Source organism: Ruegeria sp. BHSB064 (assembly GCF_059613205.1).
This window is the reverse complement of record NZ_JBXWSB010000006.1, coordinates 1-54531: the sequence shown is the minus strand read 5'-3', so window position 1 is coordinate 54531 and position 54531 is coordinate 1. Positions and strand designations below refer to the sequence as shown.

Below are 54531 nucleotides of genomic sequence, written 5' to 3'. Positions count from 1 at the left end.
ACTACCCGCACCTTCGATCAGAACCAGATCCGCATCCGCACAAAGCCGGTCAAAGCTTTCCAGAGCGGCCCCCAGCAGCTTGGACTTGTCCTTCCTGTAATCCCCGGCCTTCATCGTACCCGCGCGCTGCCCTTGAACGATGATCTGAGCACCCGTATCCGTCTCGGGCTTCAGCAGGATGGGGTTCATATCTGTATGGGTCGCCCGCTTGGCTGCGCGGGCCTGAAGCGCCTGCGCGCGGCCGATCTCTCCTCCGTTTTCGGTGACGGCTGCATTGTTCGACATGTTCTGCGGTTTGAACGGAGCAACGCGCATACCCCGCCGCGTAAAGGCGCGCGCAAGCCCAGCCACAAGAACCGATTTTCCGACGTTGCTGCCGGTGCCTTGAATCATGATGGCGCGAACCATGGGTTGTCTCCTATAAGTCAGGGCGCAGATGACTCGATTTGAGCGGGAAGGGAAAGCCTCCGATGAACACGCCAGCGCATCTTTTGATCGGGGCTGCCGCTTTTGCCCGACCGCCGCAGGGCCGCATCCTGTTGGCTGCAATGTTGGGGGCAGTGCTGCCGGATTTGTCCCTGTATCTCATGGTGGGAGTGTCTTTGTTTGTATTGGGCATTCCGGAACAGGTGGTCTTTGGGCAACTGTACTATTCGCAGGCCTGGCAAACCGTCTTTGCGATCGACAACTCCTTTATCCTCTGGGGGATTGCACTTTTGCTGGCAGTTTGGCGTGGCTGGCACGCCGTGGCTGTCGGAGCAGCGGCAGGTTTGTTGCACCTAGCGACAGATTTTGTGCTGCATGCGGGGGACGGGCGACCTCAATTCTGGCCCTTGAGCGATTGGGTGTTTCACAGCCCGGTCAACTATTGGGACAGCAGCCATCACGCTTTGTGGGTCGCTCCGGTCTCTGCCGGAGTTTGTCTGGCTGCTTACGTCGCGCTGTGGCAGCGCGGTCTGTCTATATGGGGCAAGTCGATGTTCGGTGTCATGCTGTTAGCCGAAGTTTGGGTGGCACGACAGTGGCTGTTGTTTTTCTAGCCATTTGAACGTCGTAGCACAGCAAAGAAAAACGCGCTCTGACGGACAGAGCGCGTTTTTTCTGTGCGAACTTGCTTAAGTTCAGGCGGCTTCAGCCTGCTGAGCTGCGTTACGACGCTCGCTTTCTTCACGGGACAGTGCGACCGAAGTCCGCACACCACGACCCACGAACTCCATCAGTCCGCTGACAACCCGTTCGTTCGGGTCGATACCCGCGCAGGACAGCACTTCGCGCCCATCGCGCGAACGGGCCCAGCGGGCGATTTGTTCGGGGCCATTGCCGTATTTCTTGTCATCGGCGATAGCGTCATCAAGTGCAGCCAACACAACGGCCGCGAAAAGTTTGCGCGCACGATTGCCTTGCTCGTTGTTAAAGGCAGTGCCGTCAACGAAATCTCTCATCTCGTCTTCCTTGTTGTTCTTGCTCTTGCATTTTCGGCGTGAGGGTCCTTATGACCTATTAGGTGCGATTCGGATACAGCTAAAATGCATAGTTGCGTTGCGTCACTTGCATGGCTTGCTGCAAGTGCAGCACTAGGTGTCGTTGTCTTGTCAGGTGTGATCCCGCCAGATATAGGGACCGCAACTGATGCATCAACCGTTTGTGAAGGATTTATGTAATGCCCAAGATAAATGGGAACGAAATTCGCCCCGGCAATGTGCTTGAGCATAACGACGGCCTGTGGGCGGCGGTCAAGGTTGACCATGTGAAGCCTGGCAAAGGCGGGGCGTTTGCCCAGGTCGAGCTGCGCAATCTGCGCAACGGGTCGAAACTGAACGAACGTTTCCGGTCTGCGGACAAGGTTGAGCGCGTCCGCCTTGAACAGAAAGATCAGCAGTTCCTGTACGAATCCGACGGGATGCTGGTGTTCATGGATGCCGAGACCTACGAACAGATTGAATTGCCAGCAGATTTGCTGGGTGAACGTCGCCCGTTCCTTCAGGATGGCATGACCATTGTCGTTGAATTCTACGAAAGCGAGGCGCTGAACGCGACGCTGCCGCAGAAAGTGACCTGCCAGATTGTCGAGACCGAGCCGGTCGTCAAAGGCCAGACCGCCGCGAACTCATTCAAGCCTGCGGTGCTGGACAACGGCGTGAAAGTCATGGTGCCACCTTTTATCGGTCAGGACGAAATGATCGTCGTGAATACCGAAACCATGGAATATTCCGAACGCGCGTGACGTTTCGTCACTTCGTGAAAGAGACCGCGCAGGCACCCGCCGCGTGGTCTTTTTTTATGCGTCGGGGCGGTAACGATACCGTGTTGGGTCGGGGCCAAACAGCTCCAGCATTAGTTCGTATTTGATGCGATTGGCGCTGACCTGCCGGTAGAAAGCGATCAGAAAAGCAGTGGGCCCTTGTATGCGGCTAAGGCCACTGGTGGCGGCGACAACGGTGCCCACATCCGTTTTGCCCTGTAGCACCAGATAGCCGCCCAACATCAGAATACCGACGGTTCCGGCCCCGTTGATCACGCTTAGCAGAAACTTGGCCGACAGTTTCCACAGGAACATGCGTCTCCGTGTGTCGTAAATGTCGTCAAACATGGCGTTGATGTCCCGCTCGACGGCCTCGATGTCCTCGGTCGTCAGCCGGTCTGTGGCGCCGCGCAGGATACGGACGCGCTCTGCCACGAAAGTGTTCACTCTCCGTTGCGATACCAGAACAATGATGATCTGCGGCACGATCATCGAGAAGGCGATCAGCCCGAGCCCGGGTTGCGTGGATGAAATATAGCCGATCACGCTGATCAGCGTTCCGATCTGAACCACCGGATCCGAGAATGCGCCACCCGCGAACTTTCCTAACTCTTCGGCTTCGGCGGAAATGGCCGTGGTCATTGTGCCCTTGCGCAGGTCTTCACCAGTGCCCTTTACGTCGCTCGAACGCCAAAGCAGACGTTGCCGGATCAGCCGAATGATGTCTTCGCCCAAGGTGCCAGAGCGGTATCCCAGGATCCATTTCAACCCAAGGCTCAGCAGAATGACGGCCATCATGCCGCTACCCAATTGGATCAACTTTTCAGTGCTGATATCGTCAGCGGTCAGGTGGTTGACGATATCGCGCTGAAACTCGAGCGGAACGGCGGCAAGGGCGGCAATGGCGATAGACAGCACGATTAGAACGATCTGCCGCCCGGAACTGGCGCGCCAGATCGCGGAATATAGTCGTAACATGGGTTTATCCGGTTTGACCTGTTTCCAACACTTTGGCAGGGCCGGGGAACAGGTTCAAACTTGGTGATGTGTGCCGACGCAGGCTTCGTGCTGATTAGGCAACAAGATGCTCTTAGTCCGTCAAGCGTACCGTGGCGTCGCCTGCCTGCATTTCACCTTTGGCGCGATCAATGCGTAGATAGGCAATCGCCTGACTTCCAGATTGAGTGAACAGAGTGCCCACGGATTTGCCATTGGCTGTGATCTCGGTTCCAACCGGCGCGATGCCATCGACCAAGACCCGGCGCAGACCCTTGCGCAGCTCGGTCTTGTGTTTCATGCGCGCGGTCACTTCCTGACCTACATAGCAGCCCTTTTTGAAATCCACACCGTTCAGCGCTTCGAAGCCGGATTCTAGGATATAGCTGTCCTGTGTCAGTTCAGTGCCCGATTCGGGTATGCAATGCTGAACACGCACTGCATCGAAGTCGGTGCCGTCATCTTGTTCGGGTGCCGCAGAATACATGCGCCAGCCCATGTTAGGGTGTCGCGGGTCGGGCAGGGCGCTTTCTGGTGCGGCACCGGTTCCGCGTTGCAGGTTCAGATCTGTGCTTTCGATCGCCACATCTGCACGCAGCTTGTACATGCTCAGACGTTTGACCAGATCATCAGCGAGGTGCTCGGCAACATCCAGCAGAATGCCATCGCCATCGCGCTTGAGGAAAAAGTCTGCCAGATACTTGCCTTGTGGTGTCAGCAACGCGGCATAAACCAGCCCGTCATTTAACCCCTGAATGTCATTGGTGATCAGGTCCTGCAAAAAGTTTTCGGTGTCCGAGCCGGTCAGGCGCAGGATGCGGCGGGTGGGCATGGCTTGGTCCTCGTCATTTCCCTTGGCCTCGTGATATAGGAAGATCCGCCGCCAAGACCAGAGGGTATCAGACGTGCCAGCCCCGATCTCTGTTGTTATTCCGACCCTGAACGCTGCCGATGCCTTGCCCGAATGCCTTGGGGCATTGATGGAAGGGCTGCACGCCGGGCTGATCCGGGACTTGATCATCAGCGATGGCGGTTCAACCGACCAAACACTGGAGATCGCGGAAGAGGCCGGAGCAAGGGTTGTGACAGGAGCAGCCTCGCGTGGGGGGCAGTTGCGTCGGGGCTGCGCCGAGGCTGGCGGGGATTGGATTCTGATCCTGCACGCAGACACCGTGCTGCAAACGGGTTGGGCTGAGGCAGTCAGTGCCCATCTGATCAATGGTGCCCCTGCGGCCTTTCGGCTGGCATTTCGGGCGCGTGGGGTCGCGCCGGGATGGGTCTCGGGCTGGGCCAATCTGCGCAGCCGGGTTTTCGGGCTGCCCTACGGGGATCAGGGACTTTTGGTGCCGCGTGATGTCTACCATGCCGCAGGCGGCTATCCGGACCAACCCTTGATGGAAGACGTCGCCCTGGCGCGTCGTTTGCCGCGGATTACACTTCTGGATGCGCGGGCCTTCACGAGCGCGGAGAGGTATGAGCAGGCGGGCTGGCTTCGGCGGGGGGCTCGGAATCTGTGGACGTTGCTGCGTTATTTTCTGGGGGCGGATCCGCAGGTGTTGGCACAGGCGTATCGGCGATAAGTGTTGTCCGCAATTCCACCACCGATTTTCCCAAACGGAACGGGGCCGCAAAGCTGACAAGGCACAAAGCAACGATCTGCAGAACCAGAATATGGGCGTTGGCCTGCAAATATTCCCATTCATCTTTCAATTTACCGACCTGTTCGATCAGATCATCATAGCTTTGGGCCAGGATCAGATAGTCCCCGGCAATGGCGGGTACTTTCCGGCGCATGTTGTCGATAGCGGTCTGCGTTTCGTCGTCCAGCGAAGTGAAGACCAGGAACTGGCCAATATCGAAGGCGTTGGCCGTGGCTGCGGCGCTGCGCATTTCATCCATGTCATCCTTGGCCTGACGTCCGAACAGGAAATGCAGGCCCTGCAATGGAGCGACCTCATTGGTTACGGCAATGAACAGCGGCAGTTCTGAATTGCTGGCAGTTGAAGCCGACAGGAACTCGACCTTATCACATAAAACAGCCGTATCCGGGTCAAATGCAGGATCGCAAAAGCGTAGGCGAAACCGTGCAGCGTCGCGATCAAATGCCAGAGTGGCCGCATAAGCCACATCGATCTGACGATCCAGCCGAGAGCTGTCGGAGGTGTAAAGCCCGGCCAGAACGGCAACCAACGCCCCGATACCGCCCAGCACCACCCAAACCAGATCGGCTAGTTTCCACGCCCGATGCCCGGCCGGTTTGCGGAACAGAAACGCCGTGCCGATCGATCCGATCACAAAAAACAGGATCAGCAGGGGCAATTGGTTGTCGGTCACAAAACTCATAGTCCCGATCTTAGGACCTGACCTGCGTCCTGCAACAGGGATCACGGGCAGTTGTAACATCTTACCGGATGCTCATACTGATCGCAGAACCACAGGAGATTTCGATGACAAAAGAAATTGTTCTGATTCATGGGGCATTTGCCGGACCCTGGTGTATGCAGGATTACGCGACCTTCTTTCGGGATCGGGGCTGGATCGTACACACCCCTGCCTTGCGTCACCATGGCGGTGATCCGAAAGCCGACCCTGACCCCGGGCTGACCGATACCAGCGTTTTGGATTACACCAATGACATAGCGGACTTTGTGCAGGGTCTGGACAGCAAACCGGTTCTGCTGGGTCACGCCATCGCGGGTGTTGTTGCACAGCAGGTGGCCGCACGCGGTCTGGCCAGTGCTATTGTGTTGATTAACCCCAATGCGCCCTGGGGCACTTTGCCTGAAACCGACGACGAACGCGCCGTGCCGCGCGCGTTGATGGAAGGTGGAGCGTTCTGGAAACAGCCCATGCGGGTTGAGTTCGACCTGATGGCGCCTTTTGCACTCAATAAAATGGACGAGGCACAGCAACACATCGTGTTCGATCAACTGGGTGCCGAAAGCGGGCGCGTGATGTTCGAGATGTTTTTCTGGATGTTCGATGATCATCAGGCGATCAAAGTCGATTTCGACAGGGTCGATTGCCCGGTTCTGGTCGTTTCAGGTGCGGAAGACAGGGCGGTAAACCCGGACACCTGCCGCGCCCTGGCAGAGCGTTACGGGGAACGCGGGACCTTTTTGCAGGTTCAGGATCACGCGCATTTTCTGTTCATGGAACCCGGCTGGCAAGGGCCGGCGGATCAAATCGAAAGCTGGCTTGGTCAGCAGCCTGTGTGAAACCGGGTTGACAAAAATCAGCCTTTTGGCCGAGATCGCGCCAAGTGAATAGGGCCACTGACCCTTTTTGCGCATAATATCTGCGGGAAAGGTCCGGGCATGACCCTGTTTGTCATCCTTATCATTCTGTCTGCGGCATTGCTGCATGCGGTCTGGAACGCCATCGTCAAGACAGCGGCGGATCGCACGACGATGTTGGGCCTTGTTGCTTTGGGCCACGTGTTGCCCGCGGCCGTGATGGTGATGGCCCTGCCATTGCCCAGTGCCGAGAGCTTTATTTACATCATTCTCTCGACGGTCGTGCATTTCGGGTATTACTTCATGCTGGGCAAAGCCTATCAGCATGGCGATCTGAGTGTGGTCTACCCCATTGCGCGGGGCATCGTTCCGGCGCTGGTTTCGCTTTGGGCGATGGTTCTGGTGGGCGAGGTGCTGCCATTGCAGGCTTGGGGTGGCATTGCCCTGATCGCATTTGGCATTCAGCTGAGCAGCTGGAAAGCGCTGCGCTCGGGCGTGGGGCGCAGTGCGCTGGGTTTCGCGCTGGGCACCGGGTTCTGCATTTCGATCTACTCGGTTGTGGATGGGATCGGCGTCCGGCTATCGGGCAATACGCTCAGCTATTGGGCCTGGGGCGCGTTCCTGCACTTGTTTATTGCGGGTTTTGTCGGGGTCAGAAAACGCGAGACTCTCAAAGACCTGCCGATCAGAGTTTGGATGACGGGTATTCTGGGCGGGCTGGTTTCGATGACAGCCTATGGTTTGGTGCTGTATGCCAAGAACTTTGCACCACTGGGCGCGGTTTCGGCGCTACGGGAAACCTCGGTCATCTTTGCTGCGCTGATCGGGTTCATCTTCCTCAAGGAAGGCAATTGGATACGACGGCTGGGTGCCGCCGTACTTATGGCCCTAGGCGTTGCCTTGATCGGGCTCGCCGTCTGATCGCGTTGGCGGGCCTTAGTTGTTGGTCGAGAACGTGCTCTGCGGTCTCCATTTCAGGGTCCCGTCATTGTCGCGGTGGCAGCGCAGCAAGCGCTCCTGCACCGTACTGATCGTCGAAGTCACAGTATTATCGCCGACCATCAGGACAAACGCGTCCTCGGAATAAGCCATGCCATCGTAATAGCAAAACCGGGTCTCGGCGCCGTCTGGAATGGGGGATGCGGTACTCAGCATCTGCTGCGCAGCGGCTTGTGAGGCCAGCAGGGTCAGAGCCAGTCCGAAGGTTAGTGCTTTCATGTCGTCCTCCCGTCTTAAAATCGTAGTTGGTAAAAAGAAATTGGACGCCCGGACCTCAAGCCATTGTTGTTATGTTGCGGTAAGTGTGAACGGGATCAAAGGTTTAGGCAACGAGAAATTGCCATCGCCCCTGCGTGCCAGCCTGTTGATGCCTAGGCGCAGACCTGAGCAATCCTGGCCAATTGGGGGAAAGCAGCCCTTTGTTCAGTGGTACACGGCTTCTGACTATAGCTCTCTGAAATAGCTGATTGTGGACGCCAACCCTTCTTTCAACTGCACCTTGGGTTCCCAGTTCAGCACGCTCCGGGCCAGAGTGATGTCGGGCTGGCGTTGCTTGGGGTCATCCTGCGGCAGGTCCTTGAAACTGATCGGTGTGTCGGTGCCCACAAGCGCCTGCACTTCACTGGCCAGTTCGTTCATCGAGAATTCGTTGGGATTGCCCAGATTGACGGGGCCGGTGACGTCCTTGTCGGTGTCCATCAGGCGGATGAAGCCTTCGATCAGATCATCCACATAACAGAATGACCGGGTTTGTGTGCCGTCGCCAAAGATCGTGATCGGCTCACCGGTTAGGGCCTGCATGATGAAGTTCGACACGACGCGCCCATCGGCAGGGTGCATTCGGGGGCCGTAGGTGTTGAAGATGCGGGCCACCTTGATCTCTAACCCCATCTGCCGGTGATAGTCGAAGAACAACGTCTCGGCGCAGCGCTTGCCCTCATCATAGCACGAGCGCGGACCAACCGGGTTGACGTTGCCCCAATAGTCCTCGGTTTGCGGATGGATGGTCGGATCGCCATAGACTTCGGAGGTCGAGGCCTGAAAGATTTTGCATTTCAGCCGCTTCGCCAGCCCCAGCATGTTGATCGCGCCATGCACGCTGGTCTTGGTCGTCTGCACCGGATCGTGCTGGTAATGAACGGGCGAGGCCGGGCAGGCGAGGTTATAGATCTCGTCCACTTCCACAAACAGCGGGAAGGTCACATCGTGGCGCATGAACTCGAACCGCGGGTTGTTGTGCAGATGGTCAATATTGCGCTTGGTGCCGGTGAACAGGTTGTCGACGCACAAAACCTCGTGCCCCTGATCCAGAAGCCTGTCGCACAGATGCGAGCCTAAAAACCCGGCCCCACCGGTTACGAGAACACGTTTTCGACTGTCATAAAGGCGGGCCATTGCAAATCCTTAATCGTTAAATCCAAGCCAGCTTGTCACAGGGAAGCCGGGTCTAGGTTTGATTAGTAAACCGAAGATGTTTGAATTGCAGTAGATTTTGGTTTTTTGAGGGCGCGTGTGGTGTTGGAGCGTCTTCCTATCCATCCAATGCTTGATGCAGGGTATCAAACACGCGCCAGACCCGCCCCACAGGGCGCGAGGGTAATTGGGGCCGCTCGGAATGTAAGTTTGCCAGGCATGCTGTTTCAGTTTAATTAGCGCGTTGGCAGCTGCTCGTTTCTAGTGCTCTATAAGCGTTGCCAGAATTGAATAGCTTGATCGATAATCCGTGGATTTAGCAGAGCAAACGTTGTTGCGACGAGTACTAGAAAATACTCAATTACAAAGCTTCTTAATCGAGATAAAGATTTGACTATGAATTCGGCGATACTTTCTTGGCGTTGTCGTTTGAAATCCTCTTTATGGTGTTCGTACTCCCAAGACTCCAAACCGCCAAGGGGGTCTTCGTGTTCATAATTCGGATCTAAGTCCTTGTGATCATTCATTCTTTGTATGCTTGTCAGTGAGCGTTGCTTCCAGCGCACATTCATCTCCGTAAGTGTGTTGGAGATTGCCTGTGAAGCAGCTACTGAGCAGTGAAGAATAAAGATGAAAAAAAGAAGTAGAGTAACAAGCTGCCCAAAGGCTGCCAAGTCTGCCTGTACCACGGCTATGCGAAGCCCGAAGATGGACATTTCGCTACTCAAAAGTTCCGCATTTGCTACCGCGAAGGTAAAAAAAGCGCTAAAGTAAAGAGCCTTTCGAGTTTTGGTCAGGTTTTCGTGTTCAATAGCGGAAGTTAAGGGCACGTTGCTAAATTCTTTCCAAAATAGCTTCTTAAATAGAAAATTATACGTCCAACTCCTCCACAAACCGCGCGTTCTCCTGAATGTACTGGAACCGCAGTTCGGGTTTTTTGCCCATCAGACGCTCAACCAGATCGCCGGTCTCTCCGGGTTCGTCCTCGTCGATGGTGACCCGGATCAATTTCCGGGATTTGGGGTCCATCGTGGTCTCTTTCAGGTCCTTGGCGTCCATTTCACCCAGACCCTTAAAGCGCGAGACGTCGATCTTGCCCTTGCCGCCCAGACCTTTCTCAAGCCACTCATCCCGCTCGGCCTCATCCAGGCAGTAGACGCGCTTAGCGCCTTGGGTCAGGCGGTAGAGGGGCGGGCAGGCGAGGTACAGGTGGCCCGCGTCGATCATCGGGCGCATCTGGGTGAAGAAGAACGTCATCAGCAGCGCGGCGATATGCGCCCCGTCCACATCCGCGTCAGTCATGATGATGACCTTGTCATAGCGCAGGTCGTCGACGTTAAACTTGGTGCCAAGGCCCACACCCAGCGCTTGGGTCAGATCGTTGATCTCGGCATTGGTACCCAGTTTCGAACTGGCCGCGCCCAGCACGTTAAGGATCTTGCCGCGCAGGGGCAGCAGGGCCTGCGTTTTGCGGTCCCGGCCCATTTTTGCAGATCCGCCCGCAGAATCGCCTTCGACGATGAATAACTCCGTGCCATCGCGTGTTGAACTGGAACAGTCCACCAGCTTGCCGGGAAGACGAAGTTTCTTAGTGGCGGACTTGCGTTGTGTTTCCTTCTCGGCCCGTCGGCGCAGGCGTTCCTCAGCCCGCAGGATGAGGAAATCCAGGATCGCGCCGGCGGATTTCGTGTCGGCGGCCAACCAGTTGTCGAAATGGTCACGGACCGAGTTTTCGACCAGCCGCTGCGCCTCGACCGTGGCAAGGCGGTCTTTGGTTTGGCCCACGAATTCCGGTTCGCGGATGAAACAGCTGACCAGCGCGCAGCCGCCAGTGATCAGGTCATCACGGGTGATCTGCGCGGCCTTCTTGTTGTTGATCAGCTCGCCATACGCCTTGATCCCCTTGAGAATCGCGGCCCAGAACCCTGCCACATGGGTGCCGCCTTCGGGGGTGGGGACGGTGTTACAGTAGGACTGGATGAACCCATCGCGCGAGGGCGTCCAGTTGATCGCCCACTCGACCTTGCCGGGGGTTCCGAATTTTTCGTTGAAATCCACGGTGCCTGCAAAAGGTTGCTCGGCATAGGTGGACGAGCCGTTCATCGTCTCTTTCAGGTAGTCTGACAGACCGCCGGGGAAGTGGAAGGTGGCCTCGGTCGGTGTTTCCCCGTCGTCGATGGCGGATTTCCAGCGGATTTCAACGCCCGAGAACAGGTAAGCCTTGGAGCGGATGGATTTGAACAGCCGTGCGGGTTTGAACCGGTGATGGCCGAAGATGTCCGCATCCGCATGGAAAGTCACGGTGGTACCGCGCCGGTTGGGGGCCGCGCCGATCTTTTCAACCGGTCCCAGCGGAACACCCCGCGAGAACCGTTGTTCGAACAGCGTCTTGTCGCGCGCCACCTGTACGACCATTGAATCCGACAGCGCGTTCACCACGGATGCACCCACACCATGCAAACCGCCCGAGGTCTGATACGCCTTGCCCGAGAACTTACCGCCCGCGTGCAGGGTACACAGGATGACCTCAAGCGCGGATTTGTCGGGGAACTTGGGGTGCGGATCGATCGGAATGCCGCGCCCGTTGTCGCGGACCGTCAGGGCGTAGTCCTCATGCAGTTCAACCTCGATCCGGTTGGCGTGGCCTGCGACGGCCTCGTCCATCGAGTTGTCGAGGATTTCAGCCACCATATGGTGCAAGGCACGCTCATCGGTGCCGCCGATATACATGCCGGGGCGTTTGCGGACCGGTTCCAGCCCTTCAAGCACCTCGATCGAGGAGGCGTCATAGGTATTGGTCGCTTCGGGCGTCAACAGATCGTCGGGCATATGGGCTGCTCTTGTTTTTGAGTTTCCCCCATTATGGCAGGTGATGTGGTCCGGGGGAAGAGGGGCGCGAGGTGTTGTATAGGGTTTGGGTGGGCGTGCACCCAAACGAAATCTTCGCTGTACTGGTTACGTTGAGGATTTCGTTCGCCGGTTTGGCGGACGACGAAGCTGTCATCATCGGTCCGAGCTTAAAGCTTGGCACGCAGAATGGGTCACGCCCGGTTCTTCGCGGGCGCAAACCGGCTCAGCCCGCAAGATACGTTCTAAACCAAGCCACCATGCGTTCTTCGGCCAGCTTTGCCGCAGTCTCGTCGTAGCGCGGTGTTGTATCGTTGTGGAAGCCGTGGTTCACTCCCGGATAGATGTAGGCCTCGTAAACCTTATCGTTTTCTACCATTTCCTTTTCAAACGGAGGCCACATCGCATTGATGCGCTGATCAAGCGCGGCCAGCTGAACCATCAGCGGCGCTTGGATGTTGGGCACTTGGTCAGCGTCTGGAAATGAGCCGTAGAACGGAACGCCTGCCGACATTTCCGGGTAAGCGGCTGCAAGCCTGCTGACCACTCCGCCTCCGTAGCAGAAACCAGTTGCCCCGACCTTACCATTCGTTCCTTCCAACGACCGAAGATACTCAAAGCCTGCGAAGAAATCGTTCAGGAGTTGTCCCTGATCAAGCGTGCGCTGCATCTCCCGACCTTCATCATCGGTTCCCGGATACCCTCCGAGTGAGGAAAGCCCATCTGGACCCATTGCAACGAAGCCTGCCTTTGCGAGGCGACGCACGACGTCGCGGATGTAAGGGTTCAGCCCGCGGTTTTCATGAACGACAAGAATCGCAGCAGGTGGTCTGTCAGGGTTTATTTCAGTTGGCCGGACGAGATAAGCTGTAATGTCACCAGTGCCGTTCGGGCTCGGATAGACAATATCTTCACCTGCAATATCGGGATCGTCCTCAGCCACTTGCTGTGCAAGTGCGTAATTTGGCGAAAGCGTGCTGAGAATAGTCGCCGCCGTCAGCCCGCCGACGGCCCATTTACCAGCGCGATCGAGAAATTCTCGTTTCGAAATCTTGCCATGCGCATAGTAGTCGTAGAGATCTAAAAGGTCTTGGTCAAAGTCCGCCGCCGTCAGCCGGCGGGATGGCGTTGAATCGTTCATCCTTAAACTCCCAGTGCTTCTGCGTGATGCTGTTTCGTGTTTGCGATCGCCCATGATCACTTTCAGTCAACCCTGCAAGGATCTGAATTGTTGTTCCCTGCTCACTAGATAACGGACTGCCGTCAAAAAAACGTACCATGGGCCTATTCATTCAAACAATAAATGTTTGCGAGGGCGAACGCCGGTCCGCGCGAAACAGAAGTCAATTTAGGTACGCATCATAGGGTCAAAACGCGCGGCGGTGCGACGGACTTTATCGACGGCTTCGGGCTCTTTGCTGACACGCGTAGAATTTGTCTCGCCACCGCCCCAAAGCGCTCCTAGTCTCTGGGCGTCAAGTAAACACCATAACAGGACCCCAAATGAGTTGGATCAAAACCATCCCCTTCGCTGAGGCCACGGGCAAACTAAAGAAACTCTATGACCGGGTCACCGGGCCAGACAACAATGTGGACAACATTATGATGGCGCACAGCCTGCGGCCGCATTCGATGGAAGGCCACATGGCGATCTACAAGGCTGTGCTGCATCATTCGGGCAACAAGATCCCGAAATGGTTTCTCGAGGTGCTGGGCGTGTGGGTCAGTTCTCTGAACCGGTGCGGTTATTGCGTGGAACATCATTTCGCGGGTTTGCAGCGGTTGCTTGGCGATGAGGCGCGGGGCAGTGCGATCCGGGCGGCGATTGAGGCGCGCGATCCGGCTGCCGCCCCGTTGGATGCAGCGCAGGTGGCTGCCATGATCTATGCCCGTAAACTGACCGAAACGCCCGGCGACATGGTTGAGGCGGATGTAATCGCCCTGCGCGAGGCGGGGTGGGACGACGGAGAAATCCTTGAGATCAATCAGGTCTGTTCGTACTTCTCTTATGCGAACCGGACGGTTCTGGGGTTGGGGTGTTCAACCGATGGCGATGAGTTGGGTTTGTCGCCCAACAATTCCGACAACCCCGACGATTGGGGGCATCGTTAAAAGACCAGAAAGGTCAGGCCGTTTGGACCCAATCCAGAATGGCCCGTGCAACGTCGCGCGGTTTTTGGTGATGCAGCCAGTGGTCAGTGCCAGGGATCGTGATGCGGGTCAGGTTGGGCGCGAAGGTTTCCAAGCCTTCTGTCGCCTCAGGCAAAAGGGCTTTGTCATCCGGTCCCCAAAGCAACAAATGCGGGCATCGGACGTGCAGCCGATCCAGCGGCAGATCCGGCAGGTCTGTTGCGGGCAACCCCGGCTGTGCGACAACCAGCGGAGAGGCGCGATACCAGTTCAGCATCGCCTCTAACCGGCCTGATCGCGCCCATTCGGTTCGGTATTCGGCCATGCGGCTTTCAGTCAGCCAATCCAACCCCATGCCGTGGCGAAAGAACCTTTCAAGCAATGCAAAGTTGTTTTCGGACAGTTTTTGTGCCGCATCCGGCGCCCGCAGTTGGTTGATGTATTGCGAGGCTTCTGATTGCGCACCACCTGCGGCCATGGCGCGTTGAAACGGAACCGGATGTACACCGTTTGCGATGATGAGCCGATCAACAAGATCAGGCCGAAACATGGCAAGGCCATAGGCCACCGATGCACCCCAATCATGGCCCAGCACAGCCAAAGGTGCACCGTGGGTCTCAATCAAAGCGGCCATGTCGGACACCAGTTGAGATAGGGCATAGTGCTGTACCCCTTCAGGGCACCAGCTTTGGCCAAATCCACGTTGGTCCGGAGCAATGCAGTAGAAGCGATCCGCCAGATAAGGGGCCAGATCTGCCCACGCACCGCCGTATTCCGGGAAACCATGCAGCATCAAAAGCGATGGCGCGTCAGGGTTGCCCCAGGTTCGGACGCAAAAGGACTGACCATTCAGATCGGCAAATGACGTGTGCATTGGAACCTCTGATCCAGAGTGGAATTTTTGGGTTTTTGAGGCATCAATTTGACACCAATCAAAGCGCATTTGCGACCTTTCTGCTAGCCCAATTTCAGGACAGTAGAAAAAGGAAAAGATGTATGGAAGCCATTGCTCCGGTCGAAGCAAAATCCCCTCAGATCAAAGTCGTAGAGGCCAAGGCGGCAAACGCGGCAGAGCCAAGCCCCGAGAAGATCCGGCAGGCGTTCGAAAGCGGAAAATACCCTTATGGCCGCAAGATGGCGCGGTCGACCTATGAGGCGCAGAAGGCAAGTCTGCAGGCGGAGCTTTTGAAGGTTCAGCTGTGGGCGCAGGATACAGGGCAGCGGTTTGTTCTTCTGTTCGAAGGTCGCGATGCCGCTGGCAAGGGTGGCACAATCAAACGGTTCATGGAGCATCTGAATCCGCGTCAGGCCCGTGTGGTTGCACTGAACAAACCGACCTGGGAAGAGAAGGGGCAATGGTACTATCAGCGTTACGTTCAGGAACTGCCGACCGTTGGCGAAATGGTGTTCTATGACCGGTCCTGGTACAACCGCGCGGGTGTTGAGCGGGTGATGGGGTTCTGCTCGCCCAACGAGTATCTGGAATTCATGCGACAGACGCCGGAACTGGAGCGGATGCTGGTACGCTCGGGTATTCAGCTGTACAAGTACTGGTTCTCGGTCACGCAGGAAGAGCAACAGCGTCGTTTCAAAAGCCGCGAAACCGACCCGCTGAAGCAGTGGAAGCTGTCGCCGATCGACAAGGCCAGCCTTAGCAAATGGGATGATTATACCGAGGCGAAAGAGGCGATGTTTTTTTACACGGATACCGCAGACGCGCCCTGGACGATCATCAAGTCGAATGACAAGAAACGCGCGCGCCTGAATTGTATGCGTCATTTCCTTTCGACGCTGGATTATCCGGGCAAGGACTTGAACGTCGTAGGGGACCCTGATCCATTGATCGTTGGACAAGCCCACCACGTCATTCACCGGTCCGAGCATATTCTGGGCGCAACATTGCATCCGGATGCCCGCTAATCCTCAACGCGCCCGCTTTCCTAGCAGGAGCGGGCGCTTGGGTCTCACAATGAAATTTTACTGATCCGCTCTTGTCCCGCGTCAAGCCCGCGCATATGGCTGGTGCAATGACAAAAGTGATGACATACCCCGCCCATTTTCGGGCGATTGCCGTGCTTGGCTTGCCGTTGGTCGGCGGCCATCTGGCGCAGTTTGCCATCGGTTTGACCGATACAATCATGCTGGGCTGGTACGGGGTCGAGGCACTGGCTGCGGTCACGTTGGCCAGCAGCTATTACTTTGTGCTGTTTTTGTTTGGGGCCGGGTTCGGCTGGGCGGTCATGCCAATGGTTGCCACAGCTGCGGCGGAAGGGGATGAAACCAGTATTCGACGCTCGACCCGCATGGGGCTTTGGCTGTCGTTGCTCTATGCGGTAGTGGTCATGCCGTTGCTGTGGTGGTCTTTTCCAATCCTGATCGCCATGAAGCAGGAGCCACAAGTTGCTGAGACCGCATCCGAATATCTGCGCGTTGCTGGTTGGGGGTTGTTTCCGGCCCTTATCGTGATGGTGCTCAAATCCTACCTTGCGGCTTTGGAGCGAACGCAGATCGTGCTCTGGATCACAGTCGCGGCGGCATTTGTGAACGCGGTGACCAACTATGCGCTGATCTTCGGCAATTGGGGCGCGCCGGAGCTGGGCGTGATGGGGGCAGCGATCGCCTCAATCGCGACGCAGGTCGTTTCGCTGATCGCTGTTGTCATCTACGTGGTTCGAACGCTGCCGGAGCACAGCCTTTTCCGGCGTTTCTGGCGACCGGATTGGGAGATGTTCGCCAGTGTGTGGAAGCTTGGGGTGCCGATTGGCCTGACCACTCTGGCCGAGGTGTCTTTGTTTGCGACATCAGCTGTGATGATGGGGTGGCTGGGACAGGTTCCGCTGGCAGCGCATGGGATCGCGCTGAACCTCGCTTCGGCCACGTTCATGGTGCATCTGGGGTTGTCAAATGCGGCTACTATCCGGGCCGGTAATGCACTGGGACGTCGGGATCGGGCGCATCTGGAGAAAGGCGCAATTGCGGTAACGGGCATGTCGCTGGTTATGTCCGTGGTGACCGTCATCCTGTTTCTGACCTGTGCCGAACCCTTGATTTCCCTGTTCATGGAGGCAGACGATCCGCAGCGCGGACAAATCCTTGCCATTGGAACCGGGTTGCTTGCCATGGCGGCGTTGTTTCAGTTGGTGGACGGTGCTCAGGTCATAGCGCTGGGCCTGCTGCGCGGGTTGCAGGATGCCAAGATTCCCATGGTCATGGCAGCGCTCAGCTATTGGGTGGTGGGTATCCCGGCGTCGTACTATTTCGGTTTCGTCCGGCAGATGGACGGCATTGGTATCTGGCTGGGGCTTGTGCTTGGCTTGGCATTTGCTGCCGTGCTTCTCATGGCCCGGTTCTGGATGCATTCGGTGCGGCAAATGCCAGCAGCGGCTGAGCCTGCTTAGTCTTTACTCAGCCGATCTGCTTTTTTCCGAACCAGAACGGTGCGCAGGTCATGCATCGCCATCAGCAGCCTGTCTGTTACATCCTCAAGCTGGGCGTCTGTTGCCTTGGACTGAACCCATTGTGTGGTCAGGTTCAGATGGTCGACGGCACGGTGTATGTCGTCAATGTCACGCTGCGCCAGCAGTGCCCGGCGTTCTTCCATCCAACGGTGGATTTCGGCCTGATCACGCTCTGAAAGGGTCCGCTGCCCCTGCGGTTTGACGTCGCCGTTGCGAATGTTGATGACTGCGATCTGGTCCATCTCAATCCGGCGTTGGCGATTTTCCGTATCGACCCGAAACACCGCAGCTCCGTTTTCACGGATGCGAAAGTAATATTCGGGAAGATCGGCGGACATGGTCACCTCAGTGATGCACAGAAACGCTGAATGCGGCTGCAGGCCTCGGTCAGCGCCGCATCGGACGTAGCGTAGCTGACCCGGAAATTCGGCGAAAGGCCAAAGGCCGCGCCAAAGACAACAGCAACATCTGCCTCTTCCAACAGGGCAGTAGCAAAAGCTTCGTCCGTGTCGATGACCGTTCCGGCGGGTGTTGTTTTGCCAATCAACCCGGCAATTGAAGGATAAACATAAAACGCACCCTCCGGCGTCGGGCAGGTGACGCCGTCGATCTCGTTCAGCATCCGCACGACCAGATCACGGCGGCGTTTGAACATCTCGTTATTCGGGGCCAGAAAATCCTGCGTGCCGTTCAACGCCTCAACTGCGGCCCACTGGCTGATCGTACAAGGGTTCGAGGTGGATTGAGACTGGATTTTGCGCATTGCCGCGATGATCTCGACCGGACCCGCTGCATAGCCAATGCGCCAACCGGTCATGGCGTACGCTTTGGAAACCCCATTGCAGGTGAGTGTACGGTCATACAAGCCGGGTTCCACTTCGGCAGGTGTGCAAAACTCGAATCCGTCATAGGCGAGGTGCTCGTACATGTCGTCCGACATGATCCAGACATGCGGATGGCGCATCAGGACGTCGGTCAGCGCCTTCAACTCGTCACGGCTGTAACCGGCACCTGTCGGGTTCGAGGGAGAGTTGAAGATGAACCATTTTGTCTTTGGGGTAATCGCAGCTTCAAGCTGTTCTGCGGTAAGCTTGAAATTGTTCTCCAGCGTTGTCGCAACCATAATCGGCGTACCGCCCGCAAGCGTCACCATGTCCGGGTAGCTCACCCAGTAGGGCGTGGGAATGATGACCTCGTCACCTTCGTTCATTGTCGCCATCAAGGCGTTGTACAGCGTTTGTTTGCCGCCGGTTCCGACCGAAATCTGAGCAGGGGTGTAGTCCAGGCCATGATCGCGCTTCATCTTGGCGCAGGCCGCTTGTTTGAGTTCCGGAATGCCGTCTGGCGCGGTGTACTTGGTCTTGCCTGCCGCAATAGCTTCAACAGCGGCATCTTTGATGTTCTGAGGCGTGTCGAAATCCGGCTCTCCCGCGCTCAGACGGATGACATCGCGACCGGCGGCCTGCAGTTCGGCTGCCTTGGCTGTCATGGCGATGGTGGGCGAAGGTTTAACGCGTGACAGTGTCGCAGACAGGAAACTCATGGTCGGCCTCGGTTTGTATGTTCAACCTGACTGTCATAGGGTGCGCCCGAAAGACGTTCAAGCCGTATAGAAACTCTGAGTTGGAGATCCGAATGACTGATGAAAACGACTGGTATGGTCCGGATTCTGCGACATTTGGAGACCGTCTGGCTGGCGCGCGCGAAGCTGCCGGAATGACCCAGGCGCAATTGGCGCGACGCCTTGGTGTCAAAAAGGCGACCGTTGCTGATTGGGAAAACGACCTGTCCGAGCCGCGCGCAAACCGCCTGTCGATGATGGCTGGGATGGTCAATGTTTCAATCATGTGGCTTTTGACTGGCGAAGGCGAAGGTATGGACGCACCGGTGGACGAGGGCGAAGGCGGAATGGAGTTATCAACTGCCGTGGCTGAATTGCGCGCCATTCGCGGTGAAATGCGCGCCTGCGCCGAGCGCGCGGCGCGGCTGGAAAAGAAAATGCGGCTGATGCTGGAGCAACGACATTGAGCGAACAGCGGGATGTGCGCATCAAGCGCATGAAAATGCGCTCGATGCGGCGCGGGATCAAAGAGATGGATATTATTCTTTCCGCGTATGCGGATCGTAATCTCGCGGATATGGATGACGCCGGATTGGATTTCTATGACGCGCTGCTTCATGAAAATGATCAGGATCTCTATCAATGGGTGACCGGACAGGTTCAGCCCCCCAGCCAGTTTGCCGATCTCGTTTCGGAAATCGCGCAAACGTTTCAAAAATAAAGACAATTCAAGCTTAACCGATTTTTCGGATTTTCGGTTCATCGTGTCTCAAACAGCACGACTGAATCGGAGGGTCGGATGAGTATGGAAATGAAGGTCTCCGGACCGGAAACCAAGGGGTTCATGACCAGCTATCTTGAGGCGCTGGCCCTTGTGGAACGGTTGCACCGGTTGCTGCTGGACGTCATCAAGGATGAGTTTGAGCGCGTCGGTGTCTTGGAAATCAACGCCGTACAGGCACTTCTACTGTTCAATATCGGTGATCATGAGGTCACAGCCGGTGAATTGAAAAGCCGTGGCTACTATCAGGGTAGCAATGTCAGCTACAACCTCAAGAAACTGGTTGAGATGGGATATATGCACCACCAACGCTGTGAGATCGATCGCCGCTCGGTGCGCGTGCGCCTGACGCCGCAAGGCCGCGAGATCCGGAATATCGTCTCGGACTTGTTTGCCCGCCACGCCGAAGGTCTGCAGGGACGGGGCGTGCTGGAACTGGATGGCATCGAGGACATCACAACCTCTCTGCGTCGCGTGGAACGGTACTGGACCGATCAAATCAGGTATATCTATTGATCAGGGGCGTGCATCTGACAGAACGAGGCTGTCCAACTCTCGGATCAATTTGCGGGTCATGGCGTCTGCATAGGCTTCAAAACCCAGCGCGACTTCAACGAATGCGTTTGGGCCGGAAATAACCCAGGCATTGTAATACGCCGACAATTCCCCAACTTGCACATAACGGCGGTCACCTGAACTTGGATCATCCGCTCCAATCACAAGCCCGTTGATAGTAATACCGCTGCCGCGCAACGCTGTTCTGACATCTCGGGGATGGGGCCCAAGGTTGTGTTTGCCATCACCTGACAAATCCAAGGTTCGCCGCCAACAGGTCTTTTGCTGGTTCAACAACTCAGCTCCAAATGCCATTGCCGCCCCCACCGCCGTTCCTTCTGCGGTTGACCGCCGCGATGTCTGGATGAGGCGCGTACTGATGGCGTTCAGATCGGCCGAGGTTTGGATCTCAGTCCAGTTGAGCAGCACCCTTTCGTGCCCTGGTTCCGTCCATTCATAGACCGCCAACCTCATGGATGTTGAACCATTGGCCAGCATCAGTTGACTGACCTCAGGATCGCGCAGAGCAGCGGCCAGACCCTCCAGCTGCAACCTGTATTCACCGCTATCGACAGATGCCGACACATCCAGACCCAAAGCCAAGGCGTGACGGCATTGCGCAAGGGCAGGTCCTGACAGCAGGCAGAACAGAATGACCAGCAGGCGCGTCTTCATTGGCCGTGGACCTGCACTGCGCCAATTTGCAGCCCGCTCAGTTCCCGTTCCAGTTTTCGGCGCATCGCGCGTTCGAAGTCTTCAAAGCCTTGTGCGACTTCCAGAAAAGCGCCCGGGCCATGCAGGACGTTGTTTTCGAAAAAAGGGATGAGGAAAAGCTCCCCTTCGAAATCAGCGGCGTTTATCACCAAACCATTAACGACGATGTCATGACTAAAGAACCGCTGATATGCGATCTGCGGTCCGTAACCGTCATTGTTGGACCCGTCTCCTGACAGGTCTATGGTGTGAAACAGACACGAAGGCGCGGTTTGGAACAGTTCGGCCCCAAACCGCAAGGCGTGACCCATAGCCGTGGCCGAGCCTTCATTGGACCGGATCGACTGACTTATCCGGGTCGCTGCAGCCACCAAATCTCCGTGATTTTCGATCAAGCGCCAGTTTAGAATAACGTGCTGTGTAGACTGCCCGCTCCATTCATAAACGGCCAGCGCAACAGGTAGAGGAGATGAGAAGAAAGCGTCTTGCACCTCAGGTGCCAAAAGCGCTGCGGCCAGTCCCTGTCGCTGCAAAAGGTCTTCTGCGTCATCGACCGAGACCGAAATGTCCATTGCAAGCGCAAGCGCCAAACGACATTGTTCAGCCCGCAAAGGGCTGGCCAACAGGGCCAACCCCATCGTTATGATCCGCCGGATCACCAGTGGCCGGTGCTCTCCATGCTGGCCCAGGGTTCGGCCGGTTCCAGCGCGTCGCCATTTTGAAGCAGCTCGACCGAGATATTGTCCGGAGAACGGACAAAAGCCATGCGACCGTCTCGTGGTGGGCGGTTGATGGTCACACCATTGTCCTGCAGATGCTGGCAGACCTCGTAGATGTTGTCGACGCCGTATGCCAGATGGCCAAAATGCCGACTGTCGCTGGGCAGCTCGTTGTCACCATCCCAGTTGTATGTCAGTTCGATTGGGGCGTCTTCTTGCCCCGGAGGCGCCATGAAAATCAGCGAGAATCGCCCGGCCTCACTGTCATATCGACGTGTTTCTTTAAGTCCCAGCAGTTCATAAAACGCCATGGATTTTTCCAGGTCTTTCACGCGGACCATAGTGTGTAGATATGTCAGCGCCATGTTGGCCATCCTTCTTTGATTTATTTTGCCAGCAACTTAGCGCACTGGTTTGGCCTGTCGAGGGCGCCGTGCGGCCTAAAACGAAATTAGAGCGCGTTGCGGCATATATCGCGGTTCCGGTGTCAGGGTTCGCGATATATAGTAGGAGGCGACTCATTGCCAGAAAGGAAGATTTGATGCCGCTGTCCGCTGACCAACAGGCCGAGATCGAGGCGCAACGCGCTCAATCGCATCCCACACGTCGCGTGGTATCAGCCGGAATGGAAGACCGTTTGTACACCGCGCATCAGGTTCTGGATCACGGGTTTGTCCGCGTGATCGACTATATGGGCGATGACGCCGCGATCTGTCAGGCGGCCCGTGTGTCTTATGGCAAAGGCACAAAATCGGTTCAGAACGACGAAGGGTTGATCCGGTATCTGATGCGGCACTGGCACTCGACCCCGTTTGAGATGTGCGAGGTCAAACTGCACGTAAAACTGCCGGTTTTCGTGGCGCGCCAATGGATTCGGCACCGGACAGCAAATGTGAACGAATACTCCGCGCGGTATTCTATTCTGGACCGTGAGTTTTACATCCCTGCACCTGAACATGTGGCGGCGCAGTCTGAGGTGAACAATCAGGGTCGCGGGTCAACTTTGGAAGGTGAAGAAGCCGCGCGTGTATTAGAAATACTGAAGGCCGACAGCACCCGCTGCTATGACAATTACGAAGCCCTGATCAGCCAGGACGGGCAACAAGGTTTGGCGCGTGAGTTGGCCCGGATGAACCTTCCTGCCAATATCTACACGCAATGGTACTGGAAGGTGGACCTGCACAACCTGTTCCATTTCCTGCGCTTGCGCGCGGACCCGCATGCGCAATATGAAATCCGCGTATATGCCGATGCGATGTGCAAGATTGTCGCCGACTGGGTGCCGTTTGCTTACAAAGCGTTCGAGGATTACCGGTTGGGTGCAGTCAACCTATCCGCTCAGATGGTGGAGAGCCTTCGGAACATGCTGGCGGGCGAGACGGTCACGAAGGAAAGCTCGGGCATGACCGCCCGTGAATGGCGCGAGTTTGAAGAGATTATTCGCAAGTAACGGCTTCTGACGCATAGCGATTGTCTATACATCTTGTCATGGAACCGTTACATTGGTTCCATGATGCGCATTTTGAAACCCGCCCTCCTGTGTCTGATTTCAGTTGTGGCTTTGCCCGTACAGGCGCAGTCACCTATCGCTGAAATTCTGTGTGAACCCACACCCAGGTTGCACGAAAAGCTCAAGGGACAGTTCCGTTCCCAGCGCGTGGCAACCGGCATTCGCGGACCTGAACAAATCATGGAGGTCTGGTCAAACCAGCGCGGCGACTGGACGATGGTCGTGACCTATGCAACCGGAACGTCCTGCATCGTTGCCATGGGCGACAACTGGACCGCTCATGACAAGCCGAAGCCCGCGCGAGGGTAATGGAACAAATCCGGTGGGGGGCGGATGACGGCCGGAAATTGGCCGCCATCCTAAACTGTTTCACGCCGCGCAGTGCGGGGGTGTTTTTACAACGGCTTTAAATCAGCTGCCATTTGGCGGCCATCGCGTCCGTCCTGCAACTCGTACGAGACTTTTTGGTTGTCTGCGAGTCCGGTGAGGCCGGACCGTTCTACGGCCGAGATATGAACAAACACATCTTTGCCCCCTTCATCAGGGGCAATAAATCCATAGCCTTTAGTGGTATTGAACCATTTCACGGTGCCGGTTGGCATGTCCCGTGTCTCCTTCTACTTACGCATTGTCCCACAAATTGGTGGGGGCTGTGGTCAGCGTCATCGTAAACCCCACTGTTTCGCGTTCGCAGAACAGTCCAATTCACATGTTTCGCCTTTTTCAACATTGCACGGTGAAGTAAAAAATCAAGAATAACTGCCAAAAACTGGCGTGATTGCACAAAATCGAAGCACGAGCAGGAGTATCAAAGAAATGAAGCTTTATGGGTTAAAGACCTGTGACACCTGTCGTAAGGCGCTGAAATCTTTGCCAGATGCGGTCTTTTTCGACGTTCGAAGTGACGGCGTGCCGGATCCGGTGCTGTCGCAGGCTTTTGCCGAATTCGGCAATGCTCTGCTCAACACAAGATCAACCACCTGGCGCGGGCTGGACGAGAGTCAGCGTGCAAAAGCACCGTTGGAGCTTTTGAAGGAACATCCGACGTTGATGAAGCGTCCGTTGATCGAAGATAACGGTCGGCTGCTGTTGGGGTGGACCGCTGAAACGCGGGGTCAGCTTGGCATTTCCTAAACGGGTGCTTATCTGCCAATGGTCAAGAATGAGGATTTTCTATGCGCAATGCCGCAATGATTTTGGGCGTTATTGCCGGTTTGATCGGTATGATTGTCGGTTTTTTGGGTATGCCAGGGTGGTTGTGGTTGACCAGGTTGGCGAGATAGATGGCGTTCTGAGCCAAGTCGACAACCCCGGCCTGATCCAGGCCCTTTCGATCATCGCGCCTTTGTTGGCGATTGCCGGTGGCGCAATGGCGCCTGCGCGGGCTTTGATCGGTGGGGTTTTGTTGCTGATCTCAGCAGGTGCGATGTACTACGCGTTTGGGTTTGGTGTCTTCACCATGTTCCCGATTGCCTTCGCCGGTGTGGCGGGCGTGCTTGGGCTGGCGGCAGGAAAACCGGATCAGCCCAAGGCACATTTCTAGATCACTTCAGGTGCAGGATCCGGTCAACCGAGAGCGGGCCTGAACCATGAATGACAATCACAGCCAGCAGGAAAGTCCAAAGCGTCCGGTCATCCAGTAAGCTTATGTTGTTGGTAAAATAGCTGCCCAACTCGGTTCCGTGGCCGGTCACATCCACAATGGTCTGGACCCAGACAAATCCAATCATGCCCAGGGCGGCAAATCGCGACAGCAGACCGATGACGATCAGGGCTGGCAGCAGAAATTCCGCCCATGTGCCTGCAACGGCCACAGCCCAGTGGAAGATGCCAAGTTGCGAGCTGTCATAGCTGACGGCTTCCATCGCTTTGGGGAAAATTTGCACGTAGGCCCCATCCGATGGACGCAGAAACCCAAAGATACCGCTGCCCAGCTTGGTTGTTGCCGAGTTCCAGTAGTACACAAGCAACGTCGCGGCAAAGACCAGCCGAGCCAAGCTTGGTGTGAGCCAGCCGGAGGTCACGCCCAACCGTCCCAGGGTGTTGTTGTGCAATGAGATCAGCGCAGTCATGTCTTCGGCCTTTCGATAGTCACAGAGGTTATTGCACCGCCCTGTAAAAGCAGTGCCAGAGTGGTTCCGAGGTCAAATTCCGGGGATTCAGCGGCGGTTTTCTCAAACGCCGATCCGATCGTGTCCCCATTTTGCATATGCGCAATCCAGTTCGCCCCGCCCACTGGCAGCAAATGAGGCTCAGGGTCGTATTCGGCGCGCGTGATCAGCACATCCTCGGCTTGCGGTTGAGGCTTCGGGGCATTGGCCACAGAGTTAAAGCGCCAGATCGCATGGATGGGCCACTTTGACCGGATCACGTGCATAGATGGCGCAAACTGCAACTTGGCCTGCATGACCTGTTCGGGGTCTACAGCCAATGCCTCAGCCGGTGCAGGTTGGCTGTCGGCCGCGTGATAGGACCGGCGCAGGGCCAGTTCCAACCGGGCTATGTCGGGCAAGTATCCAAGGTGCGAAAGCTGCTGCATCCCCGCCAGAAAATCGGGAAACGCCTCACCGTAGAACATCATAAGCGGTGAGGATGGCGGATGCTGGCGCAAGAAAATCCCGGCCAGTCCGTCCATGTTCTGAGTACCCAACAGTTTAGCGACCACTGGGAACGCCTGATGCATCGCTTCGGTCAGAGAAACAGCAACGTTGTTGCGATAAACGCTGAACCTGCGCCCAGCCGGTTGCGCGTCGGCGTCCAGCAGACCGGATGGAACCGGCGCTGAAGCATCCATCATGGCGGCGCGGAACTCGGACTGAGATACGCTCATGCCGGTACCCGGTCCAATGCGGTCTGAGCGCGAACAGCTTCTTCGCGCAACACCGGCCAGTCGGGTACATCGGTGTCCCACTCGACCAGCAGCGGCTTGGGGCCCGACCGTTCGAGAACATAGTCGAGCAGGGCCCAGACCGGATCAACCACTTCGCGCCCATGGCTGTCGATCAGCAATGGATGGCCGTGTTCATCTTCGTCCTCATCATGGCCTCCCAGATGAATTTCACCCACTTTTTCAAGTGGATAGGCGTCTATGTAGCCTTGAGGTGAAAAGTCGAGATTGGTAGCCGAAACAAAGACGTTGTTCACGTCCAGCAACAAGCCACAGCCAGTGCGTTTGGCAATCTCTCGTAAGAAATCAGGTTCCGACCAGGTGCTTTCTTCAAAAGCCAGATAGCTGGACGGGTTTTCAAGGAGCATCTGCTGCCCAACGGTGTCTTGCACCTGATCGATGTGCTCGCAGACCCGTGTCAGCGTCTCGTCCGTGTAAGGAAGCGGCAGGAGGTCGTTATAGAAATGGCTGTCGTGGGTGGACCAGGCCAGATGTTCGGAAAAGCTGGCGGGTTTCAGCCAGCCGATCAGATGTTTCAGTCGGGTAAGGTGATCTGGGTCCAAGGGGCCTTCGCCGCCGATGGACAGCCCAACGCCATGGACTGAAATCGGAAAATGTTCGGACAGGTGGCGCAGCTGAGCCAAGGGACGTCCGCCATCGCCCATATAATTCTCGGCGTGAATTTCCAGCCATGCAACGGGCTGCGCGTGGTCAAGTATCTGAGCGAAGTGTTGCGGCTTGTACCCCACACCCGGCGCTGCGGGCAGGCGATTCGAGCGGAGCGCATCATCCAACATGGGTCAGTTCCTTGATCACGAAAGGGAAGGGGCGGGCGATCTGGCCCGCCCCTCTGAATTCGTTTGGTCGACCTTATGCCGGCAGGTCGCGATCCAGTGCTTCCAGCGAACCTTTCCGCGGAGTGCCGTCTGCTTCGGCCGGCAGTTCGATGTCAGCACATGTTCCGGCGTCAACCAGGGTCCATGCGTTGCCCTGATAGTCAACGGTCGAGGTGCCCGCGCATGTGGTGCCGGGACCTGCGGCGCAGTCGTTCTGACCGGCCAGCGATACGCCATAGCACTTTTCTTTGGCTTGCGCGGTTGCTGTGGTTGCAGCGCCCGATACTGCGGCTGCGACTGCGGTTGCGATAACCAGGGACTTAGCTGTGTTCGACATCTCGGTAATCCTCTTGATGACAGGGTATGTCTGCTTGTGACACTGACAAAACTAGTGGCTTGTCGGCCAGAGTTGAATTCACGAGCCCGTGTCTCACAAGCGCGTCAGGGGGCGGCACGCCCTCTTGAAGCCTAATACATTGTTTTTGATGAAGAAAGAGTGAAATGTTACAATCCGGCCCCGTTTCAAGGGCCGGATTTCCAGCGATATGCCGCTGATTGTTACAGCAGATCTGGTGGTGTGGCGGCTTGCGAAAGCTCATTTGTTACAACATCAAGCGGTTGAACCTGCGTCTGTTTTTCACCCAGACGCCGGACACTGACGGTGCGTTCTTCAACTTCGCGGTGACCAACGGCCAGAATCACCGGCACTTTGCCAACCGAGTGCTCGCGGACCTTGTAGTTGATCTTTTCGTTGCGAATATCGGCCTCTGCACGGACACCAGCGGCTTTGAGAGTCTCAACAACTTCGCTCACGTATTCGTCCGCCTCAGACGTGATCGAGGCGACAACGACCTGACGTGGGGCCAGCCAGAAGGGCAGCTTGCCTGCGTGTTCTTCGATCAGAATGCCGATAAAGCGTTCGAACGAACCCAATGTTGCCCGGTGCAGCATGACAGGGCGGTGTTTGCCGCCGTCCGCACCGATATAAGTCGCATCCAGGCGTTCAGGCAGAACAAAGTCCACCTGATGCGTTCCGCATTGCCAGTCCCGGCCAATTGCGTCGGTCAGAACAAATTCCAGCTTCGGACCATAAAAGGCACCTTCACCGGGGTTGAGCTCCGGTTCGATCCCAGCCGCACGGGTCGCGCTGAGCAGGGCAGCTTCGGCCTTGTCCCACACCTCATCCGATCCAGAGCGCTTTTCGGGCCTATCCGAAAACTTGACCGAGAATTTTTCAAACCCGAGGTCTTGGTAGATCTCGGACAGGAAGCGAATGAACTCGGCAGTCTCGGATTCAATCTGATCCTCGGTGCAGAAGATGTGACCATCATCCTGTGTAAAACCACGCACACGCATAATGCCATGCAATGCGCCCGACGGCTCATAGCGGTTGCACGATCCGAACTCTGCCATCCGCAGCGGCAGGTCGCGATAGGATTTCAGACCTTGATTGAAGATCTGCACGTGGCAAGGGCAGTTCATCGGCTTCAGGGCGTTGATCGCCTTTTCGCGCGCATGTTCTTCGTCCACTTCGACGATAAACATATTTTCCTGATACTTGTCCCAGTGACCCGAAGCTTCCCACAGTTTGCGGTCAACGACCTGAGGCGTGTTCACCTCGACATAGCCGCCTTTGCGTTGCTGGCGGCGCATGTAGTCCTGCAATTGCGTGTAGACGGTCCAACCGTTGGGATGCCAGAAGATCTGCCCGGGGGCCTCTTCCTGCATGTGGAACAGGTCCATCTCGCGGCCCAGTTTGCGGTGGTCGCGTTTGGCAGCCTCTTCCAACATGTGCAGGTGGGCTTTCAGCTTTTCCTTACCTGTGAAGGCCACGCCATAGATGCGCTGCAACATCGCGCGGTCACTGTCGCCACGCCAATAGGCACCAGCGATCGACATCAATTTGAACGCGTCGCCCGGCACCTGACCGGTGTGTTGCAGGTGCGGACCGCGGCACAGATCCTGCCAATGGCCGTGCCAGTACATGCGCAGCGGCTCGTCGCCCGGAATGGCTTCGATCAGTTCGACTTTGTAGGGTTCGTTATTGGCCTTATAGAACTCGATCGCGCGCTGACGGTCCCAGACCTCGGTTGTCACGGGATCGCGCTTGTTGATGATCTCTTTCATCTTTTTCTCGATGAGGCCAAGATCTTCGGGTGTGAACGGTTCCGTGCGGTCAAAGTCATAATACCAGCCATTGTCGATCACGGGGCCGATGGTGACTTTGGTGGCAGGCCAGATTTCCTGAACAGCTCGCGCCATGATGTGCGCCAGATCGTGGCGGATCAGCTCGTTGGCCTGTACTTCATCCTTCATGGTGTGGATGGCGATCTGGGCGTCAGCGTCAATGGGCCATTGCAGATCCCAGTGCTGGCCGTTTACCGTGGCCGAGATGGCCTTTTTGGCCAATGAAGTTGAAATATCGGCAGCCACCTGCGCAGGTGTAACGCCTGCGTCATAGTTGCGTGCATTGCCATCGGGAAAGGTGAGAGAGACGGATTTCGAATCCAGGGCCATATCGGCTCTCCTCGTCGGTTTGGCGCCCACTGAACGCCCGGTTGCGGGTTATTTGCGTTCGGCTCGTTTGGCAGGTGGTTGATCCTGTGTCAAGGGCAGGAGCGAGGGGCCAGCCCCTCGCGCACCCCGAGGTATTTTGAGCCAGATGAAGAGGGATCCGGGAATTGCACTTGGGTACGTGGCGTGCATGATGCTGCGAAAGGAAAGAGGATTTCATGGCAGCAACAAGTTTTCTGGAAACCGCGCAAGGCCGACGGTTGGCCTATCACAAAAGCGAGGGCGCGGGACCGACCATCGTTTTTTTGGGCGGGCTGATGTCGGATATGGAAGGCACCAAGGCCGTACATCTGGAGGCCTGGGCACAGGCGCGGGGGCAGGCGTTTTTGCGGTTTGACTATTCGGGGCATGGTGAAAGCTCTGAGGCATTTACCGATGGGTGTATCGGTGATTGGCACGAAGATACTGTTGCGGCCGTGACGGCGCTGACTGATGGGCCGTTGATTGTTGTGGGATCCTCCATGGGCGGGTGGCAGGCATTGTTGTTGGCCAAAGCGATGCCGGACCGGATTGCGGGCATGGTCACAATTGCGGCTGCGCCGGACTTTACAGAAGATGGTTACTGGGCGGCATTCAGCGACGAGCAAAAGGCGACGCTGGACAAAGTTGGTCAGGTGGAACTGCCTTCTGACTATATGGAACCCTACATCATCACCAAACGAATGATCGAAGACGGGCGGCAGCGATTGGTTCTGCGGGATCCGCTTCATCTGCCCTTCCCGGTGCGTTTCCTGCAGGGAACGGCCGATACGGCGGTGTCGACTGAAACCGCAGTGCGGCTGTTGGATCACGCGACCGGGCCCAATATGCGCCTGTTGCTGGTCAAAGATGCGGACCATCGCTTTTCGGACGGCCCCTGTCTGGGGTTGATTGAAGACGCGGTGCTGGATGTAGTGGGAGGCAACTGATGCGGCGTTTGGGCTGGATGCTTGGGCGGTTTCTGCTTGCGCTGATTGTCGTCGGCGGCCTCATCTATTGGTTCGGGCCGCGTGAGGAGGTTGATTTGCACCCGACATTCGACTCGGGCAAGTTTGGTGAAGGCGTTCAGGTCTATTTCGAAAGCATTGAATCAGCCTTTGACGATATTGTTCCCGGCGTTGAGAAGCGTGTGGTCTGGCAGGAGGGTTTCAAGGAGCAGCGCACACCTTATTCTGTGCTCTATATCCATGGATTTTCTGCAAGTTCCGAAGAAATCCGTCCGGTGCCTGATCTGGTCGCCGACGCGCTTAGGGCCAACCTTGTTTACACACGCTTGCAAGGTCACGGTCGCGATGGATCTGCTATGGCGGAAGGTACGGCCACAGGATGGATGCAGGACACTGCCGAAGGGTTGGCTGCGGCACGGGCTGTCGGGGACAAGGTGATTGTCATCTCAACCTCGACCGGTGGTACTTTGGCAGCGGCTGCAGCGCTTGACGCGGAGCTTAGCAAAGATGTTGCTGCAATGGTCTTTGTGTCACCGAATTTCGGCGTGAATACCGCCGCGGCTTGGGTGCCATCGCTGCCTTGGGCCCGGGATTGGTTGCCGATCCTGATGGGGCCAGAGCGTGATGTGTCCGGACCGGATCCAGAGAAGAACACGTATTGGTCCGCCGTCTATCCCTGGGAAGCCGTCGTTCCGATGTCCGTTCTGGTTGATGTAGTCTATGCGCAAGATTTTTCTAAAGCTCTGGTGCCAGCCTTGTTTTGGTTTTCGGATGATGATCAGGTTGTGCGCCCCGACAAGACACATAAAGTCGCCGAGGCTTGGGGCGCCCCTGCCACGGTTCATTTGGTGACGATGGGGCCGGGGGACGATCCTGCGTCGCATGTCATTGCCGGGCGACTGATGTCGCCGGGGCAGACCGATGCCGCCGTTGCGGGTATCCTGACTTGGTTGAAAGAACGCGGGATAGAGTAAAACCCGACCGGAATTGAGGAGGCTGAATGCGAAAGCCGGGCAGCATGTGGAGTCTGGAAACCTTGGGTCGCGTGCGCTTGTCCCGGCATTTCTTCATGCGCGATTTTCTGTATTCGGAGATTGGCAATTTCCATCAAAAGCAGAACATCCCCGACAATCCGGACCTGGCGATTGAGACGGGGCGTGCGTTTTGCGAAACACTGCTGGACCCGTTGGAGGAAACCTTTGGTCGTATCGCCGTGCGATCGGGGTACAGGTCGCCGTCGTTGAACCGGTTCGGCAATGAAAACCGGCTGAACTGCGCCCGCAATGACAACCCGCTGGAATGCCATATCTGGGATCGCGGCGAAGGCGATGCGCGGATAGCAGGAGCTTCTATCGTCATTCCCTGGTTTGCGGATCAATACGCGCAAGGGCGGGACTGGCGGGATCTGGCGTGGTGGATGCACGATCACCTGACCTATTCCGAGATCTGGTTTTTCCCGAAGCTTTGCGCATTCAATTTGGTGTGGCGGCCCAAGCCGCTACGCAGGATTGACAGCTATATCGACCCGCGGGGCTGCTTGTTGAAGCCAGGGGCCGACCCCGATGAAGACAGATCCAAACGGCAACTCCGGTACAAGGACTTCCCTGCGTTTCGTGCAATCGCCTATCCATGAAGTTTCCCTTGCCCGACTGCGGCAAACATTTCATCCTGACAGAAAAGGGAAGGGCTCGGAAAACCGAGTAAATGGAGGCCCCGCGTGATCGAGCCGCTGGTGTTCTTGCCTGGGTTGATGTGTGATGCCCGATTGTTTCGCCCTCAGTTCGAGCTGTTGTCGCGTGCGCGGTCTGTGACAGTCGCACCTGTGTCTGGCGGCGAGCGGATCGAAGAAATCGCCTCGGGGTTGCTTGATCAACTACCACATCGTTTTGCCCTGGCCGGGCACAGTATGGGTGGCGTGGTGGCTTTGGAGTTGGTTCGCAGGGCATCCGAGCGGATTTCCCGCCTGTGTCTTATGGCCACTGATGCGCAGGCCGATACGCCGCAAATGGCGGCCAGTCGGGAAGATTTGATCATTGGTGCGCAAGGCGGTCGTCTGGAAGAGATGATGCGCAAACTTGTAGGATCCGACGCCTTGGCGCCGGGGCCTCGGCGCATCCCCATTCTGAACGATCTTTTGGCGATGGCAGAGGGGCTGGGGGCCGAAGTGTTCGTGCGCCAGATGCGAGCCCTGCAACGTCGCCCTGATCAGCAAGCGGCATTACGGAAAATCAAGGTGCCCACACTGGTGCTGTGCGGGGCACATGACACTCTTGCACCGGTCAGGCGACATTCATTTATGGCTGATTTGATACCCGAGGCCGAGATGCTTGTTCTTCAAAACGCAGGGCACCTGTTGACCCTTGAAGCGCCTGACCATGTGAACGAAGCCCTGCAAACTTGGCTGAATGCTCAGCTGCGGTTCGACTATGGATAGAGCGCTGCGCGCTCGTCTTTCGTTATCAGCAAGGGCGTCACAACTGGTTCGCCGGATTTCGGGTCGAAAAACGGTGTGTTCTTCCAGCGCCCAGACAAACGTGAAGCTGCAACACGGCGTATCAGACCGAAGGCCGCAAACCTGATTTTCTCGTGTTTCTGTTTTCCATCGGGCTGGGGCACAAATCCGCGTGTTGTGACGGGACCCAGGACCGAAACGTCATCGGTGATCCTGCGAACCAGAAACCCGGCAAAGGGAAAACTTGCGCGTGGTGGCGTTGTTGCCAGCGGGGCATTGCAGCAACTGGCGTACCATCGCAGCATCCCGTTGGGGCCAAGCTTCATTGCTGCCAAAAACTGACTGCCGGTAGAGATTTCGATCTCGTCCGGTGCCATCTGAAATATGTCGACAGGTCCGGGGGCTGGGTCAGGTTGCTTGAAATACAGCTGTGCGGCGCGGCAATCGTGGCAAAAACAGGCGACATGCGTCCCTTGCCGTACACCTCTTGCGGAAATGTGGCCCTGCAAATTTCCGCACTGGCAGGAAAAGGCGAGACCGCTATGCGCAGGCTCGCCCATGCTGTTTTACGCGACTTTGTTTGTGTTGGCGGCGCGACGACGCGGCTTGCGGCTGTTTTCATTCATGAAATCAATCACAAGCGGGCGGATGTTGTCACGCCAGCTACGGCCTGCGAAGATGCCGTAATGGCCTGCGCCTGGTTCCACATGGCTTGCCTTCTTGCTGTCAGGCAGGCCAGTGCACAGATCAAGCGCCGCAATACACTGACCGGGGGCTGAAATGTCATCTTTCGCCCCTTCAACCGTTTTCACTGCCACGTTGGTGATCTTGGACATGTCCACCTTGTGACCGGCAACGACAAACTCATTCCGGGCAATCTCGCGGTTCTTGAACACGCGCTCGACGGTCGAAAGATAAAACTCGGCGGTCATATCCATGACGGCAAGATACTCATCATAGAATCGGTTGTGGGCGTCCATATCTGACGCTTCATCCCGGATGACACGTTGGATCTGATCCGAAAATGCCTTGGAATGACGTTCGGCGTTCATCGACATGAACGAGGCAAGCTGCAACAGGCCGGGATAGACCATGCGACCCACGCCTTTGTACTTGAAGCCGACACGCTGGATCATCGTTTCTTCCAACTGACCCATGGTGACGCGCCGCCCAAAATCCGTCACGTCGGTGGGGGTCGCATCCGGGTCGACCGGACCGCCGATCAGGGTCAGTGTGCTGGGTTGCGCTTTGGGTTCCACCTCGGCCAGGTAGGCTGTGGCCGCAAGGGTCAGAGGGGCCGGTTGACAGACTGCAACAACATGCGTGTCAGGACCCAGCTCTTTCATAAAATCGACAAGATAGAGGGTGTAATCCTCGACATCGAACTTGCCCGCAGACACAGGGATATCGCGCGCATTATGCCAGTCGGTGATATAGACTTCACAGTTGACCAGAAGGCTTTTGACGGTCGAACGCAGCAGCGTCGCGTAATGGCCCGACATCGGCGCAACCAGCAGCACCTTACGCGGTTGTTCTTCGCGGCCGTTGACGCGGAAATGGACCAGATCGCCGAATGGGCGTTCCAGAACGGTTGTAATCTCAACCAGATGGTCCTTGCCGTCTTCACAAGTGAAAGTGCGGATCCCCCAATCAGGTTTCACAACCATGCGCTGGAACGTGCGCTCAGTCACCTCACCCCAGGCGGCCATCCAGTTGAAAGCCGGGTTGGGTACCATCGAAAACATCGGGTAAGAGGCCATCGCGCTGGCCGTCGCACCAAGCCATTGGTTGGTGTTGCGCATGGTTTCCATAAGGTCGTAGGTCATCATGTAGCGCATAAATGGGGCCTCCTGAGTGTCAGCCTGAGAGTTCGGACCATTCGTCGCTTTGCCCCCCAGCACCCACGACGTTATTCTGCATAGCAGCGAGGTTAGGGGGGAATTGTTAAAATGACAACTAGCGAAGACCAAATGCCAGACGTATCAGACGAACACATTGAACGCCTTAAAGAAAATATGGAAAAGGTCGAACAGCTCTCGAAGCGTTTGATTGAGGTCATGGCTACTAAAAAGCCGCACACCCCCGCGTTGGATGGCCCGAATCAAGAGCTTTTCGCACGAGCAGCAACGGCGTATTGGGCCGAAGCTTGGCAAAATCCCGCCAAACTGTTGGAACAGCAAATAGAATTCTGGGGAAAGTCTGTTTTGAACTTTGCTGAGGCGCAGCAGGCTTTGACGCAAGGTGAAGTGGAAGACGAAAATCCCACGCCCGGAGACAAGCGTTTCTCGAATCCCTTGTGGGAAACCAATCCCTATTTCCGTCTGATCCGACAGCAATACCAAACCAACGCACAGGCCATCGCACAAGCTGTCGCCTCGGTCGACGATCTGGATACCAAGGACAAGCAGCGCTTGCAGTACTTCTCGCAGCAGATCATCGACATGATGGCCCCCACCAATTTTCTGGCAACAAACCCTGATGCCCTGCAAAAGGCGGTTGAGACCGAAGGCCAATCCTTGATTCAGGGGTTGGAAAACCTTGTTTCAGACCTGGAAGCCAATGATGGCGAGCTGGTTGTAAAGCTTGCAGATGAAAACGCGTTCGAGGTCGGCGGAAACCTGGCAACAACGCCGGGAGACGTTGTGTACCGCAACCGGATGATGGAACTGATCCAGTATAAGCCTGCGACGGAATCCGTATACGAGACGCCGATTGTCCTGTTCCCGCCCTGGATCAACAAGTTCTATATTCTGGACCTGAAAGCGCAAAACAGCCTGATCAAATGGATCACCGATCAAGGGTACACCTTGTTCGTCGTCAGTTGGGTCAATCCTGACGAAAGCTATGCCGAAACAGGCATGGAAGATTACATTCAGGACGGCTTTTTGACGGCAATCGACGTCGCCAAGAAGATCTGCAAGGTCAAGCAAGTCAATGCTGTCGGTTACTGCATCGCGGGCACCACGCTCAGCCTGACTTTGTCGCTGATGAAGCAGCGCGGTGACAAGTCAGTAAAATCGGCCACACTGTTTACGGCGTTGACGGATTTCTCCGATCAGGGTGAGTTCACACCTTTCCTGCAAAACGACTTCATCGATGGTATCGAGCAAGAAGTGAACAAGGAAGGCGTCCTTCGCTCGTGGATCATGGCGCGTACAATGTCGTTCCTTCGGTCACGCGACCTTGTCTACGGACCGGCCATTCGCAGCTATATGATGGGAGAGGTGCCTCCGGCGTTTGATCTGCTGTACTGGAACGGCGATGGCGCGAACCTTCCGGCGAAGATGGCTGTGCAGTATTTGCGTGGCCTGTGCCAGCGCAATGAATTCGCAACGGACGGTTTTGAATTGATGGGCCACAAGCTGACGTTAAGCGACGTAGACGTGCCCCTGATGGCCATCACCTGCGAAACCGATCATATAGCTGCCTGGAAAGACTGTTATCGCGGTGTCCAAAAAATGGGTTCGCGGTCGAAGACTTTCGTGGTTTCAGAGTCGGGCCATATCGCCGGTATTGTGAACCCACCCAGCAAGAAGAAATATGGGCACTACACCAATCCGGACCTGAAAGCGGATTCTGATGCCTGGCTGAAAGAAGCAGATTTCCATCAAGGATCGTGGTGGCCCATGTGGGACGCCTGGCTGAAGAAGCGGTCCGGCAAACAAGTGTCGGCACGCGATGCAGGCGATTCGGACCATCCAAGCCTTGCGCCCGCTCCGGGGACCTATGTTTTGGCAAATCCAAACGCCTGATTTCATTTTGAAACTAAATTTTTTCTGCGCTGCAGCAAGAAAAAACTTGCAATGCTGCGGCGCAGCAATCATATTGTCCTCAAGCTGATGAAGCCCGGGGTGGGCCCGGACCGGCTAAAAGGATTAGGACAATGGCAAAGACCCAAGACTTTAGCGCGATCATGAAAGACATGATGGGCGCATTCCCGGTGGACACCACCGCAATGGAAGACGCATTCAAATCGACCGCTTCGCTGAACGAAAAGCTGTCGGGTGTTGCTCTGGAAGCTGCCGGTAAGTCGGCTGAGATCTCGAACAAATGGACCAAAGAAACTTTGGCCAAACTGGCCGAGATGTCGAAAGCAAAGGCAGAGCCTGCTGATTACGCAAAAGCAGCAACCGATTTTGCAAGCGCGTCGGCTGAAGTTGCAGCTGAAAACCTGGCTGCTTTCGCTGAAATCGCGAAGAAAGTTCAGACCGAAACCGTCGAGCTGCTGATGGCTGCTGGTAAAGACGCTGCAGAAGAAGCAACTGCTGCTGTCAAAAAAGCAACCAACGACGTGACCACTGCTGCTAAGAAAGCCGCAGCGGCCAAGTAAGAACGTCCGCGAAGCGCACCCAATCCTCCCATACGGTGCAATCGCGTCGGGCAGGTCCATTGACCTGCCCTTTCTTTTTGTGCTGCAGTCGCATAACCTGTGCTGCAACGCATCATCCTTGGGGAGGGTACCCGGTGTCGGACCAAGAAAAACCGCTGCTGATCAAGCGCTATGCCAGCCGTCGGCTGTATAACACCGAGACCAGCGACTACGTGACGCTCGAAGATATTGCGGGGTTTATCCGCGACGGGCGTGAGGTGCAGATCATCGATCTGAAAACCGGGGATGACCTGACGCGTCAGTATCTACTGCAAATCATCGCTGAACATGAAAGCCGTGGCGAAAATGTGCTGCCGGTGAACGTGCTGAACGATCTGGTCCGCAGCTACATGGTGCCGGGTGGGGGCATGATGCCGCAATTCCTGCAAAGCTCATTCGAGATGCTGCGCGAAAGCCAAAGCAAGATGATGGAGAACATGAACGCCATGAACCCGATGTCTCAGATGCCGGGTTTCGACGCGCTGCAAGCGCAGCAACAGGCGTTCTTGAAAGCCATGACCGGAGGGTTGTCCAGCGGATGGTCTTCGCCGGACACTGAAGAAGAAAAGGCAGAACCCAAAGAAGATCTGGATGATATCAAGAAACAGCTGGCAGAGCTTCAGCAGAAGCTATCCAAACTGAACTGATATCGAAAAGAAAAGGCCCGCCGTTAAGCGGGCCTGTTTTTTCAGGTGCCATAGACAGGCATCGGGCCGGTCACTTCACCTACCGAAGCCAGCAAAATATCCGCGATCACGTCCAGCTCCTCGCGCGTCAGACGCACAGGCAGGCGGACGTCACAGGCTTTCATCAGCATGTCGCGCGTTTGCGGCAGTTCAAATGTTTCAGGAAGAAACTGCCAGTTCCAGAAAGCGCGGGCATTGTCCTCGCTCAGACCAAAGACCTGAACTTTTACGCCGCGAGCCTCGGATGCGGCCGCAAAAGCGCGAATCTCATCCTCGTGCATCCCAACCAGATTGAACTGGATCGAGTCCGGTGCGCGCCGTTCGGGTGCCAGCGGGGCAGGAACATCGATATAGGGTGAGGTGTTCAGACGCTCGGCTACATAGTCGTGGTTCGCAAGACCGTCGCGCACACGACGCGCAAGTTCAGGGATCTGAGGGCGGATTACCGCGGCGCTCAGATTGCTGAGACGCAAGTTATACAGCGGCAGTTTGTTCTGCCAGCGCGCAAACGCCTCTTCCAATTCAGGCGAGTTATCGCCGTGCGGGGTTTTGTGCTTCTTCCAGTTATGTTCATACGCGCCAGACGTGATGACAGCGCGGGCCACCAGATCGGCATCGTCTGTGACCAGAATGCCGCCTTCGCCGGCGTTGATCATCTTGTAGGACTGGAACGAGAAACAGCCGACCTTGCCAATAGTGCCAATATTGCGACCGTGCCACGTGGTGCCCAGCGAATGCGCAGCGTCTTCGATCACCGGAATGTCGCGCGCGTCGCACAGCTCCATAATGGCATCCATATCCGACGTATGTCCGCGCATATGGCTGATGATCACGGCTTGAACATTGCCGAGCTTGGCTTCGAAATCGGCCATGTCGATGCGATAGTTTTCGCCCACTTCGCAAAGCACCGGAATGCAATCTGCGTGCACGACAGATGACGGCACTGCTGCAAACGTAAACCCGGGGATCAGAACGCGCGCGTCACGGGGCAAATCCAGCGCCTTGAGCGACAGGAACAGAGCGGCCGAGCAGGACGATACTGCAAGCGCGTATTTCGAGCCCAGCAATTCCGCGAACTCGGCTTCCAGCAAGGCCACCGGGGCATCTTGCGGCGCGGTATAGCGGAACAGATCGCCTGATTGCATCAAGGCATCGATGGCTTCGCGGGCTGCTGCTGGGATGGGTTCGGCGTCATGGACGTTTGGTGGAAGCGTCATATTTGGATTTCCCGAATTCTATCTTTGGGAAAGATAAAGGTAATCACATGGCAATCCAAGCCCTCAATCAAAGGGTTGGCGAAAATTCACCAATCTGTCGTAATTTACGTGGATCAGACCCCAAGCCGGTCGCGCAGCGCGAACCAGCTCATCGCAAGCACCAGCAGCGGGTTGCGCAGCGCGGGACCGCCGGGGAAGGGCAGCGCAGGCACGCGCGCCATTGTGTCGAACCCTTCAGCCTGTCCTTGAATAGCCAGCGCCATCAGCTGCCCGGCGTGGGTCGCGGTGCCGACTCCATGACCGGAATAGCCCGAAGCGGACAGGATATTTGGCGCGACGCGGGCCAAATAGGGCATCCGCCGCATTGTGATGGCCAAGGTTCCACCCCACGCATAGTCGATTTTGACGTCACGCAGGTGGGGAAAAATCTCGGTCATGGGTTTGCGGACTTTGGCGGCAATGTCCGAAGGGAAACGGTAGCCATAGCTTTCGCCGCCCCCAAACAACAGTCGACCATCCGCACTCAGGCGGAAGTAATTCACAACAAACTTGGTGTCAGCAACCGCGACATCCTGTGTCAGAACCCGCGCTACGTCGCTGCCCAATGGTTCGGTAGCAGCAATGAAGTTGTTGATGGGCATGACCCGAGAGGCAACAGAGCGGTTGAGGTCGCCCAGATAGCCGTTGCAGGCCAGAATCACATGCTCGGCCCGAACAGCCCCTTCAGACGTTCGGATCACCGCAGGCTGTGCTTCACCAACCCCTGTGACCTCGGTGCTTTCAAAAATCCGTACGCCCGCTTTCGCCGCTGCTTGTGCCAATCCCAATGCAAAATTCAACGGATGCAAATGCGCCGCACCCATATCCAAATAGCCACCTTCGTAAGCCGGGGATGGGCAGAGTGCACGGCCAGCGTTTTCGTCCAACAGCTCAATCTGATCATAGCCATACCGGCCAGACAGATGACCGGCGTGGTCGTGCAGTTCTTTCTGCTCTGAGGTGCTTAGGCCCAAAACCGCGACACCGGGTTTCAGATCACACGCGATATTGTGCTTGGCGATCAGGGTTTTAACCAGATCCTTGGCGTCTTCGGCCAGATCCCACAGTTTGGCGGCGTCATCGTCACCAACAAGGCGTTCAAGGTCCTCCTGATCCATCCGCTGTGCGCTGCCCAGCTGACCACCGTTGCGACCCGAGGCGCCAAAGCCGACGCGGTGGGCCTCAAGCAATACGACGTCGAACCCAGCTTCGGCCAGATGCAATGCTGCGGACAGGCCGGTATAACCACCGCCCACAACGCACACATCCGCCTTGATCTCTCCTGACAGCGCGGGAAAACGATCCATCGGGTTCGCCGTCGCAGCGTACCAACTGGCAGGGTATTCGCCCTTGCGGTCATTCGAATAAAGCAGGTTCACGACGCGGCTCAGACGTTGACCAGAAGATGCTCGCGTTCCCACGGAGAGATGACCTGCAGGAACTCTTCGTACTCGGCCCGTTTTACAATGCCATAGACGCGGGCAAATTCGGGTCCAAGAACCTCGTGCAAGGCAGTGGCCCCGTCAAACAGATCCAGCGCTTCCCCCATGATCTGCGGAATATCTCCTTCGCCTTCATACGCGTCGCCATAGAATTGGCGACGGGGGCGTTCTTGTTCGACCAGGCCCAGATAGCCGCAGGCAAGCGACAAGGCGATGCCAAGATATGGGTTGCAGTCCATCCCTGCGATGCGGTTTTCGACACGGCGCGCCGCAGGGCCGGACAGGGGTACGCGGATTCCGGTTGTTCGGTTGTCGCGGGCCCATTCCAGATTGATTGGCGCGGCGTGGTCTTTCACATAGCGTCGGTAGGAATTCACGTAAGGCGCCATCACCGCCAGCCCGGCGGGCAAGTGGTTCTGCAAGCCCGCGATGAAGTGGTAAAACGCGTCCGTCTCACCGCCCTGCGGACCGGAGAAGATGTTCTCCCCCGTTTCCATGTCGATGATCGAATGATGGATGTGCATAGCCGATCCGGGTTCGTCCTCGATCGGTTTGGCCATGAAGGTCGCAAAACAGTTGTGGCGCAGCGCGGCTTCTCGGATCAGGCGTTTGAAATAGAACACCTCATCCGCCAGCTTGATCGGGTTGCCGTGGCGCAGGTTGATCTCCAACTGCCCGGCACCGCCTTCCTGCGTGATGCCGTCGATCTCGAACCCCTGATGCTCGGCGAAATCATAGATGTCGTCGATCACCGGGCCGAACTCATCCACCGCTGTCATGGAATAAGCCTGTCGCGCCGCAGCAGGGCGACCAGAACGTCCCATCATCGGCTTGATGCCCTGTGCCGGGTCGACATTGGGGGCCACGAGGAAGAATTCCATCTCGGGCGCGACAACAGGTTTCCAGCCCTTGTCGTGATAAAGCTGCACAACACGCTTCAGAACGTTGCGCGGGCTGTACGGGATGGGATTGTCTTCCCGGTCATAGGCGTCGTGGATCACCTGCAACGTCCAGTCTCCGGTCCAGGGCGCGGCGGAGGTGGTCGAGAAATCGGGCTTCAGGATCATATCCCGTTCGATAAAGCCGTCTTCACCCGCAGCTTCACCCCAGCCACCGGTGATGGTCTGGTAGAATATGCTGTCGGGCAGGTGGAAATACGACTGCTTTGCAAACTTTGAGGCAGGCACCGCCTTGCCCCGCGCAATACCGGGCAGGTCCGAGATGATGCATTCAACCTCGTCCAGCCTTTGTCCATGGAAATACGCTTTGGCGGCGTCCGGCAGTTTATCAGTCCAATCAGCCATCAGGCTCTCTCTTTCTTTAGAAACTCGGCCATCTGGCGCGCGATTCTGGCATTGTCATCAGGTGCAGTTTCACGGTTTGCGGCGGCTTGCATCAGGTCGTCGGGAACCACGCCTTTGCCGCGTGTTCGCATCAGGCCCGAAACAAAGCCGTTGGAAAACTCTGGATGCGCCTGAACGGTCCAGATCGTGTCCCCATAGGCCAGCATTGCGTTTTCACAGAATGCATTCCGCCCCAGAACACGCGCCTGTTCAGGAAGGTCTACAACCTGATCCTGATGCCAGGCATTCAGCCAGACCTTATCCCCGTTATAGTCGTATTCGGTGCGCCCTACGGCCCATCCGCCCGAGAACTTTTCGACCTTGCCGCCGAGGGCCTGTGCGATGATCTGGTGACCAAAACACACACCAATAAGGGGTTTGCCGCTTCGGTGGATCTCTCGGACCAGCGCTTCCAGCGGTGCAATCCATGGCAGGTCTTCATAAGCGCCATGACGCGAACCGGTGATGACCCAACCGTCTGCGTCATCAGCCCCATTCGGGAAAATGCCGTCTACAACGGCGAAGGTTTCGAAATCAAACCCGTGTCCATCAAGAAGTTTGGGAAACAGAGCATCGTAATCCCCGAATTCACCCTGCAGCACATCGGGGGTGTGGCCGGTTTGTAATATGCCGATTTTCATGTGTCACCAAATTTGATCAAATTCATTCTAGCCGAGTCCGCGCAAGGCGGCAAGAGGGTCAAACCGCCTCAAGATAGCTCAGCCAGTGCGCCTCTGGTGGGATACCCGAAAACCGTCTGACTTCCTGCCGTTTGGTCATGGCCAGATACTGGATCAGATCGGCAGGGAACAGGCGCGCGATCATGGGGTCTGCTTCAAACCGGTCTATTGCCGTTGACCAGTCTGGCATCAACTGCGGCAAGTCTGGCAGATCATAGGCGTTTCCGGAAATCGGAGCAGGCGGTTGCAACCCGTCTTCGATACCAACCAGTGCTGCACCCAGAACTGCAGTCAGCATGAGGTAGGGGTTGATGTCCCCACCTGCGACGCGGTGCTCGATACGGCGCGCGGATGGGTTGCCACCCGGAATGCGAATGGCGGCGGTTCTGTTCTCGTAGGCCCAGCACGCCCCCGTCGGCGCATGTGCGCCCGGCACCAGCCGGGTGTAAGAGTTGCCGTGCGGTGCAAAGATCAGTGTACTTCCCGGCATGGCCGCGACACAGCCTGCAACGGCAGACTTCAGAACCTGAGTGCCTTCTGATCCGCCGTTGTCAAACACGTTGCGCCCGTCTTGATCCAGAACCGAGAAATGCACATGCATCCCGTTGCCTGCATCATCGGCATAGGGTTTCGACATGAAGGTCGCCGCAAATCCATGTTTGCGGGCCAGCCCGCGCGTCAACGCCTTGAAAAGCCATGTATCGTCTGCGCAGCGCATAGCGCCCTGATGGTTCAGGTTGATCTCAAACTGGCCGATACCGCTTTCCGAGATGGCCGTCTGCGCAGGGATGTCCATGTCGGCGCAGCCATCGTACAGGTCGGTGAAAAAATCCTCGAACGCGTCCATTTCAGCGACCGACAGAACGGCCTCGTCCGACATGCGACGTCCGGTGATCGGGTTCACCGGAGGTTGCGGTTGCGGGCCAGAGGCATCGACCAGAGTAAACTCCAGTTCAGTTGCCGCCATGACTGACCAGCCGCGTTGCGCGTAGCGGTCCAGTGTCGCTGACAAAGCGTGGCGTGGATCTCCGGCAAATGGTGCGCCTTCGTCATTGTAAAGGCTCATTGGCACCAGGGCTGATTCACTCTCAAGCCACGGCACAGGAACCGCGCCGCGCTCGGTCGGACGCAACACGCCATCAGCATCACCGGTTTCAAAGACAAGCGGGCTGCCGTCGATATCAGCGCCCCAAAGATCGACGTTCAATGCCGAGAATGGCATTCGAACTGCACCTTTGTCCAATTTGTCTGCATAAGCAGGGGGAACGCGCTTGCCACGCATCTGGCCATTCAGGTCACATGCGGCGACGCGAAAATTGTGCAGGGCGCTCAGGTCCATTGGGGGCTCCGTCGGTGCTGGTTCCCCGTGATGTACTTCAATGAACCTGTTTTGTCACCAAATTTGATCAAATTTTAGATCAGGAGACCAAGGCAAGGCCCCGCGCCGGTGTGATCCGGCGCGGGGTAATGCTATTTACGCAAAACTAACGCCGTTCTCTTCCATCGGCAGTTGCGCAATATGAACGCCTGACAAAGCGTGGATCGCGTTGGCCAGCGCAGGTGCCGAAGGCGGTGTGCCAGGTTCGCCAACACCGGTCGGCGCCTCGGCGGACGGCATGATATGCACGTCGATCGCGGCAATGTCGCCAATCCGTAGCGGCTCATAGTCAGGGAAATTAAACTGATCTACCGCACCGCTGGTCAGAGTGATCTGGTCGCGCATCACATGGCCAATGCCATAGCCAATGCCGCCTTCCATCTGGGCGCGCACAGTATCGGGGTTCACGGCAATACCGCAATCCACGGCGCAAGTGACCTTTTCGATCTTGATGCCGCTTTCCGGATCGCCCGAAACCTCGACCACTTCAGCCGCGTAAGACCCAAAGGACTTGTGAACCGCAATACCCAATGCCCGGCCTTCAGCAGGGTTCCCCCAGCCAGCCTTTTCAGCAGCCAGTTTCAAAACGGCTGCCTTGCGCTGTTGGTCTGGATTGCTGCTGTCGGACAAATGGGCCAGGCGGAACTCCACTGGATCACGCCCCGCGCTCTGCGCGGCAAGATCCATCATGGTTTCCATGACATAGGCTGTGTGGGTGTGTCCCACAGACCGCCACCACAGAACCGAGGTTGCTTTTGGTGTATCCGTCAACCCCAATGCCATACCGGGAATTGCATAGGGGCTGTCCGCGATGCCTTCGATCGAGCTGTGATCGATGCCGTCATGAACCAATACCGCTTCGAAGGCCGTCCCTTTCATGATGGACTGGCCTGCAACCTGGTGCTGCCACCCGACGATGTTGCCTTGACCGTCCAGCCCAATCCGAACCTTGTGGCCGAACGCCGGGCGGTAATAGCCGCTACGGATGTCATCTTCGCGTGTCCAAACCAGCTTGACCGGACGCGTGCGATCAGTGACTGCAAAGGCCAAAGCCGCCTCGACCTGATAATCTGCGTCCGGTGTTGCACGGCGCCCGAAAGATCCACCGGCCAACAAGGTGTTGATCTGGATTTTCTCGGGCGGCAGTTCGAAGATGGCTGCCAGTGCGAAGTGCACAAGCGTCGGGATCTGCGCTGCATCGTGCAGCACAATCGTACCGTCCTCTGCCTGTTCGATGGTGCAGTTCATCGGTTCCATCGGTGCATGCGCCAGCAGCGGGAAGTAGAACGTTTTCTCCAGAACCGTGTCGGCACCGTCGATCTTTGCGGCAACTTCGGTCGCGTCCGCTCCGTTGACGTTGTACTGGGGCGCGGCGTCCAAAGCGGCGCGGATCTCTTCCTCAATTTGCTGAGAACTGCGGGTTTCGGCAGCGGAAAGATCCCATTCAACCTCAAGCGCTTCGCGGGCCTGAATGGCCGCCCAGGTGTTTTCGGCATAGACAGCTACACCGGCCTGGTTCGGCAGGGTCGCTGCGTTAATGAAGCCTTTCACTTGCTTTGAACCGCTGTCGTCAAAACTCTTGACCGTTCCACCGCGTGCGTCAGGGCGTTTGATCATTGCAACCATTTGGTTGGGCAGGTGCAGGTCCATGCCATAAATGGCCTGACCGTTGCCTTTGATTGCCGAATCCTTACGGCGTACGGCTTCGTTGCCGATCAGGCGAAACTCTGACGGATCTTTCAATCGCGGTTCGGCCGGGGCTTCGAGCTGTGCAGCCGCTGCAAGGAATTCAGCGATCGGTGCCGACGTGTCGCCTGCTTTAACAATACCCTCTTCGATGGTCACGCCCGACGCATCCACGCCCCACGCCTGAGCGGCAGCGTTGATCAGCATCTCACGCGCAGCAGCACCGGCCTGACGGTATTGTTGCCACGAGTTTGCGATGGCGGTCGACCCGCCTGTGCCTTGTGCCTGACCGAACGCCAGGTTGGCGTAGACCTGCGCATTGGACGGCGCAAATTCATACGCGATCTGGTCCATACGCAAGCCGATTTCCTCGGCAATCAAAGTGGGCAGGCCGGTCGCCGGACCTTGGCCCATCTCAAAGTGCTTAACGATTGCGGTTACTGTGCCATCGGCATCAATTTTCACGAACGGATTGAACTGAGCGCTTTCCGCTGTTGCGGCAGCAAGCGTGCCATCGGGGCGGGCGCCAACCAGCAGGACGGCGCCAGCAGCGGCGGCACCTTTCAGAAATCCACGGCGGGAAGTGTTGATGGTCATGAATCAGGCCTCCAGGATTTCGGACGCGCGCTGGATACCGGCGCGGATGCGTTGATAGGTTGCACAACGGCACGCGTTGCCGGCCATATAGTCGTCGATTTCTTCCGCCGAGGGCTTGGGGTTTTCCGAAAGCAGCCCTACCGCCGACATCACCTGACCCGATTGGCAATAGCCACATTGAACCACGTCCAGCTCGACCCACGCCTGTTGAACAGCAGCACCGATCTTGTCGTCGCCGACCGCTTCGATTGTGGTGATTTCGGCGTCTTCGACATCTTCGATGTAAGTCTGGCACGAGCGGACAGGCTCGCCATTCAAATGCACGGTGCACGCGCCGCATGACGCTACGCCGCATCCGAATTTGGTTCCGGTCAGCTTCAACTCATCCCGGATCACCCACAGCAAGGGCGTGCCGGGTTCGGCATCAACCTCATGGGTCTTGCCGTTTAGTTTCAAAGTTAAGGACATTGGGGACTCTCCTGTTCGGGCTGGTTTCCAAAGTGGTAAACTGGCGGGTTTACTAGTGCCACAGATCTGCGCGCTTGTAAACTCTTGCGTTTACCTAGGATTTGACCGTTGCCCGTCAATGGGTCTATAGCTCTGATATGAACGAATGCAGCACGCCGAATGCGTCCAAGTACGCACAGATCATCGAAGCTGCCGTGGCCGAATTCCAGGAAAAGGGTTTTGCTGCGGCCAGCATGGATCGAATTTCGGCTCAGGCAGAAGTGTCCAAGCGCACGCTGTACAAGTATTTCGAAAGTAAAGATAATCTGTTTCGCTCTATCGTTGTTGAGCTATCCAGCCGTTTTGCCGAAGTGCTGGAAATCCGGTACGAAAAAGGCCGCGATATTCGCGAGCAATTGACTGAACTGGCCTGGGCCGAGGGACGGATTCTGATGCATCCCGACGTGATCGCCATGGCACGGATGGTGGTCAGCGAAACTTTGCGCAACCCCGAGCTTGCGGCGAAGGTTCAAGGGAAACTGGACAAGACCCAGACCTTTATTGCGATGCTGAAAGATGCAGCCGAGGACGGGCAGTTGCAGGTTGATGATCCCGAACGCGCGGGAATCGAGTTTGTCGGTCTGATCAAGGCGCGGGCTTTTTGGCCGCTGATGTTCACGGGGGGAACGCTTAGCGAATCGGAAATGGCGCAAACGATCGAAAACAGTGTTGAGATGATGATCAGCAGGTACGGCGTTTCTTCTGCTTCAAGCGGTGATTGATCCAGCGCTTTTAGCGGGGATCGGGGAGATTCTGCTCGTAAAAGTGTTTCGGCATAACACGGCCCATCTTGAGGGCTTGTGTTGCGATACAGTTTTTTTAACCCAATGTGCCTGCCACAAAGTCGTGCGCCAGCAGCGATGCGGCTATAGGTTTTCCAGCAGTTTGAGGCATTTTCGAGCGATAGGGTTCTGTTGCCCGTAGCGGGTCAGCCTGGCATAAATAATGGTCTCTCTGGAATACCAGTCATCGGGCATTTCAACCAGATCACCACGGTCCAGATAGGCATCGACAAAGCTACGCCACCCAAGGCCAAGCCCCTCGCCGGACGCGGCGGCTTCCAACAAATAGACATAGCTGTCGAACTCTTCCGAAATCGGCCAATTGGCATAGCCGGGATGCGCGCTTTGCCAGTCGGACCAGTCCATCCATCCATAGTTTTCCTTTTGAAGCTTCAAAAGCGGCGGCGGGTCGCACTTGCCCTGCAATGCGTCTTTCGCTCTGTCAACATTTTCGGGCGTTCCGATGGGCTTGATTTCTTCCTTGCACACGACGACATGTTCGTGTTCGGGCGGCGAAGCGGAGTATTCAAAAACGATATCACCGCCTGTCTCAACAGCTGCCTGAACCAGATTGTAAGCCGACGTCATGAATCGCAGCTCGACATTACGACCCAGCGCCTGCCGGAGTTTTCCAAAGCGGGGCATGAGCAACAGATGCGATACCGAATGCGAACACACCAATGTGACCCGATTCTCGACGCGCTCAAGATCCCGAACCGCGTTCTGTAATGCGTCAAATCCCTGAACGACTCCGGCATAGAACAAGCTTCCTTTAGCCGTCAGGCAAATCGGCGTTCTGTCCCGGTGAAAAAGATCCGCCCCAAAACGAATTTCCAGATTGCGGATGTGACGGCTGATTGCAGGCTGTGAGGTGTTAAGCTCTTCGGCTGCACGCGCAAACCCCTGCAATCGCGCAACTGCTTCAAACGCGATCAGAGAGCTTGTGGATGGCAGATTATACATGCGCGACGTCATATCAATTCCGATATGAGGACAAGCACAAAAAAGCAATAGGAAAATCAGACGAAACAGGTCTAACTCTCGACCTGAATATTCCAATGGAAAAGAAGAGCGATGAACACTTACGTAAAGCCGCCCAAGTGGGAAAACCCCAAGGTTAAACTGTTCCCGCATCAGGTAGGCTTCACTTGCCCTCCGCATGACTTTGACGCAGCCCCGTCGGACTTCCTGCGCATGGCTCCGCGCAGTGTCGGTGTTCACGGGCGCATGCTTCACGTGCCGGATTACGCGCATCGCCTGGACCAGCGCAAAAAGAACTTCGGTCTGCTGGAAGAATTCATGGAATGTATGGCCAATAACGGCGCTGATGTCTGCGGGCAGGTCGGTTCGAACTGGGTGCACGCCAGTGGCCTGGGTGTCGAGGGCATCCGCCAACATATCGAAATGCTGAGCGACAAGTACGAAACACCGTTTCACATGTCGGGCTATTCGATGGTCGAGGCGCTGCGGGATCAAAATGTCGAAAAGGTTGCGCTGAACGCCTGCTATCACAGGGACACTTGGTATCAAGGTACGGTGGGTTTCCTGAAAGAGGCCGGGTTTGACGTTGTCTGGGCCGGTAACTTCTTTGATCAGGGTTGGTTCGACAGTCAGGAAGCGGTCGATGATTGCATTTGGTGTTTTGACGAAGAGCTGATTTACAAGTCCTTCGATTATACCGCCGACAAAGCCCCCAACGTGGACGCCTATCTGATCAACGGGATGAGCAATTACCGCCGTCCGTCCGACGGAATTGCGCAACGTCCGGTTCACTACGAAGTCGAGCTGGAGGAACGCCTTGGCAAGCCGGTCATCGGCCACGACACCGCGCTCTACTGGCGCATCTTCAAAACCCTGGGCCTGGCCCCGGAAACCCAGCAGGGCAGCCTGCTCTCCTCACTGAAAGACTGAAGCGAATGCACAAGATTGTAGCACTTTGGGGGATTCCCCGCTCCACCTCGACCGCGTTTGAATGGATGATGCGCCAGCGTGGCGATCTGGATTGCCTGCATGAACCTTTCGGCGAAGCCTGGTATCAGGGAGAAGACCCAATGTGGCCGCGCTTCAAAGAGGGTGAGGTCACGACCCCCGGCCTTACCCTGGAAAGCGTGTGGGCGGATATCAAGGCGCGTGCCGAAAAAGGCCCGGTCTTCATCAAAGACTTCCCTCATTATATCAACCACATGTGGGATCCTGAGTTTCTGTCGCATTTCACCCACGCGTTCCTGATCCGCGACCCGGCCAAGACAATTTCGTCCATGTACAACAAATGGCCGGATTTCGATGAGCTTGAGGTTGGATTCCCCGAGCAGCGCGCGCTGTTCGACCTGCTGACTGCTCTGAACGGCGGCACGACACCTCCGGTCGTCGACAGTGATGATTTGCTGGAAAACCCGCATGACATGACCAAGGCTTTCTGTGAATCCGTTGGTATTCCCTTCATCCCAGAGGCGCTGACCTGGGAAGCGGGCGGCGACCCGTCCGAGCACAGTTGGTGGGATGGCGGCTCTTTCCATGCCAATCTGGCTCAATCCACCGGCCTGACACCGCAGAAACGTAAATATATCGAAGTGGCTGATGCTCCGGAACGTGTGCGTCGCGTCCATCGTCGGATGAAGCCCCACTATGATCATCTGTACAAGCACCGCATCCGCGTGTTGGAAACCGTCTGAAAGTCTCTGGAAAATGAACAAGCAAGTGAAAACTGAGGCGGCGCCGCGTATTGCCAAAGTCATGCCTTATGGTCCGATCCCCGAGCTTTATGTTTCGTATGACTCGGCTGCGAAACTGAAGGTTGAGGCGGCGGATCTGACCAGCCATGACCTGAGTCCGCGCCAGATCTGCGATCTGGAATTGCTGATGAATGGCGGATTTAACCCTCTGAAAGGATTCCTGACCGAGGCCGATTATGACGGCGTGGTCGAGAATATGCGTCTGGCCGATGGCACGCTCTGGCCGATGCCGATCACGCTGGATGTCAGCGAAGACTTCGCTGAAAGCATCGAACTGGGCCAGGACATCGCCCTGCGCGATCAGGAAGGCGTCATTCTTGCCACCATGACCGTGACCGACCGCTGGACGCCGGACAAAGCGCGCGAGGCCGAGAAGGTGTTCGGCGCTGATGACGATGCACACCCAGCAGTCAACTACCTGCACAACGTGGCTGGCAAGGTCTATCTGGGCGGTCCGGTGACGGGTATTCAGCCGCCGGTGCATTACGATTTTAAAGCACGTCGTGACACGCCAAACGAGCTGCGCGCGTACTTCCGCAAGGTTGGCTGGCAGAAGGTCGTGGCTTTCCAGACCCGCAACCCGCTGCACCGCGCGCATCAGGAACTGACCTTCCGCGCCGCCAAAGAGGCACAGGCCAACCTGCTGATCCACCCTGTGGTCGGTATGACCAAACCGGGCGATGTGGATCACTTCACCCGTGTGCGCTGTTACGAGGCGGTTCTGGACAAGTACCCGGCCTCGACCACCTCGATGAGCCTGCTGAACCTGGCAATGCGCATGGCTGGACCGCGCGAGGCGGTCTGGCACGGACTGATCCGTGCCAATCACGGATGCACGCATTTTATCGTGGGTCGCGATCATGCCGGGCCGGGCAAGAACAGCCAGGGCGAGGACTTTTACGGTCCTTACGACGCGCAAGAGATGTATCGCGCGCATCAGAGCGAGATCGGCTGTGAAATGGTCGATTTCAAGCACATGGTCTATGTGCAGGAACGTGCGCAATACGAGCCGAATGACGAGATCAAAGACAAGGACAAGGTGACGATCCTGAACATCAGCGGAACGGAACTGCGCCGCCGTCTGGCCGAAGGTCTGGAAATCCCTGAATGGTTCAGCTTCCCCGAAGTGGTTGCAGAGCTGCGCAAAACCAAACCACCGCGGGCCGAGCAGGGTTTTACCGTGTTCTTTACCGGCTTCTCAGGCAGCGGAAAATCGACCATCGCCAACGCGCTCATGGTCAAGCTGATGGAAATGGGTGGCCGTCCTGTGACGCTGCTGGACGGGGATCTGGTGCGCAAAAACCTCAGCTCGGAACTGGGTTTCTCGAAAGAGCACCGCGACCTGAACATCCGCCGCATTGGCTATGTCGCCTCCGAGATCACCAAAAACGGCGGTATCGCCATCTGTGCGCCGATCGCCCCTTATGCCACCACCCGTCGGGCAGTGCGTGAGGACATCGAAGCTTTTGGTGCGTTTGTCGAAATCCATGTGGCAACCAGCATCGAGGAATGCGAACGCCGGGACCGCAAGGGTCTGTACAAGCTGGCGCGCGATGGCAAGATCAAAGAGTTCACCGGTATCTCTGACCCCTATGACGTGCCGGAAAACCCGGAGCTGCGCATCGAGACTCAGGGCACGGATGTGGACAACTGCGCCCATCAGGTGATCCTGAAACTGGAGCAGATGGGCCTCATCTCGGGCAGCTGGTGAGAGGACAGGTGATGGATCTGGATGTATTGAAGGCCGCTTTGGTTCCAGTTGCCCGCGAAGCGGGGGCAAAGATCATGGAGGTCTATCAGAAACCCGCCGAGGCTGAATACAAGGGCGATGGCTCTCCGGTCACCGAGGCGGACGCGGCGGCAGAGGCGATCATACTCCCAGCGCTTCACGCCGCCGCCCCGGACATCACCGTGATCTCGGAAGAAAACGCGGCCAGCCATGCGCTGGCCGCCCCCGAGACATTCTTCCTGGTCGATCCGCTGGACGGAACCAAAGAGATTCTGAAACGCGACGGCAAGGGCAGCTTCACAGTGAATATCGCGCTGATCGAAAAGGGCCGTCCGGTGTTTGGCGTTGTGTATGCTCCGGCGCTGGATCGTATGTTTGTTGGTATCGTCGGACATGAGGCCGAAGAAACCAGTGGTGGTGTAACACGCAAAATCAGTGTGCGTAACGTGCCGGAAAGCGGAGCCGTTGCAGTGGCCAGCGCCTCGCACCGGGATGCCGATACCGACGCCTGGCTGAGCGATCATGGGATCGACCAGACCACCTCGATCGGTTCGTCGCTCAAGTTCTGTCTGGTGGCGGCGGGCGAAGCGGACGTCTATCCGCGTTTCGGGCCGACGATGGAATGGGACACCGGCGCCGGCCACGCGGTTCTTGCCGCCGCAGGCGGACGTGTCACCAACCCGGACAAAACCGATTTCATGTTCGGCAAAACGAACTACCGCAACGGCCCATTCGTGGCTTGGGGCGGGCTTGAATGACAAACACGGACCCGAACACACGTTTCGACAAGATTCTGATGGACGGTTTGTGTATCGGCTGCGGTCTGTGCCAATCCGTGCTCGGATCAGAAAAACTGCAAATGGAAAAGGCGCGGGATGGTGAACTGCGCCCCAAGATCCAAGGCGACCTGTCCAAGGCGGATGTCGACCTTGTGTACGACATTTGCCCCGGAACGCGCTGTGAGGCTATTCCGCCCAAAGACGCAAAGGCTGCCCCGTACCATGATCTGGTTTGGGGCCCGTATCACAGCCTGTCGCTTGCCTGGGCGACTGAAGCCAACACCAGATATGAAGGCTCAACAGCCGGTGTGTTGACCGCGCTGGCGCAATACCTCCTGCATTCTGGCCGGGTTTCGTTCATCCTGCATGTCAAAGCCTCGGAGGACGAACCGACCTTTGGAATGGCGACGATTTCCACAACATTGGAAGAGGTGCTGGGCGGGGCAGGGTCTCGGTATGGACCAACAGCGCCGCTGATCGGGTTGGGGGCTGCTTTGGACCGCGAAGAACCTTTTGCTGTTGTGGCAAAGCCCTGTGATCTGAACGCCATACGAAATCTCGCGCACAAGGACGCGCGTGTGAACCGGCTGATCAAATACATGATGGCGATGGTCTGCGGCGGTTTCATGCCGGATCAGGCGATGGGTCGGTTTCTGGCCGAGAACGGGATTGAGCGTGAGCAGGTGACTGCGCTGCGGTACCGCGGACGCGGGTGCCCGGGCCCAACGACGATCACCACCAAAGATGACCGCCGTGACTTTCATTATCTCGATTTCTGGGGAGAAGACGAAAGCGCCTGGTCGCTGCCGTTCAGGTGCAAGGTTTGCCCGGATGGTATCGGTGAGGCCGCAGACATTGCTGCTGCTGATACATGGCCCAAAGCTACGCCAGACCGCGAAGAATCACTGACGGACCCCGGTACCAATTCTATCATCACCCGCTCGCAGCGCGGCGAAGCGCTGTTGCAGGCTGCAATTGCAGATGGGTTCCTGACCGCTGGGGGAGAGGTCGATATCGACTACATGAACAAAACCCAACCCCATCAGGTCACCAAAAAGCGATCCATGTATGCCCGGTTCAAAGGCATGAAACGCGCCGGTCAACTTGTTCCGGCGACGTATGGTTTGCGACTTGAAAAGCTTTCCGATCAAAACTCTGCTGCGGAAAACGCGAAGCAGGAACAAGGGGCATTTGAACGCGCCCGAAGGGTGAGGGACACGGAATAGAGCTTTGCCCAAAGTTCCTGTGGGCGATAGCTTGCGGATTGACTTGATCCAACACAAAACACTTCAGGATATTGGTGGCCGGCCTAAAGTCGCGTCTCTGAGACTGGGCTAATCACAAGGACCGATGGTCAGTGGCTTTCCCTCTGCTGTTCGCGCGTTCTGGATGTGCTAAACCCCAAGGACACTCGAATCGAGGTTCCTGGACAGTTTGCGACAACACAGCGAAATCCAAGGAGCTTGTACGCAAAGAAGTTCAAGGCTGTGTGGAGCTAGCGCTTTGAAAAACAACGCACAACATGCCGCGCGCCTTAGCGTGGCTCCCATGATGGATTGGACAGATCGACATTGTCGATTTTTCCATCGACTGCTCAGCGCCCAGACTTTGCTGTATACCGAGATGGTGACAGCCCCTGCGCTTGTGCGGGGTGGGGCGATGCATCTGCTAGAGTATTCGCCGGATGAGCATCCAGTCGCTTTGCAATTGGGCGGGTCAGATCCGGAAG

59 protein-coding genes and 2 pseudogenes (1 of these 61 only partly in view) are annotated in these 54531 nt (G+C 56.7%); 29 read left to right on the top strand and 32 right to left on the bottom strand.

Translation table 11 applies throughout. The features are described 5' to 3' along the window. Window positions 1-408, bottom strand: partial view of a cobyric acid synthase gene (locus AC2FNU_RS02700; protein WP_496784585.1) — the 5' end (the start) only. 1050 nt of this gene lie to the left of the window's left edge; 408 of the gene's 1458 nt are visible here — the first part of the coding sequence; it begins with the start codon at window positions 406-408; its stop codon lies beyond the left edge, outside the window. Between the two features lie 62 nt (window positions 409-470). Here AC2FNU_RS02700 and AC2FNU_RS02695 point away from each other — a divergent pair, with 62 nt between their 5' ends. Further along, window positions 471-1040, top strand: a complete 570-nt coding sequence (locus tag AC2FNU_RS02695; RefSeq protein ID WP_496784584.1) for a cobalamin biosynthesis protein CobQ — start codon at window positions 471-473, stop codon at window positions 1038-1040. A gap of 81 nt (window positions 1041-1121) precedes the next feature. Here the strand turns inward: AC2FNU_RS02695 and AC2FNU_RS02690 are convergent, their stop codons facing one another. Beyond that, a complete protein-coding gene (locus AC2FNU_RS02690) occupies window positions 1122-1442 on the bottom strand; it encodes a DUF6280 family protein (protein ID WP_037310273.1) in 321 nt (106 codons plus the stop codon). A 218-nt stretch (window positions 1443-1660) separates the two neighbouring features. Here AC2FNU_RS02690 and efp point away from each other — a divergent pair, with 218 nt between their 5' ends. Further along, window positions 1661-2224, top strand: a complete 564-nt coding sequence (gene efp / locus AC2FNU_RS02685; protein ID WP_170459112.1) for an elongation factor P — start codon at window positions 1661-1663, stop codon at window positions 2222-2224. A 54-nt stretch (window positions 2225-2278) separates the two neighbouring features. On the opposite strand, the gene AC2FNU_RS02680 is transcribed toward efp, so the two are convergent. Beyond that, on the bottom strand, window positions 2279-3220 hold the full coding sequence (locus AC2FNU_RS02680; protein WP_496784583.1) for an ABC transporter transmembrane domain-containing protein: 942 nt from the start codon (window positions 3218-3220) through the stop codon (window positions 2279-2281). A gap of 112 nt (window positions 3221-3332) precedes the next feature. Beyond that, window positions 3333-4070: a CAF17-like 4Fe-4S cluster assembly/insertion protein YgfZ gene (gene ygfZ, locus AC2FNU_RS02675; RefSeq protein ID WP_496784582.1), complete on the bottom strand. Its 738-nt coding sequence runs from the start codon at window positions 4068-4070 to the stop codon at window positions 3333-3335. Between the two features lie 73 nt (window positions 4071-4143). On the opposite strand from ygfZ, the gene AC2FNU_RS02670 reads away from it, so the two are divergent. After that, window positions 4144-4818 carry a TIGR04283 family arsenosugar biosynthesis glycosyltransferase gene (locus tag AC2FNU_RS02670; protein ID WP_496784581.1) on the top strand — a complete coding sequence of 225 codons (675 nt, stop codon included), beginning with the start codon at window positions 4144-4146 and terminating at the stop codon, window positions 4816-4818. Window positions 4819-4825: 7 nt separating this feature from the next. Here AC2FNU_RS02670 and AC2FNU_RS02665 read toward each other — a convergent pair. After that, window positions 4826-5581 (bottom strand): annotated as a pseudogene (locus AC2FNU_RS02665) (hypothetical protein); the annotation flags it as partial. A gap of 104 nt (window positions 5582-5685) precedes the next feature. Between AC2FNU_RS02665 and AC2FNU_RS02660 the strand changes: the two are divergent. Together AC2FNU_RS02660 and AC2FNU_RS02655 are read left to right on the top strand one after the other, a co-directional pair. After that, a complete protein-coding gene (locus tag AC2FNU_RS02660) occupies window positions 5686-6456 on the top strand; it encodes an alpha/beta hydrolase (protein ID WP_496784580.1) in 771 nt (256 codons plus the stop codon). Between the two features lie 99 nt (window positions 6457-6555). After that, window positions 6556-7395, top strand: a complete 840-nt coding sequence (locus AC2FNU_RS02655; protein WP_496784579.1) for an EamA family transporter — start codon at window positions 6556-6558, stop codon at window positions 7393-7395. A 15-nt stretch (window positions 7396-7410) separates the two neighbouring features. Here AC2FNU_RS02655 and AC2FNU_RS02650 read toward each other — a convergent pair whose 3' ends face one another. The 5 genes from AC2FNU_RS02650 to yghX all read right to left on the bottom strand — a co-directional run bounded on the left by AC2FNU_RS02650 (window position 7411) and on the right by yghX (window position 12874). Further along, on the bottom strand, window positions 7411-7692 hold the full coding sequence (locus tag AC2FNU_RS02650; RefSeq protein WP_496784578.1) for a DUF1496 domain-containing protein: 282 nt from the start codon (window positions 7690-7692) through the stop codon (window positions 7411-7413). Between the two features lie 225 nt (window positions 7693-7917). Next, window positions 7918-8868: a UDP-glucuronic acid decarboxylase family protein gene (locus AC2FNU_RS02645; RefSeq protein WP_496784577.1), complete on the bottom strand. Its 951-nt coding sequence runs from the start codon at window positions 8866-8868 to the stop codon at window positions 7918-7920. A 287-nt stretch (window positions 8869-9155) separates the two neighbouring features. Then, window positions 9156-9716, bottom strand: a complete 561-nt coding sequence (locus AC2FNU_RS02640; RefSeq protein ID WP_496784576.1) for a hypothetical protein — start codon at window positions 9714-9716, stop codon at window positions 9156-9158. A gap of 40 nt (window positions 9717-9756) precedes the next feature. Further along, window positions 9757-11715: a DNA topoisomerase IV subunit B gene (gene parE / locus AC2FNU_RS02635; RefSeq protein WP_496784575.1), complete on the bottom strand. Its 1959-nt coding sequence runs from the start codon at window positions 11713-11715 to the stop codon at window positions 9757-9759. Window positions 11716-11959: 244 nt separating this feature from the next. Further along, window positions 11960-12874: a YghX family hydrolase gene (gene yghX, locus AC2FNU_RS02630; protein ID WP_496784574.1), complete on the bottom strand. Its 915-nt coding sequence runs from the start codon at window positions 12872-12874 to the stop codon at window positions 11960-11962. Between the two features lie 362 nt (window positions 12875-13236). On the opposite strand from yghX, the gene AC2FNU_RS02625 reads away from it, so the two are divergent. Continuing rightward, window positions 13237-13845 carry a carboxymuconolactone decarboxylase family protein gene (locus AC2FNU_RS02625; RefSeq protein WP_496784573.1) on the top strand — a complete coding sequence of 203 codons (609 nt, stop codon included), beginning with the start codon at window positions 13237-13239 and terminating at the stop codon, window positions 13843-13845. 13 nt (window positions 13846-13858) lie between these two features. Here AC2FNU_RS02625 and AC2FNU_RS02620 read toward each other — a convergent pair whose 3' ends face one another. Then, a complete protein-coding gene (locus AC2FNU_RS02620) occupies window positions 13859-14737 on the bottom strand; it encodes an alpha/beta fold hydrolase (RefSeq protein ID WP_496784572.1) in 879 nt (292 codons plus the stop codon). A gap of 122 nt (window positions 14738-14859) precedes the next feature. Between AC2FNU_RS02620 and ppk2 the strand changes: the two genes are divergently transcribed. Together ppk2 and AC2FNU_RS02610 are read left to right on the top strand one after the other, a co-directional pair. Beyond that, window positions 14860-15783 (top strand): polyphosphate kinase 2, encoded by a 924-nt coding sequence (gene ppk2 / locus AC2FNU_RS02615; RefSeq protein ID WP_171090914.1) that lies wholly within the window; start codon window positions 14860-14862, stop codon window positions 15781-15783. Between the two features lie 107 nt (window positions 15784-15890). Continuing rightward, on the top strand, window positions 15891-17261 hold the full coding sequence (locus tag AC2FNU_RS02610; protein WP_496784571.1) for an MATE family efflux transporter: 1371 nt from the start codon (window positions 15891-15893) through the stop codon (window positions 17259-17261). On the opposite strand, the gene AC2FNU_RS02605 is transcribed toward AC2FNU_RS02610, so the two are convergent. Continuing rightward, window positions 17258-17659 carry a hypothetical protein gene (locus tag AC2FNU_RS02605; RefSeq protein WP_171090910.1) on the bottom strand — a complete coding sequence of 134 codons (402 nt, stop codon included), beginning with the start codon at window positions 17657-17659 and terminating at the stop codon, window positions 17258-17260. The two genes, AC2FNU_RS02610 and AC2FNU_RS02605, sit on opposite strands and share 4 nt — an antisense overlap. A gap of 2 nt (window positions 17660-17661) precedes the next feature. Next, window positions 17662-18864, bottom strand: a complete 1203-nt coding sequence (locus AC2FNU_RS02600; protein ID WP_496784570.1) for a pyridoxal phosphate-dependent aminotransferase — start codon at window positions 18862-18864, stop codon at window positions 17662-17664. A 92-nt stretch (window positions 18865-18956) separates the two neighbouring features. Here AC2FNU_RS02600 and AC2FNU_RS02595 point away from each other — a divergent pair, with 92 nt between their 5' ends. From AC2FNU_RS02595 to AC2FNU_RS02585, 3 genes are all read left to right on the top strand, one after another. Then, window positions 18957-19349 carry a helix-turn-helix domain-containing protein gene (locus AC2FNU_RS02595; RefSeq protein ID WP_171090907.1) on the top strand — a complete coding sequence of 131 codons (393 nt, stop codon included), beginning with the start codon at window positions 18957-18959 and terminating at the stop codon, window positions 19347-19349. Between the two features lie 29 nt (window positions 19350-19378). Next, entirely contained in the window at window positions 19379-19603 is a 225-nt protein-coding gene (locus AC2FNU_RS02590) for a succinate dehydrogenase assembly factor 2 (protein WP_496784610.1), read from the top strand. Window positions 19604-19681: 78 nt separating this feature from the next. Then, complete coding sequence (locus AC2FNU_RS02585; RefSeq protein WP_496784569.1) at window positions 19682-20179, top strand: MarR family winged helix-turn-helix transcriptional regulator; 498 nt, start codon at window positions 19682-19684, stop codon at window positions 20177-20179. Here AC2FNU_RS02585 and AC2FNU_RS02580 read toward each other — a convergent pair whose 3' ends face one another. From AC2FNU_RS02580 to AC2FNU_RS02570, 3 genes are read right to left on the bottom strand one after another with little or no spacing between them, the layout of a single operon-like run. Continuing rightward, window positions 20180-20893: a DUF1194 domain-containing protein gene (locus tag AC2FNU_RS02580; RefSeq protein ID WP_496784568.1), complete on the bottom strand. Its 714-nt coding sequence runs from the start codon at window positions 20891-20893 to the stop codon at window positions 20180-20182. Then, entirely contained in the window at window positions 20890-21570 is a 681-nt protein-coding gene (locus tag AC2FNU_RS02575) for a DUF1194 domain-containing protein (protein WP_496784567.1), read from the bottom strand. Before AC2FNU_RS02575 ends, AC2FNU_RS02580 begins: the two co-directional genes overlap by 4 nt. A gap of 17 nt (window positions 21571-21587) precedes the next feature. Continuing rightward, a complete protein-coding gene (locus AC2FNU_RS02570; RefSeq protein WP_496784566.1) occupies window positions 21588-22016 on the bottom strand; it encodes a VOC family protein in 429 nt (142 codons plus the stop codon). A gap of 176 nt (window positions 22017-22192) precedes the next feature. On the opposite strand from AC2FNU_RS02570, the gene thyX reads away from it, so the two are divergent. Next, a complete protein-coding gene (gene thyX / locus AC2FNU_RS02565) occupies window positions 22193-23101 on the top strand; it encodes an FAD-dependent thymidylate synthase (RefSeq protein ID WP_496784565.1) in 909 nt (302 codons plus the stop codon). Window positions 23102-23161: 60 nt separating this feature from the next. Next, window positions 23162-23470: a hypothetical protein gene (locus tag AC2FNU_RS02560; RefSeq protein ID WP_496784564.1), complete on the top strand. Its 309-nt coding sequence runs from the start codon at window positions 23162-23164 to the stop codon at window positions 23468-23470. An 86-nt stretch (window positions 23471-23556) separates the two neighbouring features. Here the strand turns inward: AC2FNU_RS02560 and AC2FNU_RS02555 are convergent, their stop codons facing one another. After that, window positions 23557-23763, bottom strand: coding sequence for a cold-shock protein (locus AC2FNU_RS02555; RefSeq protein WP_008758035.1), 207 nt, complete (start codon window positions 23761-23763; stop codon window positions 23557-23559). Window positions 23764-23977: 214 nt separating this feature from the next. Between AC2FNU_RS02555 and AC2FNU_RS02550 the strand changes: the two genes are divergently transcribed. Continuing rightward, window positions 23978-24295 carry an ArsC/Spx/MgsR family protein gene (locus tag AC2FNU_RS02550; RefSeq protein ID WP_496784563.1) on the top strand — a complete coding sequence of 106 codons (318 nt, stop codon included), beginning with the start codon at window positions 23978-23980 and terminating at the stop codon, window positions 24293-24295. Between the two features lie 41 nt (window positions 24296-24336). Further along, window positions 24337-24704: pseudogene (locus tag AC2FNU_RS02545) on the top strand (hypothetical protein). 1 nt (window position 24705) lies between these two features. Here the strand turns inward: AC2FNU_RS02545 and AC2FNU_RS02540 are convergent. The 5 genes from AC2FNU_RS02540 to thrS form a co-directional block, all read right to left on the bottom strand. Beyond that, on the bottom strand, window positions 24706-25233 hold the full coding sequence (locus AC2FNU_RS02540) for a DoxX family protein (RefSeq protein WP_496784562.1): 528 nt from the start codon (window positions 25231-25233) through the stop codon (window positions 24706-24708). Further along, window positions 25230-25991 carry an HvfC/BufC family peptide modification chaperone gene (locus AC2FNU_RS02535; RefSeq protein WP_496784561.1) on the bottom strand — a complete coding sequence of 254 codons (762 nt, stop codon included), beginning with the start codon at window positions 25989-25991 and terminating at the stop codon, window positions 25230-25232. Before AC2FNU_RS02535 ends, AC2FNU_RS02540 begins: the two co-directional genes overlap by 4 nt. Beyond that, window positions 25988-26845, bottom strand: a complete 858-nt coding sequence (gene bufB, locus AC2FNU_RS02530) for an MNIO family bufferin maturase (RefSeq protein WP_496784560.1) — start codon at window positions 26843-26845, stop codon at window positions 25988-25990. Before bufB ends, AC2FNU_RS02535 begins: the two co-directional genes overlap by 4 nt. 73 nt (window positions 26846-26918) lie before the next feature. After that, complete coding sequence (locus tag AC2FNU_RS02525; protein WP_171090883.1) at window positions 26919-27221, bottom strand: BufA1 family periplasmic bufferin-type metallophore; 303 nt, start codon at window positions 27219-27221, stop codon at window positions 26919-26921. A gap of 221 nt (window positions 27222-27442) precedes the next feature. Continuing rightward, the gene (gene thrS / locus AC2FNU_RS02520; RefSeq protein ID WP_496784559.1) at window positions 27443-29401 is read right to left on the bottom strand and encodes a threonine--tRNA ligase; all 1959 of its coding nucleotides are present in this window, start codon (window positions 29399-29401) and stop codon (window positions 27443-27445) included. A 215-nt stretch (window positions 29402-29616) separates the two neighbouring features. Here thrS and AC2FNU_RS02515 point away from each other — a divergent pair, with 215 nt between their 5' ends. The 4 genes from AC2FNU_RS02515 (at window position 29617) to AC2FNU_RS02500 (ending at window position 32818) form a co-directional block, all read left to right on the top strand. Continuing rightward, window positions 29617-30366 carry an alpha/beta fold hydrolase gene (locus tag AC2FNU_RS02515; RefSeq protein ID WP_496784558.1) on the top strand — a complete coding sequence of 250 codons (750 nt, stop codon included), beginning with the start codon at window positions 29617-29619 and terminating at the stop codon, window positions 30364-30366. Then, window positions 30366-31358, top strand: coding sequence for an alpha/beta hydrolase (locus AC2FNU_RS02510; RefSeq protein ID WP_496784557.1), 993 nt, complete (start codon window positions 30366-30368; stop codon window positions 31356-31358). The genes AC2FNU_RS02515 and AC2FNU_RS02510 overlap by 1 nt, the downstream gene beginning before the upstream one ends. A 44-nt stretch (window positions 31359-31402) precedes the next feature. Beyond that, a complete protein-coding gene (locus AC2FNU_RS02505; protein ID WP_496784609.1) occupies window positions 31403-32017 on the top strand; it encodes a hypothetical protein in 615 nt (204 codons plus the stop codon). A gap of 84 nt (window positions 32018-32101) precedes the next feature. Then, a complete protein-coding gene (locus AC2FNU_RS02500) occupies window positions 32102-32818 on the top strand; it encodes an alpha/beta fold hydrolase (RefSeq protein ID WP_496784556.1) in 717 nt (238 codons plus the stop codon). On the opposite strand, the gene AC2FNU_RS02495 is transcribed toward AC2FNU_RS02500, so the two are convergent. Then, on the bottom strand, window positions 32809-33396 hold the full coding sequence (locus tag AC2FNU_RS02495) for a DUF6151 family protein (RefSeq protein WP_496784555.1): 588 nt from the start codon (window positions 33394-33396) through the stop codon (window positions 32809-32811). The genes AC2FNU_RS02500 and AC2FNU_RS02495 overlap by 10 nt on opposite strands. 6 nt (window positions 33397-33402) lie before the next feature. After that, window positions 33403-34674: a polyhydroxyalkanoate depolymerase gene (phaZ, locus tag AC2FNU_RS02490; protein ID WP_496784554.1), complete on the bottom strand. Its 1272-nt coding sequence runs from the start codon at window positions 34672-34674 to the stop codon at window positions 33403-33405. A 111-nt stretch (window positions 34675-34785) separates the two neighbouring features. Here phaZ and AC2FNU_RS02485 point away from each other — a divergent pair, with 111 nt between their 5' ends. The 3 genes from AC2FNU_RS02485 (at window position 34786) to phaR (ending at window position 37852) form a co-directional block, all read left to right on the top strand. Further along, window positions 34786-36588 (top strand): PHA/PHB synthase family protein, encoded by a 1803-nt coding sequence (locus tag AC2FNU_RS02485; RefSeq protein WP_496784553.1) that lies wholly within the window; start codon window positions 34786-34788, stop codon window positions 36586-36588. 131 nt (window positions 36589-36719) lie between these two features. Continuing rightward, window positions 36720-37166: a phasin, PhaP gene (locus AC2FNU_RS02480; RefSeq protein WP_496784552.1), complete on the top strand. Its 447-nt coding sequence runs from the start codon at window positions 36720-36722 to the stop codon at window positions 37164-37166. Between the two features lie 134 nt (window positions 37167-37300). Next, complete coding sequence (gene phaR, locus AC2FNU_RS02475; RefSeq protein WP_496784551.1) at window positions 37301-37852, top strand: polyhydroxyalkanoate synthesis repressor PhaR; 552 nt, start codon at window positions 37301-37303, stop codon at window positions 37850-37852. Window positions 37853-37893: 41 nt separating this feature from the next. On the opposite strand, the gene AC2FNU_RS02470 is transcribed toward phaR, so the two are convergent. The 7 genes from AC2FNU_RS02470 to AC2FNU_RS02440 form a co-directional block, all read right to left on the bottom strand. Then, window positions 37894-39108: a DegT/DnrJ/EryC1/StrS family aminotransferase gene (locus AC2FNU_RS02470; RefSeq protein ID WP_496784550.1), complete on the bottom strand. Its 1215-nt coding sequence runs from the start codon at window positions 39106-39108 to the stop codon at window positions 37894-37896. Window positions 39109-39221: 113 nt separating this feature from the next. After that, window positions 39222-40526, bottom strand: coding sequence for an NAD(P)/FAD-dependent oxidoreductase (locus tag AC2FNU_RS02465; protein WP_496784549.1), 1305 nt, complete (start codon window positions 40524-40526; stop codon window positions 39222-39224). Between the two features lie 8 nt (window positions 40527-40534). Beyond that, complete coding sequence (locus tag AC2FNU_RS02460; RefSeq protein WP_496784548.1) at window positions 40535-41893, bottom strand: glutamine synthetase family protein; 1359 nt, start codon at window positions 41891-41893, stop codon at window positions 40535-40537. Further along, window positions 41893-42573: a type 1 glutamine amidotransferase gene (locus AC2FNU_RS02455; protein WP_496784547.1), complete on the bottom strand. Its 681-nt coding sequence runs from the start codon at window positions 42571-42573 to the stop codon at window positions 41893-41895. Before AC2FNU_RS02455 ends, AC2FNU_RS02460 begins: the two co-directional genes overlap by 1 nt. 58 nt (window positions 42574-42631) lie before the next feature. Further along, a complete protein-coding gene (locus AC2FNU_RS02450; RefSeq protein ID WP_496784546.1) occupies window positions 42632-43951 on the bottom strand; it encodes a glutamine synthetase family protein in 1320 nt (439 codons plus the stop codon). A 135-nt stretch (window positions 43952-44086) separates the two neighbouring features. Continuing rightward, window positions 44087-46273 carry a xanthine dehydrogenase family protein molybdopterin-binding subunit gene (locus AC2FNU_RS02445; protein ID WP_496784545.1) on the bottom strand — a complete coding sequence of 729 codons (2187 nt, stop codon included), beginning with the start codon at window positions 46271-46273 and terminating at the stop codon, window positions 44087-44089. A 3-nt stretch (window positions 46274-46276) separates the two neighbouring features. Then, a complete protein-coding gene (locus AC2FNU_RS02440; RefSeq protein WP_496784544.1) occupies window positions 46277-46741 on the bottom strand; it encodes a (2Fe-2S)-binding protein in 465 nt (154 codons plus the stop codon). Between the two features lie 137 nt (window positions 46742-46878). Here AC2FNU_RS02440 and AC2FNU_RS02435 point away from each other — a divergent pair, with 137 nt between their 5' ends. Next, the gene (locus AC2FNU_RS02435) at window positions 46879-47502 is read left to right on the top strand and encodes a TetR/AcrR family transcriptional regulator (protein WP_496784543.1); all 624 of its coding nucleotides are present in this window, start codon (window positions 46879-46881) and stop codon (window positions 47500-47502) included. 144 nt (window positions 47503-47646) lie between these two features. On the opposite strand, the gene AC2FNU_RS02430 is transcribed toward AC2FNU_RS02435, so the two are convergent. Continuing rightward, window positions 47647-48525, bottom strand: coding sequence for a LysR family transcriptional regulator (locus tag AC2FNU_RS02430; RefSeq protein ID WP_496784542.1), 879 nt, complete (start codon window positions 48523-48525; stop codon window positions 47647-47649). Window positions 48526-48636: 111 nt separating this feature from the next. On the opposite strand from AC2FNU_RS02430, the gene AC2FNU_RS02425 reads away from it, so the two are divergent. The 6 genes from AC2FNU_RS02425 to AC2FNU_RS02400 form a co-directional block, all read left to right on the top strand. Beyond that, the gene (locus AC2FNU_RS02425) at window positions 48637-49473 is read left to right on the top strand and encodes a hypothetical protein (protein ID WP_496784541.1); all 837 of its coding nucleotides are present in this window, start codon (window positions 48637-48639) and stop codon (window positions 49471-49473) included. 5 nt (window positions 49474-49478) lie between these two features. Next, window positions 49479-50234: a sulfotransferase-like domain-containing protein gene (locus tag AC2FNU_RS02420; protein WP_496784540.1), complete on the top strand. Its 756-nt coding sequence runs from the start codon at window positions 49479-49481 to the stop codon at window positions 50232-50234. A 13-nt stretch (window positions 50235-50247) separates the two neighbouring features. Continuing rightward, entirely contained in the window at window positions 50248-52005 is a 1758-nt protein-coding gene (locus AC2FNU_RS02415; RefSeq protein WP_496784539.1) for a bifunctional sulfate adenylyltransferase/adenylylsulfate kinase, read from the top strand. An 11-nt stretch (window positions 52006-52016) separates the two neighbouring features. Further along, window positions 52017-52781, top strand: a complete 765-nt coding sequence (cysQ, locus tag AC2FNU_RS02410) for a 3'(2'),5'-bisphosphate nucleotidase CysQ (RefSeq protein ID WP_496784538.1) — start codon at window positions 52017-52019, stop codon at window positions 52779-52781. After that, on the top strand, window positions 52778-54028 hold the full coding sequence (locus AC2FNU_RS02405; RefSeq protein WP_496784537.1) for a Coenzyme F420 hydrogenase/dehydrogenase, beta subunit C-terminal domain: 1251 nt from the start codon (window positions 52778-52780) through the stop codon (window positions 54026-54028). The genes cysQ and AC2FNU_RS02405 overlap by 4 nt, the downstream gene beginning before the upstream one ends. A gap of 322 nt (window positions 54029-54350) precedes the next feature. Then, window positions 54351-54531, top strand: a 181-nt coding sequence (locus AC2FNU_RS02400) for a tRNA-dihydrouridine synthase (protein WP_496784608.1), incomplete at its 3' end; no start/stop codon positions are given.

What these genes read in the sequence shown, in the direction of transcription:
- AC2FNU_RS02550 (WP_496784563.1), top strand. Translation starts at nt 23,978, where the DNA reads ATGAAGCTTTATGGGTTAAAGACCTGTGACACCTGTCGTAAGGCGCTG.
- AC2FNU_RS02695 (WP_496784584.1), top strand. Translation starts at nt 471, where the DNA reads ATGAACACGCCAGCGCATCTTTTGATCGGGGCTGCCGCTTTTGCCCGA.
- AC2FNU_RS02470 (WP_496784550.1), bottom strand. Translation starts at nt 39,108, where the DNA reads ATGACGCTTCCACCAAACGTCCATGACGCCGAACCCATCCCAGCAGCA.
- AC2FNU_RS02485 (WP_496784553.1), top strand. Translation starts at nt 34,786, where the DNA reads ATGACAACTAGCGAAGACCAAATGCCAGACGTATCAGACGAACACATT.
- AC2FNU_RS02405 (WP_496784537.1), top strand. Translation starts at nt 52,778, where the DNA reads ATGACAAACACGGACCCGAACACACGTTTCGACAAGATTCTGATGGAC.
- thrS (WP_496784559.1), bottom strand. Translation starts at nt 29,401, where the DNA reads ATGGCCCTGGATTCGAAATCCGTCTCTCTCACCTTTCCCGATGGCAAT.
- AC2FNU_RS02625 (WP_496784573.1), top strand. Translation starts at nt 13,237, where the DNA reads ATGAGTTGGATCAAAACCATCCCCTTCGCTGAGGCCACGGGCAAACTA.
- AC2FNU_RS02450 (WP_496784546.1), bottom strand. Translation starts at nt 43,951, where the DNA reads ATGGACCTGAGCGCCCTGCACAATTTTCGCGTCGCCGCATGTGACCTG.
- AC2FNU_RS02440 (WP_496784544.1), bottom strand. Translation starts at nt 46,741, where the DNA reads ATGTCCTTAACTTTGAAACTAAACGGCAAGACCCATGAGGTTGATGCC.
- AC2FNU_RS02445 (WP_496784545.1), bottom strand. Translation starts at nt 46,273, where the DNA reads ATGACCATCAACACTTCCCGCCGTGGATTTCTGAAAGGTGCCGCCGCT.
- AC2FNU_RS02420 (WP_496784540.1), top strand. Translation starts at nt 49,479, where the DNA reads ATGCACAAGATTGTAGCACTTTGGGGGATTCCCCGCTCCACCTCGACC.
- AC2FNU_RS02660 (WP_496784580.1), top strand. Translation starts at nt 5,686, where the DNA reads ATGACAAAAGAAATTGTTCTGATTCATGGGGCATTTGCCGGACCCTGG.
- AC2FNU_RS02575 (WP_496784567.1), bottom strand. Translation starts at nt 21,570, where the DNA reads ATGGGGTTGGCCCTGTTGGCCAGCCCTTTGCGGGCTGAACAATGTCGT.
- AC2FNU_RS02415 (WP_496784539.1), top strand. Translation starts at nt 50,248, where the DNA reads ATGAACAAGCAAGTGAAAACTGAGGCGGCGCCGCGTATTGCCAAAGTC.
- AC2FNU_RS02555 (WP_008758035.1), bottom strand. Translation starts at nt 23,763, where the DNA reads ATGCCAACCGGCACCGTGAAATGGTTCAATACCACTAAAGGCTATGGA.
- AC2FNU_RS02455 (WP_496784547.1), bottom strand. Translation starts at nt 42,573, where the DNA reads ATGAAAATCGGCATATTACAAACCGGCCACACCCCCGATGTGCTGCAG.
- AC2FNU_RS02610 (WP_496784571.1), top strand. Translation starts at nt 15,891, where the DNA reads ATGACAAAAGTGATGACATACCCCGCCCATTTTCGGGCGATTGCCGTG.
- AC2FNU_RS02460 (WP_496784548.1), bottom strand. Translation starts at nt 41,893, where the DNA reads ATGGCTGATTGGACTGATAAACTGCCGGACGCCGCCAAAGCGTATTTC.
- AC2FNU_RS02480 (WP_496784552.1), top strand. Translation starts at nt 36,720, where the DNA reads ATGGCAAAGACCCAAGACTTTAGCGCGATCATGAAAGACATGATGGGC.
- AC2FNU_RS02495 (WP_496784555.1), bottom strand. Translation starts at nt 33,396, where the DNA reads ATGGGCGAGCCTGCGCATAGCGGTCTCGCCTTTTCCTGCCAGTGCGGA.
- AC2FNU_RS02505 (WP_496784609.1), top strand. Translation starts at nt 31,403, where the DNA reads ATGTGGAGTCTGGAAACCTTGGGTCGCGTGCGCTTGTCCCGGCATTTC.
- AC2FNU_RS02425 (WP_496784541.1), top strand. Translation starts at nt 48,637, where the DNA reads ATGAACACTTACGTAAAGCCGCCCAAGTGGGAAAACCCCAAGGTTAAA.
- ygfZ (WP_496784582.1), bottom strand. Translation starts at nt 4,070, where the DNA reads ATGCCCACCCGCCGCATCCTGCGCCTGACCGGCTCGGACACCGAAAAC.
- AC2FNU_RS02655 (WP_496784579.1), top strand. Translation starts at nt 6,556, where the DNA reads ATGACCCTGTTTGTCATCCTTATCATTCTGTCTGCGGCATTGCTGCAT.
- thyX (WP_496784565.1), top strand. Translation starts at nt 22,193, where the DNA reads ATGCCGCTGTCCGCTGACCAACAGGCCGAGATCGAGGCGCAACGCGCT.
- AC2FNU_RS02430 (WP_496784542.1), bottom strand. Translation starts at nt 48,525, where the DNA reads ATGTATAATCTGCCATCCACAAGCTCTCTGATCGCGTTTGAAGCAGTT.
- bufB (WP_496784560.1), bottom strand. Translation starts at nt 26,845, where the DNA reads ATGTTGGATGATGCGCTCCGCTCGAATCGCCTGCCCGCAGCGCCGGGT.
- AC2FNU_RS02515 (WP_496784558.1), top strand. Translation starts at nt 29,617, where the DNA reads ATGGCAGCAACAAGTTTTCTGGAAACCGCGCAAGGCCGACGGTTGGCC.
- phaZ (WP_496784554.1), bottom strand. Translation starts at nt 34,674, where the DNA reads ATGCGCTACATGATGACCTACGACCTTATGGAAACCATGCGCAACACC.
- AC2FNU_RS02570 (WP_496784566.1), bottom strand. Translation starts at nt 22,016, where the DNA reads ATGGCGCTGACATATCTACACACTATGGTCCGCGTGAAAGACCTGGAA.
- efp (WP_170459112.1), top strand. Translation starts at nt 1,661, where the DNA reads ATGCCCAAGATAAATGGGAACGAAATTCGCCCCGGCAATGTGCTTGAG.
- AC2FNU_RS02690 (WP_037310273.1), bottom strand. Translation starts at nt 1,442, where the DNA reads ATGAGAGATTTCGTTGACGGCACTGCCTTTAACAACGAGCAAGGCAAT.
- yghX (WP_496784574.1), bottom strand. Translation starts at nt 12,874, where the DNA reads ATGAACGATTCAACGCCATCCCGCCGGCTGACGGCGGCGGACTTTGAC.
- AC2FNU_RS02540 (WP_496784562.1), bottom strand. Translation starts at nt 25,233, where the DNA reads ATGACTGCGCTGATCTCATTGCACAACAACACCCTGGGACGGTTGGGC.
- AC2FNU_RS02435 (WP_496784543.1), top strand. Translation starts at nt 46,879, where the DNA reads ATGAACGAATGCAGCACGCCGAATGCGTCCAAGTACGCACAGATCATC.
- AC2FNU_RS02560 (WP_496784564.1), top strand. Translation starts at nt 23,162, where the DNA reads ATGATGCGCATTTTGAAACCCGCCCTCCTGTGTCTGATTTCAGTTGTG.
- AC2FNU_RS02605 (WP_171090910.1), bottom strand. Translation starts at nt 17,659, where the DNA reads ATGTCCGCCGATCTTCCCGAATATTACTTTCGCATCCGTGAAAACGGA.
- AC2FNU_RS02580 (WP_496784568.1), bottom strand. Translation starts at nt 20,893, where the DNA reads ATGAAGACGCGCCTGCTGGTCATTCTGTTCTGCCTGCTGTCAGGACCT.
- parE (WP_496784575.1), bottom strand. Translation starts at nt 11,715, where the DNA reads ATGCCCGACGATCTGTTGACGCCCGAAGCGACCAATACCTATGACGCC.
- AC2FNU_RS02595 (WP_171090907.1), top strand. Translation starts at nt 18,957, where the DNA reads ATGACTGATGAAAACGACTGGTATGGTCCGGATTCTGCGACATTTGGA.
- AC2FNU_RS02650 (WP_496784578.1), bottom strand. Translation starts at nt 7,692, where the DNA reads ATGAAAGCACTAACCTTCGGACTGGCTCTGACCCTGCTGGCCTCACAA.
- AC2FNU_RS02535 (WP_496784561.1), bottom strand. Translation starts at nt 25,991, where the DNA reads ATGAGCGTATCTCAGTCCGAGTTCCGCGCCGCCATGATGGATGCTTCA.
- AC2FNU_RS02510 (WP_496784557.1), top strand. Translation starts at nt 30,366, where the DNA reads ATGCGGCGTTTGGGCTGGATGCTTGGGCGGTTTCTGCTTGCGCTGATT.
- AC2FNU_RS02645 (WP_496784577.1), bottom strand. Translation starts at nt 8,868, where the DNA reads ATGGCCCGCCTTTATGACAGTCGAAAACGTGTTCTCGTAACCGGTGGG.
- AC2FNU_RS02585 (WP_496784569.1), top strand. Translation starts at nt 19,682, where the DNA reads ATGAGTATGGAAATGAAGGTCTCCGGACCGGAAACCAAGGGGTTCATG.
- AC2FNU_RS02600 (WP_496784570.1), bottom strand. Translation starts at nt 18,864, where the DNA reads ATGAGTTTCCTGTCTGCGACACTGTCACGCGTTAAACCTTCGCCCACC.
- AC2FNU_RS02525 (WP_171090883.1), bottom strand. Translation starts at nt 27,221, where the DNA reads ATGTCGAACACAGCTAAGTCCCTGGTTATCGCAACCGCAGTCGCAGCC.
- AC2FNU_RS02590 (WP_496784610.1), top strand. Translation starts at nt 19,379, where the DNA reads ATGAAAATGCGCTCGATGCGGCGCGGGATCAAAGAGATGGATATTATT.
- ppk2 (WP_171090914.1), top strand. Translation starts at nt 14,860, where the DNA reads ATGGAAGCCATTGCTCCGGTCGAAGCAAAATCCCCTCAGATCAAAGTC.
- AC2FNU_RS02680 (WP_496784583.1), bottom strand. Translation starts at nt 3,220, where the DNA reads ATGTTACGACTATATTCCGCGATCTGGCGCGCCAGTTCCGGGCGGCAG.
- cysQ (WP_496784538.1), top strand. Translation starts at nt 52,017, where the DNA reads ATGGATCTGGATGTATTGAAGGCCGCTTTGGTTCCAGTTGCCCGCGAA.
- AC2FNU_RS02620 (WP_496784572.1), bottom strand. Translation starts at nt 14,737, where the DNA reads ATGCACACGTCATTTGCCGATCTGAATGGTCAGTCCTTTTGCGTCCGA.